The sequence below is a fragment of the Streptomyces sp. NPDC019531 genome (assembly GCF_044903305.1).
In the GTDB taxonomy this organism is placed as follows: domain Bacteria; phylum Actinomycetota; class Actinomycetes; order Streptomycetales; family Streptomycetaceae; genus Streptomyces.
Map to the genome: position 1 here is coordinate 1 of NZ_JBJDQL010000006.1, position 55820 is coordinate 55820.

Here is a 55820-nt window from a genome sequence, read left to right on the forward strand (position 1 = left end):
TTGATGGAGTCCTACGGCGCCCACTGCGTGTACGTCACCGACTCCGGTGGCCGGCTCACCATGGACGGGGTCCGTGACCGGGTCCGCGCCTACCGGGACGTACTCGATCCGGCGACCGAGATCGGTATCCACGCGCACGAGAACCTCTCCCTGTCGGTGGCGAACTCGGTGGTCGCCGTGGAGGAGGGCGTGACGCGGGTGGACGCCTCGCTGGCCGGGCAGGGCGCGGGCGCGGGCAACTGCCCGATCGAGCCGTTCATCGCCGTGGCGACCCTGAACGGCTGGGAGCACGGCTGTGATGTGTTCGCGCTCCAGGACGCCGCCGACGACCTGGTCCGTCCGCTCCAGGACCGGCCGGTGCGGGTGGACCGGGAGACCCTCACGCTGGGCTACGCGGGCGCCTATTCGAGCTTCCTGCGCCATGCGGAGGCGGCGGCCAGGCAGTACGGGCTCGACGCGCGCACCATCCTGCTGGAGGTCGGCAGGCGGGGGCTGGTCGGCGGGCAGGAGGACATGATCGTGGACATCGCGCTGGACCTCACCACAGCCACCGCCTGACACATCGCGCAAAGGGCCTCCCGGAAGTCCGGCAGGCCCTTCCGCGTGCTCACCGCGAACGGGCTCTCAATGTTCTCCGTACGGCGCGAGAATCAGTCGTACGGCCATCCGCAGGTCCTCCTCGACCCGCTGGACGGAGATCTCCTCGGTCTGGGCCGCCACGAACAGGCCCCACCAGCAGTAGATGAGCAGCCGTACCGTGCTGCGGTCGTCCTCGCCCGGTTCGTCGATGCCGAGCAGGCGCAGAATGGCCTGCCCGAGGTGGCTGCCGGCGATGTCGTAGCGGGTCGGGGGCGCGCTCGCGTACTCCGTGAAGGAGGACAGGGCCACGGCCGAGGCGAGCAGCGGGTTGTCGAGGAGCTTCACGGTGAGCGCGATGAGGGTCTCGGCGACCTCGGTCACCCGGTCGGCCGTCGGGTCGGCGTCGCGGTGGCCCGCCAGGAACATCTCGATGTGCCATTCGAGGACCGCGGTGAACAGGTGCGTCTTGGACGGGAAGTACCGGTAGAGCGTGGCGATGGCGACGCCCGCTTCCTTGGACACGTCCAGCATCTGCACCCCGGCGAGCCCCTCGCGCCCGGCGAGTTCGCTTGCCGCGCGGAGGATGGCCACCCGGCGGGCCTGCTGTCTGCTCGACACGGGTGCGGCCGGCTGCCGCGGTTCGGCGGTCTTCGCCATCGCCCCACCGTCCCCCAGGTCGTCGGCCGCTCCCGCAGGCACTCAGGAGGCCTCAGGGCGGGTGAGGAACGCCAGGACCGCGCTCTCCCAGGCCGCCTTCTGCTCGATCATCGCCCAGTGCCCACAGTCCGGCAGCACATGCAGCTCCGCCTTCGGAATTGTACGCATCGGCAGCAGAGCGCTCTCCAGCGGAGTGACCCGGTCGTCCCGTCCCCAGGTCAGCAGCGTGGGTGCGGCGATCTTGTGGAGTAGGGCCCAGATCGGCTGGTCGGACTGCGCCTGGGCCGCGGTCATCGCGGCCATCGCCTGACGGCCGTAGATCCGGCGGGAGGCCTCCAGGGTGGCGGGTTCGGTGGCGCTCGTCCAGCGCTGCTCGATCAGTTCCTCGGTGAGGTGCTTCGGGTCGTGGACCATGGCACGCAGCCACTGGACGAGGTTGTCGCGGGTCGGGTTCTCGGCGAACTCCACGAGGAGGTTGAGGCCCTCGCTGGGGGCCGGCGAGAAGATGTTGCGGCCGACGCCGCCGACCGTGACGATGCGGCGGAACAGGTCCTTGTTGGCGACGGCGAGGCCGATCGCGACGAATCCGCCCATCGAGTTGCCGATGACGTCGACGCGGTCGAGGCCCAGGCCCTCCAGGAAGCGCAGCACCGCCTTGGGCGCGGCCGCCATGGGGTTCTCCGCGGTCGGGTCGCTCACGCCGAAGCCCGGGAACTCCAGAGCCAGGCAGCGGAAGTGCTCGGCGAGCACGGGGAGGTTGTTCCCGTAGTTGCGCCAGCCGGTCACGCCCGGCCCGGATCCGTGCAGCAGCAGCAACGGCGGTCCGTCGCCCGCCTCGTGGTAGCGCAGGACGCCCTCGTCGGTCTCCAGCTCGCGCAGGGTGTCCTCGCGGGTGAGTGTCATGACTGTGCCCTCCGGTCGACAGGTGGGAACCAGGTTTCCGTGGCCGGACGCGTCGGCGGGCCCCCGGCTCCCAATCAGTGGGACGGGGCCGGGCATCCGCCGTGACCGGCTGATTACCGTCGCCACAGGCGGGGGATCCGGGGACCGGGCCGCCGCTATCTGACCACTGTGATGGGAGAGACGGATGGGCGTTCGCTCGCTCGGTTATCTGCGGCTGGAATCCACCGACCTGGAGAAATGGAAGCGCTTCGGCGGGGAGTTCCTCGGGCTGATGCCCGTCGAGGGCCCGTCGTCCGACTCGCTGTACTTCCGGATGGACAGCTACCCGGCCCGGATCGTGGTCGCGCCGGGCGCCGAGGACAGGATGACGGCGCTCGGCTTCGAGGTCCTCGACGAGCGGGAGCTCGCGCGTCTGGTCACGGACGTCGAGAAGGCCGGCATCGAGGTGACGTCCGGCACCGAGGCGGAGGCCCAGGAGCGGCGGGTGGGCGGGTTCGTCCACTTCAAGGACCCGGGCGGCAACCCGGTCGAGCTGTTCTACGGCCCCATCCTCGACCATGTGCCGGTCAGCACGCCGCTGGTGTCGAAGTTCGTCACCGGCGACATGGGCTTCGGACACGCCATCATCTCGGCCGAGGACGCCCGGGGGACGTTCGACTTCTACGTCGACGTCCTCGGCTTCATCGAGCGGAACACCATGCGCTCGCCGGGCGGCACGACCTGGTTCATGGGCTGCAACCCCCGCCATCACACGCTCGGCGTCACGCCGATGCCGGGTCCCGGGCGGCTGCTGCACTTCATGGTCGAGGGCGCGACGCTGGACGACGTGGGCCTCGCGCTCGACCGGGCCTCGAAGTTCGAGATCCCGATGATGCACTCGCTCGGCAAGCACACCAACGACCACATGGTGTCCTTCTATGTGTGGTCACCGGAGAACTACGCGGTCGAGTTCGGCTGGAACGGTCTCCAGGTGCCCGAGCCGGTGCCCGTCTACGAGATCACCGACGGCGCGTTCTGGGGCCACCACTTCACTCCCCCGCCGCAGCCGCCCCAGCCGGCGGGCTGAGACGGGACGGCGGCCACCGACCCGCCCGGGCCGGTGGCCGTCCTGGTTCGCGCTTCCGGCTCAGTGGAGCGTGATCGCCCGTTCCGGACAGGCCCGTTCGCCGTCGCGGGCGGCCTCCTCCAGCTCCTCGGGGATCTCGCCCTCGACTGGCAGCACATAGCCGTCGTCGTCGAGCAGGAACAGCTCCGGTGCCGCCGCCGCGCACCTGGCGTGCCCGGAGCACGAACCCGTGTCGATGCTGATCTTCATCGAACGCTCCGATCTCACAGGGGGACGGCCCGCCGGCCTCCGGTCGTGTGCGAGCACCGTGTCCGGCCGGCACCGAGGAGTCCAACCGTCGCCATCACCGTCTCCTACGGCTTGTTCGTGGATCCCGCGTCCACGGTGAACTGGAGCCCGGTGACGTACCGCGCCTCGTCCGAGGCCAGGAAGAGGACGGCGTTGGAGATGTCCCGGGGTTCGACGTACGGCGCGAGGGGGTTCATCGTGACGAGCTTGAACAGCGGTTCCCGCTCGGCGAGTTCCTCGATCGGCACACCGACCGTGATGCCGGTGTCGCTGACGCCGGTCGGGTGGACGGTGTTCACCCGGATCCGGTGCGGGGCGAGTTCGTTGGAGAGGGCCTTCATGAGGCCGACCACCCCGTGCTTGGCGGCCACATAGTGGGCGTACGGCACATGGCCGCGGATCCCGGCGGCGGAGCTGGTGATGATGACCGAGCCGCCCTCACCGGCCTCGATCATCCCGGGGGCCGCCGCTCGCACGGTGTTCCAGGCGCCCTTGAGGTTGACGTCGACGGTGATGTCCCAGGCCTCGTCGGACAGTTCCCAGGCGGCGCCGATGCTCATCACGCCGGCGTTGGCGACGACCGTGTCGAGGCGCCCGAACTCCTCGTGCGTCGCGTCGACGGCGGCCCGCATCTCGGCGATCGAGCGGACGTCGGCCTGTACGGAGACGCACCGCCGGCCGGTCTGCCTGACCAGCTCGGCGGTCTCCTCCAGCTCGTCCTTCGTCGCCAACGAGTAGGGCAGTTCGGCGCTGATGTCATGGCAGACGTCGGTGACGGCGATGTCCGCACCCTCCTCGGCCAGCCGCACGGCATGGGAGCGGCCCTGTCCCCGCGCCCCACCCGTGATGAACGCGACCTTTCCTTCCATGCGCCCCATGCGCCTCAGCCCTCACTCGTCTGGTCGATCAGGTCGTCGGCGGCCTCACGCAGGGCACGCAGCCGGGTCTGGAGGAGTTCCCGCTCGGCGGCGTCGGCCTCGGACGCGCCGAGCTGCGCCAGACGTGCCTCCGTCCCGGCGATCTCCGTGACGAGCCGGCCGTGGGCCTCCTCGCGGGTGAGCAGGTCCACATCGGTCCAGTCCGAGCGCTCGGACTGCGGGGTGCGGCTCATGCGGGGAGGCGGTAGATGCGGCGGGTGTTCAGTTCCACGATCTTGTGCACCTCGTCGTCGGGCACGTCGGCGAGCATCTCCGCCGCGTACGCCCTGCTCTTGGGCCAGTAGGAGTCGGAGTGCGGGTAGTCGCACTCCCAGGTGATCTTGTCGATGCCCACGTGGTGCCGGATCTCGACGCCGAACCGGTCGTCGATGAAGCAGCCGTGGAAGTGCTTGTGGAACAGCTCGGAGGGCCGCACGCTCTGGTTGACGTTCTGGTAGAAGCGGTGCCGCTCCCAGGTGCCGTCGCTGCGCTCCAGCAGATACGGGATCCAGCCGATGCCGCCCTCGGACAGCCCGATCCTCAGCTTGGGGTGCTTGTGCAGCACCGGGGAGAAGAGCAGGTCGGCGGTGGCGAACATGGCGTTGCACCCGAACAGGGCGATGGTCACGGCGAAGGGGGCGTCCTCGGCCGTCTTCGGCGGCTTGCCCGAGGTGCCGAAGTGCAGGCACAGGGGCAGGTCGGCATCCTCGACCGCCGAGAAGAACGGGTCCCAGTGGTCCGTGTGGAAGGACGGCAGGCCGCGCGGGGCGGGGTTCTCCGGGAAGGAGATCGCCTTGGCGCCCTTGGCGGCGACGCGGTGGACCTCCGCGACGCAGAGGTCCACGTCCCACATCGGCATGATGGCCAGCGGGATGAGCCGACCCGGCGCGGTGGCGCACCACTCGTCGAGGACGAAGTCGTTCCACGCCTGGACGCACAGCAGGGCGAGTTCGGCATCCTTGCCATCCATGAAGACATGGCCGGAGAAGCCCGGGAAGGACGGGAAGCACAGCGCCCCCCACACCCCGTCCAGATCCATGTCACGGATCCGCGCCTTGGGGTCGTAGCAGCCCGGGATCATCTCGTCGTAGCGGGTGGGTTCGAGGCCGAACTCCTCGGGCTTCTTGCCGGCGACGGCGTTGAGGCCGATGTAGGGATAGATCCGGTCCTCGTACGTCCACACCTGGGCGGGGGCCTCACCCTCCCCCCGCGGCTTCTCCACGATGCGCGGTCCCGCGTCCCGGTACTTCGCCGGGAGACGGTCGGACCAGAGTCGTGGAGGCTCGATCAGATGATCGTCGGTCGACAGCAACTTCATCCATGGCTGCAACGGCATCCTTGCGCTCCCTCGGTCTCGGAGACTCTCCAGCATCGACGCATTGTGTGCACTGATCGTGTCCCACTCAGCGGAAGAAGGTCAGCAAATTCCCCACGCCTCACCGATCATGGGATACGCGCCGGACCCTTCACCGTTAATAAGGCTACTCTTTTATGTTTCGGAAGGACGTTCCGGAGATGTCCACCGCCCACCGGACCTCGTCGGCCAGCTCCAGGATCTCGCCGAGCGCGGTCAGAATCGCCGACTCGTCATTGTCGATCCTCTTCGACCACAGGGTCGCGCCGGTCTCGTCGACCACCGCCGCCCAGTGATGCCCCTTGCCCGCATCCACACCGGCCCAGGCCCGGGCCCGTCGCTCGCTCACTTGCCCCTCCTCGTTCCGCACAGCATGCCGTCGGCCCGAGGAACACCCCGCTGTCAGCTCCGTAATCAGCGACCGCACAAGGCGCGCACATCTCAATCAGCAGCCAGGGCGCCCCGAAGAGCCGGGCGGCCACTCCTTCTGAGCCACTGAAGACAAGACCCCATCAGCCACACCCGGCCCTCCCGGGCCGCCTAACAACTTACGGAGAACCCATGGGTCGAGTGCAGGACAAGGTCGTCTTCGTCACCGGAGCCGCACGCGGCCAGGGGCGGGCCCATGCGATCCGGCTCGCCGGGGAGGGCGCGGACATCATCGCCGTCGACCTGTGCGAGGACATCGCCTCCAACGGCTATCCGCTGGCCTCCGCGGACGACCTCGACGAGACCGTGCGCCAGGTCGAGAAGCTGGGGCGCCGGATCGTGGCCCGCAAGGCCGACGTACGGGACCGTGCCGCGCTCAAGGCCGCCGTGGACGAGGGGGTCTTTGAGCTGGGGCGGCTCGACGCGGTGGTCGCCCAGGCGGGAATCGCGCCCCTGGGGCCGGACCGGGGGCCGCAGGCGTTCCTGGACGCCGTCACCGTCGACTTCCACGGCGTCGTGCACGCGGTCGAGGCCGCGCTGCCGCATCTGCCCGACGGCTCCTCCATCGTCGCGACCGGCTCCATCGCGGCCCTGATCCCGGCGAGCACGGACAACCCGGCCAACGGGCCCGGCGGGCTGGGCTATTCGTTCGCGAAGCGCCAAGTGGCCGCGTTCGTGCACGACTTGGCGACGGTTCTGACCGCGCGGCGGATCCGGGTCAACGCGGTGCATCCCACGAACGTCAACACCGACATGCTCAACGCCGACATCATGTACCGGTCGTTCCGCCCCGACCTGGAGAACCCCACCCGCGAGGACGCCCTGGCGTCGTTCCCGGCGACGACGGGGTTCGGTATCCCCTACGTCGAGCCCGAGGACGTCGCCGAGACGGTGCTGTTCCTCGTCTCGGACGAATCCCGGTACGTCACGGGCGTGCAGATGCGCGTGGACGCCGGCGGCTATGTGAAGCGGCGCCCGCAGCTGCCTACCTTCTGAGGTCCAGGACGACCTTCCCGGTGGTACGGCGCTCGGCCACGTCGGTGAGCGCGTCGGCGACATCGCTGAGGGAATGGACGCGGGAGACCAGCGGGCGCATGCCCTCACGCACCAACCGGGCCAGGACGCGGTCGGCCTCGGCCACCGCGTCCGGGGCGTACTGCCGCACCGTACGGATCTCGAAGCCGCGTACGACCAGATCCTTCAGGAGGACGAGGTTCAGCGGGATCCGCGGGATCTCCCCGTCGGCATAGCCGACCGTCACGAACCGGCCGCCCCGTCGCAGTCCGCGCAGGGCGGCCTCGGCGTGCCGCCCGCCGACCGGGTCGATCGCCAAGTGGGCGCCCCCGCCGGTGAGTTCACGCAGGCGGAGCTTGAGATCCTCGCCGAGGTAGTCCACGCCGGCTACGGCCCCGAGCTTGCGGGCCGTCGCGAGCCGCTCCTCGCTCGACGCGGCCGCGACGACGCGCATCCCGAGCCGGGTCGCGATGTCGACCGCGGCCGAGCCGACCCCTCCGGCCGCGCCCAGCACGGCCGCCCACTCCCCCTCGGCGCCCTGTCCGACGGTGACCAGGGAGTGGTAGGCGGTCGCGTACGTCACGTGGAAGGCGGCGGCGTGCACCAGGTCGAGCCCCTCGGGGACCTGACGCAGTCCCGACACCGGTACGACGACCTGCTCGGCGAAGGCACCGGTGAGCACCGCGCCGGCGACGGGTGAGCCGACCGGGGGGCCCTCCACTCCGGGTCCCAGGGCCTCGATCACTCCGGCGAACTCGCTGCCCGGTGTGAACGGCAGGGGTGCCGGGACCTGGTAGCGGTTCGCCACCAGCAGTACGTCGGGGAAGTTGACGGCGGCCGCCCGGACCCGGACCAGCACCTGGCCGGGGCCGGGTTCGAGGTCGGGCACGTCCTCGACGGTGAGGTCCGCGGGCGGCCCGTACGTCGTACAGCGAGCGGCTCTCATCGTGCCCTCTCCGTCGATGGGTCTCGGGGCAGGCCCAGCACCTGCTCGGCGATCGTGTTGCGCTGGATCTCGGCCGTGCCCGCCCCGATGGTCGAGGCCCTGGTACGCAGGAACCCCCAGACCCAGCGCCCGCGTTGGACCGCGTGCGGGTCGCGGCGGCCGAGGATGCCGTACGACCCCAGCAGGTCGACGGCGAACTCGTGCAGGTCCTGCTCGAACGTCACGATGGACAGCCGCGCGGTCGAGGAGGCCGGTCCGGGCTCGCCCTTGGCCAAAATGTCGGCGATCGTGCGCATGCCGGTCAGGCGCATGATCCGCACCCGTATCTCGAAGTCCGCGAGCCGGTCGCGCACCAGCGGATCCGCCGTGGCCCCGCGCTCGCGGGCCAGCTCGATCAGCTCGTCCAGCACCCGGCGGTACAGGGCCGCCTGGTTCATGGCGCCGGCGGCACGCTCATGGCCGAGGCTCGTGCGGACCAGGGGCCAGCCGCCGTTCTCCTCGCCGATCCGGTTGGCGACCGGGACGCGGACGTCGTCGAGGAAGATCTCGCAGAAGTGGGCGTCGCCGGTGAGGTCGCGCAGGGGCCGTACGGTGACGCCCGGGGCGTGCGCGTCGATGAGGAGGTAGCTGATGCCCTCCTGGCGGGAGCCGGGCGGGCCGGTGCGGACCAGGGTGAAGACGATGTCGGCGATGTCGGCCGAACTGTTCCACACCTTCTGGCCGTTGACGACGTACTCGGCGCCTTCCCGGCGTGCGGTGGTGCGCAGGGCGGGGAGGTCGGAGCCTGCCTCCGGTTCGGAGTAACCCTGGGCCCAGACCGTGTCGCCGCGCAGCATGGGGCGCAGAAAGCGTTCCTTCTGCTCGTCCGTGCCGTACTTGATGATCGTGGGGGCGGCGATGCCAAGACCGGTGCCCAGCGGTCCCGGGACTCTGGCTCTCGCGTACTCCTCCTGGTAGATCACCTGGCGGGCGAAGGAGAGGTCCATGCCGCCGTACTCGCGTGGCCAGCCGGGGCCCGCGTATCCGGCGTCGTACAGGGTGGCCAGCCATTTCCGCTGCCAGGCGAGGCGTTCGGCGGAGTCCTTGGGGCGGCGGCCGGGGTGCCGGTCCGCCAGGAAGGCGCGCAGGTCCGCCCGGAAGTCGTCGTCGGTCATCGCGGGGCCATGCGGATGGCGCCGTCGAGGCGGACGGTCTGGCCGTTGAGGTACGGGTTCTCCAGCATCTCGACGGCCAGGCGGGCGAAGTCGTCGGGGTCGCCGAGGCGTTTGGGGTGGGGCACGGAGGCGGCGAGGCCCTCGCGGATGTCCTCGCGGAGGCGGCCGAGCATCGGGGTGTCCATGATGCCGGGGGCGATGGTGTTGACCCGGATGTTCCAGCTCGCGAGGTCGCGGGCGGCGACGAGGGTCATGCCGTGCACGCCGGCCTTGGCGGCGGTGTAGGAGGTCTGGCCTATCTGGCCGTCGAAGGCGGCGACCGAGGCGGTGAGGACCACGGCGCCGCGGTCGCCGTCGACGACGTCGTTGCCGGAGAGACGGGCGGCGGCGAGCCGGATCACGTTGTAGGTGCCGACGAGGTTGACCCGTACGACCTCGGCGAACGTGGCGAGTTGGCCGGGGTTGCGGTCGCGGTCGATGATCCGGGTGCGGTCGCCGCCGCGGCCCGCGCAGTGCACGACCGCCCTCAGGGTGCCCAACTGCTGTGCGGTGTCGAGGGCTTCGGTGACCGCGCGCTCGTCGGTGACGTCCGCGCGGACGAACCGGGCCGCCTCACCGAGGTCGGCGACGGCCTTGACGCCCTGTTCCTCGGAGATGTCGACGATGACGACTCGGCCGCCGCGGTCGATGATCCGGCGGGCGGTGGCCAGGCCGAGCCCGGAGGCGCCGCCGGTGACCAGCGCCGAGGAACCGTCGATGTGCATGAACACTCCTACAGTCCGAGGGACTTGCTGATGATGGTCTTCATGACCTCGCTGGTGCCGCCGTAGATACGGGTCACGCGAGCGTCGGCGTACAGGCGGGCGATCGGGGATTCGAGGATGTAGCCGTAGCCGCCGTGCAGTTGGAGACAGCGGTCGACCACCCGGCCCTGGGTCTCGGTGCAGAACAGCTTGGTCTTGGCCGCGTCCACAGGGCTCAGCCCACCCGCCACGTGTGCGGAGACCGCGGCGTCGAGCAGGCATTGAGCCGCTTCCAACTCCGTTGCCATGGCGGCGAGTTCGAACTTCGTGTTCTGGAAGTCGGACAGGGCCCTGCCGAATATCTCCCGGTCGCGCACATAGGCCACGGTCAGCTCGACGGCCGCTCTCGTCTGGGCGACCGCGCCGACGGCGATGGCCAGTCGCTCCTGGGCGAGGTTGCGGCCCAGGTGGGAGAAGGCCTCGCCCTCCTCGCCGAGGAGGTTGACGGCCGGGACGCGGACGTCGGTGAAGGAGAGCTCCACCGTGTCCTGGGCGGCCAGGCCGATCTTCTCCAGTTTGCGGCCCACCGTGAAGCCGGGCATGCCCTTCTCGACGACGAGCAGGGACAGGCCCTTGCGCCGGTTGCCCGGGTCGGTGGCGGTGCGGGCCACGACGATCACCAGGTCGGCGTGGTGTCCGCCGGTGATGAAGGTCTTGGCCCCGTTCAGGACGTAGTGGTCGCCCGTACGGACCGCGCGCGTCGCGATGCCGGCCAGGTCGGATCCCGTGCCCGGTTCGCTCATCGCGATCGCGGTGTACAGCTCACCCGAGGCCAGACCGGGGAACCAGCGGGAGCGCTGCTCGGCGTTCGCGAGCCCGGTGAAGTACGGGACGACGACGTCGAGATGGGTGCGCAGGCCGCCCAGGGTCACGATCGCGCGGGCGCACTCCTCCTGGATGACGACGTTGAAGCGGTAGTCGTCCTGGCCGCCTCCGCCGTACTCCTCGGGCAGGGCCGTACCGATGATGCCCAGCTTGCCGAGAGCGGTGAACAGTTCGCGGGGGACGAGACCGGCCTGACGCCAATCCTCGTAGGCCGGGACCACTTCGCGGGCGAGGAAGTCGCGGACCAGGAGGCGGAAGTCCTCGTGGGTCTCTTCGAACAGGGTCCGGCGCATCGGATCTCCTTCAATTCGACCCGATTGAGTATACGCAATTGACCCTTGCTGAACACTGCTTCCGCTACGTGATCAGTGCCACCAAGGAATGAGTGCATCCAAATGGCGTCGCATCCGGTGGCTGGCGAGTCCCGCGTCGCCTTCCAGGATCGCGTCGAGGATGCGCTGGTGGATGTGCTGGACCTCTTCCGCCGCGGTGTCGCCGGGCAGCGGCTGGTCGTGGCCGGCGGCGTGCTTGCGGAACAGCTCGGTGATGATGGCGAGGAACAGCGACAGCACGGGGTTGCGGGCCAGTTCGGCCAGTTCGGTGTGGAAGAGGTCGGCCTTGCGCAGGTCTTCGGCCGGTCCTTCGGTCGGGCGGCGCACGGCTTTGGCGAGACGCTCGGCGACCTCGTCGACAGCGCCGCCCTCGGACCGTCGGGCGGTGACCCGGGCGACGATGCCGAGTTCGATGGCGTTGCGGACGATCCTGAGATCGTCGGCCGTGACGCCCTGGTACTCCAGGAACAGCGCCATGGTGTCGACGCTGGCCTGCGCTTCGGGTTCGGCGACGATCAGGCCGCCGCCGGGGCCGCGCCGCATCCGGGCCACCGAGTGGTATTCCAGGAGCCGGACGGCCTCCCGCAGGACGGCACGGCTGATGCCGTAGCGGGCGAGCAGGTCGCTCTCCGAGCCGAGCACCTGGCCGACCTGCCAGCCGCGCGCGGCGATGTCGTCGTGGATGCGGGCGGCGACCACCTCGGCCAGCTTGGCCCGCGGGCCCTCGACCAGCTCGGGCTCGATCACGTTTCCCGCGATCCGCGGCCCGCGCCGCACCCGGTGCTTCTCGATCCAGCCGGCCACCGACTCCAGATGCGCGCCCAGTTCGGTCTGCGCGCGGGCACCGTCGCCGGCGATCACGGCGTCGACGACGGCGCGGTGGGCCCTGTGGGAGGTCTCCTTCGCCGAGTGCATCTCCGCCTTGGAGATCCGGCGGGAGGTGTGCGCGTAGCGCGCGGTGAGGCGGGTGAGCACGTCGACGAAGAGGTGCAGGACCGGGTTGCCGGAGAGTTTCCCGAGCACCGGGTGCAGCGGGTCCTGGGAGTGCACGCCCGGCTCGTCCCAGTGGACCCGCTCCTCGACGAGCGTGGCACGCAGGGTGGCGATGCCGTCCTCGGTGATGCGGTCCGCCGCGAGGCCCGCGGCGATCGGCTCCAGCAGGAGGCGGGCGTGCAGCAGATCGGTGACGCTGGTGCCGACGTACTCCAGGTAGATCACCATGGCCCGGGTCGCCGGGCCCGCGTCGGGTGCGGACACGAACAGACCGCCGTTCGGGCCGCGTCGCATCTTGACCACCTGGTGGTGCTCCACCAGCCGCACCGCCTCGCGCAGTACGGCACGGCTCACCCCGAACCGCTCACGCAGCTCCACCTCGGAGCCGAGCGACTCGCCGACGGGCCAGCCACGCCGGATCACGTCCGCCTCGATGCGCTGGGCGATCTGCGCGGCCAGGGTGCCGACCCGTTCGTCGGCGGGGTCGAGGTCGGCGGCGGTCGCCATGGGCGGGCTCCTCAGGAGGGAGGGGGACGGGCTGTGGGCGTTCAGTCTAGTTGGCTGCGGGGGCCGGGATGCGAGCGTTGAAAGTGCACTCAATTTTCTGGAGATCCCGTAGATGCCGAGGAACATGCTCTGGCTCACTCGACGATACGGCCTTTACAGTGACCTCATCATGGGATCTGATCTCTGATGTGAGGAGAGGCAGCGATGCGGCTGGAGTCCACTCCGGAGCTCGACGCGTTCCGGAACAAGGTACGGGCCTTCGTCGCGGAGCACGCTCCCGGCGTCAAACGGCACGCGGGCGTGCGCGCGCCCGAGCCGGAGCTCATGCCGGCCATCCGGGAGTGGACCGCGAAGCTGTACGAGGCCGGGTTCCTCGGAATCGACTGGCCCGAGCGGTACGGGGGCCGACCGGACGCGCATCCGCTGGAGTCGTTCGTGGTCGCCGAGGAGATCGCCCGGGCCCGGACCTGGGCGCCGGTGGGGGCGGCGTCGCTGGCATCGGCGGCGCTCATCGAGTTCGGTACCGAGGAACAGCGGTCGCTGTACCTTCCTCGCATCCGCAAGTGCCAGGACGTGTGGTGCCAGTTGTTCAGTGAGCCGGAGGCGGGCAGTGATCTGGCGTCGCTGCGGACCCGGGCCCGGCGCGAGGGTGACGTCTTCGTCGTGGACGGGCAGAAGGTGTGGACGACCAACGGGCAGCACGCCGACCTGGGGTATCTGCTGGCGCGCACCGACCCGGACGCGCCGAAGCACAAGGGGATCACCGCGTTCGTGGTCGACATGCGCAGCCCCGGGGTGGAGGTGCGGCCGCTGCGGGAGATCACCGGCACCACCGACTTCAACGAGGTCTTCCTCGACGGTGTGCGGGTCCCTGCCGGGAACGTGATCGGCTCGGTGAACGACGGCTGGCGGGTGGCGATGAGCAGCCTCGGGCATGAGCGGTCGGGGGTGGCCGCACGTGGGGTCGAGCTGTTCGGCGTCCTCGACGATCTGATGCGGCTCGCCGGGGACCGGGAGGCCGACGAGATCGGTGAGCTGGCCGCGCGGGTTCAGGTCAACGCGGCCATGATCGGGCTGGCCCAGTCGCGGATGCTGGCGGGGACGGAGGGGGTCGCCGACGCGCTTCTCGGGAAGATCTTCTTCAGTGAACTCAACCATGACTTGGTCGAGTTCGGGGTGGGGCTCCAGGGGACGGACGGGTTGCTCGTCGAGGGGGATCCGGAGGCTGTGGCGGGTGGGTGGTGGCAGGACGCGTATCTGTACGCGCGGGCGTTCACCATCGCGGGCGGCGCGAACGAGATCCTGCGGACCCAGGTGGCGGAGCGGGGGTTGGGGATGCCTCGCGGTTGAGGGTGCCGCGATGTGTCGTGCGGCGGCTGCTGCGGGCCCGTTGAGTCCGGTCGCGCAGCACCCCGCCCCCCATGAACGCTCCTCTGATCGCTCCTCAGCGGACCAGTTCCACGATCGTCGCGTTGGCCGTGCCTCCGCCCTCGCACATGGTCTGCAGGCCGTAGCGGAGGTCGTTGCGGCGCATCCGGGCCAGCATGCGCGTCATCAGGATGGCCCCCGAGCCGCCCAGCGGGTGCCCCACGGCTATCGCGCCGCCGAGGGGGTTCAGGCGTTCCGGGTCCGCGCCGGTCTCGGCCAGCCAGGCCAACGGCACCGGTGCGAAGGCCTCGTTGACCTCGAAGACCCCGATGTCGTCGATGGACAGCCCGGCCTTGCGCAGGACTTTCTCCGTCGCCGGGATCGGGCCCGTGAGCATCATGATCGGGTCCGCGCCGCTCACCGCTCCCGAGTGGTAGCGGGCGATCGGGGTCAGGCCCAGCTCCCGGGCCCGCTCCGGTGTCGTGATGAGCAGCGCGGCCGCACCGTCCGAGATCTGGGAGGAGTTGCCCGCGTGAATCACGCCGTCCTCCTTGAACGACGGCTTGAGGCCGGCCAGGGACTCGGGGGAGGTGCCCCGTCGCAGGCCCTCGTCCACGGCGAACTTCGTGCCGTTGACCTCGATCGGTACGACGTGGTCGTCGAAGACCCCTTCGTCGATGGCGGCGGCCGCCTTGGCGTGGGAGGCCGACGCGAACTCGTCGAGCTGCTGTCGGCTCAATCCCCAACGCTCGGCGATGAGTTCGGCGCCGACGCCCTGGCTGAACTCGAAGCCGTCGTAGCGGTCGAGGACCGCGGGGCCGTACGGCATGCCCGTCGTCCGGTGGGAGCCGAGCGGGACTCTGGTCATGGTCTCCACTCCCCCGGCCACCACCAGGTCGTACTGCCCGGCCATCACGGCGTGCGCGGCGGAGTCGACGGCCTGCTGGCTGGAGCCGCAGGCCCGGTTGATGGTCACCCCGGGGACGTGTTCGGGCCAGCCCGCGGCCAGTACGGCGAACCGGGCGACGTTGCTCGACTGATCGCCGATCTGGGTCACGCACCCCCACATCACGTCGTCCACGGTCGCGGGGTCCACGCCGGTGCGTTCCTGCAGTGCGACGAGCACCTCGGCCGACAGATCGGCCGCGTGGACCGGGCCCAGTGAGCCGTTGCGCTTGCCGATCGGGGTGCGTACGGCGTCGACGATGACGGCGTCCCTCATGTGCGGATCCTCTCCTGCGGTTGGTCGTTCTGTACGGCGGCGCCGGCGTCCAGCAGTTCACCGATGCCGTCCACTCCCCAGTCCCGGAACACGGCTCGGGTGTCGGCGCCGACGGCGGGTGCGGTACGGCCGGGTGCGGCGGGGGTCCGCGAGAACCGGGGTGCCGGGGCCGGTTGTACGACGTCCTCGCGGGTGAACAGGGCTGCGCGTGCGGCCAGTTGGGGGTGGTTCGCGGCTTCCTTGAGGCTCAGGACCGGTGCGACGCAGGCGTCGGTCCCCTCGAACAGGGCCGCCCATTCGTCCCGGGTGCGCTCCGCGAACCGTTCCGACAGCAGGCGGCGCAGCTCGGGCCAGGTGGAGTGGTCGTGCTGGCGGGCCGGGTCCACGTCAAGGCCGAGCAGGTCGATGAGGGTTCGGTAGAACTTGGGCTCCAGGGCACCGACCGCGACATGACCCCCGTCCCGGGTCCCGTACACGGCGTAGAACGGCCAGCCTCCGTCGAAGCGGTTCACGCCCCGCTCGTCGTGCCATTCGCCGCGCCCCAGCTTGGCGAAGGTGCTGGCGAGGAGGTGGGTGGTGCCGTCGACGATGGCCGCGTCGACGACCTGGCCCCGGCCCGTGCGGTCGGCGGCGTGCAGTGCGGCCAGCACGCCGATGACGAGGTAGCAGCCGCCGCCCCCGAAGTCGCCGACCAGGTTGAGCGGGATCTGTGGCGGGCCGCCCGCCTCGCCGATCGCGCCGAGCGCTCCGGTGACGGCGATGTAGGTGAGGTCGTGTCCCGCCGCGGCGGCCAGCGGGCCGTCCTGGCCCCAGCCCGTCATACGGCCGTACACCAGGCGGGCGTTGCGGGCCAGGCACTCGTGCGGGCCGATGCCGAGCCGCTCGGTGACGCCGGGGCGGAAGCCCTCGATCAGGATGTCCGCCCGCTCGACGAGGTCGAGGAGGGCGGCGGTCGCGGACGGGTGCTTGAGGTCCAGGACCACCGACCGCTTGCCCCGGTTGAGGACGTCGGCGGGACCACCGGCATCCGGCTCGCCCTCCCGCCCGGGCCGGTCCACACGCACCACCTCGGCCCCCAGGTCGGCGAGAAACATTCCGGCGAATGGCCCGGGCCCGATCCCCCCGAGCTCGACAACCCGACACCCGTCCAACGGCCCCACCACCGCCCGGGCCTCCTCCGACACCGGCTTCCCCTCTCCCGGCCCCCGCTCTACGCCCATCCCGGAAACCTGCCCGAGGACCGCGCCGGGCGGCATCCCCATGACCGCATCGGGCCCCTCCCCCTCGACCGCATCGGACATCTGCCCCATAGCCGCACCGGCCACCCGCCGCACACCCCTCTCGGACCCCCGCCCGGCAACCACCCCCGGCACCGCTCCCGCAACCACCCCCGGCACCGCTCCCGCAGCCGTCTCGGGCACCGCTCCCGCAGCCGCCTCGGACATCCGCCCCACCACCGCACCAGACACCCGCCCGGCAGCGTTCTCGAACACCCGCCCCTCAACCAACCCCGACACCACCCCCGCAGCCACCTCGGCCCCCTCCTCCACGGCCGCCTCGGACATCCGCCCCCCCCCAGCAGCACCAGGCACCCGCCCCGCAACCCGCCCGGCAACCACCTCCGCGGCCGTCCCAGACATCCGCTCGGCAGCACCCTGGGGCACCCGCCCCGCAGCCGCCTCGGCCCCCTCCCCCTCCGCCGGCCCAGGCGCCTGCCCGCTGGCCGTGTCCGGTGCCCGGCCCGCGGTCGACCCGCTCATCGCCCCTTCCACACCGGTGGGCGCTTCTCCGCGAAGGCTGCCGCGCCCTCTCGGGCGTCACGGGACTTGAACACCGGCTCGGCGATCTCGAACTGCTTCGCCCAGCCCTCCTCAAGCGTCCAGTCGGCGGTCGAGCGGGCGATCTGCTTGGTGGCGGCGACGGCGAGGGGGCCGTTCGCCGCGATCACGGAGGCGAGTTCCAGCGCGCCCTCCAGCGCTCCGCCGGTCTCCGTGAGCCGGTTGACGAGGCCGACCTCGGCCGCGCGTACGGCGCTGATGGCCTCGCCGGTCAGGAGCAGTTCCAGTGCGATGGCGAAGGGGACCTTGCGGGGCAGTTGAAGTGCCGCGCCCGCGCGGGCGACCAGCGACCGCTTGACCTCCGGTACACCCAGCCGCGCCGTACGGGCGGCGACGACAAGGTCGCAGGCCAGCAGGAGTTCGAAGCCGCCGGCCAGGGCCCAGCCCTCGACCGCGGCGACGAGCGGCTTGCGGGGCGGTGTGATGCTGATGCCGCACAGTCCGCGGCCCGGGATCGCGGGGGTCTCGCCCTTCAGCCACGCCTTCAGGTCCATCCCCGCGGAGAAGGTGTCGCCCGCGCCGGTGAGGACACCGACGCGCAGCTCGTCCGACTCGTCGAGTTCGTCCACCGCGGCCGCCACCCCGGCGGCCACCCCGGCGTCGAGCGCGTTCTTGACCGACGGGCGGTTGATCGTGATGACCTGGACCGCGCCCCGGCGCTCCACGAGCACCTCGTCCGACACGTTGCCTCCTCGATGTTCAGTGGCCGGTCACGGAGAACCGGGCCAGTTCGTGGTCGACCATCCCGGCCAGGTCCGCGGCGGGCGGCGCGGGCAGTTCCACGGCGCGATCGCGGGTCGGCAGGAGTACGACGGCCGTTCCGGGGGTGGTGATCTCGCCCCGCTGGTTCTCGCAGCGCACCTCGATGTGCACCTCGCCGCGCCCGTCCACCCGCCGCTTGTCGACGACCGTGCCGCGCACCCGCGTGGTGTCGCCGAGGTAGTTGAACTTCCGGTGTTCGCAGCGCAGTCGCCACAGCCAGCCGTCGTCGCCGATCCAGTCGGTGAGCAGGTGGCACAGCCAGGTCTCACGCATCCCGCCGTAGTCGTACGGGTTGGGCAGCCCCAACTCCCGTGCCCGCTCCGGCTCCCAGTGCAGGCGCTGGACGGTGTCGGGGATGTTGAGCGGGTTGGGCGGATACAGTCCCGGCGCCTTGCGGCGCACGCGCGCGGCGATGCCGAACGCTCCGGGCGGGGTGAGCTGCATACCCCAGCCGAGATGCCAGACCACCACGTCCGTGACGGTCAACGGCCCCTTCACCCGGGGCTGCAGCTCCTCTCCGACCCGGACGTCCTCCCAGTACCGCGGCTCGGCACCGCGCCGGGTCTCGGCCGCGTAGGCCGCGTCGATCTCCGCCAACTGGGCTGCCGTATAAGGCTGTTGATTCAGACTCTCCTTGGATCGCCGCTTCGACGTGTCCCGTTCGGCGTTGATCCAGGTGCCTCGCCGCACGGCGTTCAGTTCGCCGTGACCGTTCGTGTAGAGGTAGTCCTTGACGATGTGTGCCGTACGTCCGCCGAAGCGGCTGAGCTTGGGCTGCACACCCACCTGGGTCTCCAGCACCCGGCAGCGGTCGCCCAGTCGCAGCGGCCGCCACCACTCGAACTCCATCACGGCCTGGTAGGAGCCAAGACCCGCGAACGGATCGCCCTTCAGCAGCGCCTTCGTCTCGGGGTCCGGCGTCGGTGCCGCGTCCTCACCCATGGTGTACAGGAAGGTCGGCGGTGCCACCAGCGCGCCCCAACGGGACTTCGCCGCGTGGTCGGGATCGCAGTACAGGGGGTTGTCGTCGCCGTAGCCGAACGCGAAGTGCCGTACGCCGTCCCAGGTCACCTCGTAGTTGTGCGGGGGGTTGCGCTGGGGCACGGGGATGCCGAGTCGGCGGCGGGAGCGTTCGAGCGCCTCGTCGGTCAGCCGGCCGAACTGCTCGGCGGTGCTCGTCATCCTGCGGTCTCCTCCGGGGTCCGGGCCCGCACGATCTCCAGCAGCTCCACGCGGCTCACCTTGCTCGACGGGGTACGGGGCAGTTCTTCGAGTACGACGATGCGGACAGGCACCTCGTACGGCAGCAGTTGCGCGCGGCACAGGTCGACGAGCTCGCCGAACTCCGGTGGGGTACGGCCCGGTTCGGTCTCCACCGCCGCCACCGGCACCTCGCCGAGGCGCGGGTCCGGCAGTCCCGCCACGGCCGCCTCCCGGACGGCCGGGTGGGTCTCCAGCACCCGTTTGACGGACTCCGGCTGGACCTTGAAGCCGCCGCGGATGATGGCGTCGTCGGCGCGTCCCTCGATCCACACGAACCGGTCGGCGTCGATCCGGGCCAGGTCGCTGGTGCGGGTCCAGGTCCGGCCGCCCTGTGTGCTCTGCTCGGTGCGGACCTCCAGGCGTCCGGTGCGGCCGGACGGGAGCTCGGTTCCGTCATCGCCGGTCACGCGCACTTCGACGCCGGGGAAGGCACGTCCGGCACTGCCCGCCTTGCGGTCCCACCATGTCTCGTGCAGCGGCAGCGTCCAGCCGACGACCGCTCCGGCGAACTCGGTGGCGCCGTAGGTCATCAGGACGGGGATGCCGTAGCGCCGGAAGAAGGCGTCGGCGAGTTCCGCGGGGCAGGGGGCGGTGCCGGAGGTGACCACCTGGAGGCTCGCCAGCCGCTCCGGGGGGACGTCGGCGTCGAGTACGGCGCGGATGGCGGCGGGGACCAGGTTCGCGGCGCGCAGGCGGTGCCGTTCCACGGCGGCGGTCCACGGTTCGACGGCGAACCTGGGCAGCAGGAGCATGCGCCGGCCGGTGGCCAGGCAGGCCAGCGCCCGCCACAGTCCGCCGATGTGCACGAGCGGGGCCGAGACCAGCGAGGCCGAACGGGACAGCAGGCTGCCGGACTTGGAGCTCTGTCCGCCGGAGACGAGCGCCTGGTCGAGTTGTGCGTCGCGCAGGTGGACCCGTTTGGGCGGGCCGGTGGTGCCGGAGGTGAGCATCTCCACGGCGACGCCGGGATTGGCGCTCGCGTCGGCCACGGCGGTTCCGGGATTGGCGCTCGCGTCAGCCACGGCGGTGCCGATGAGTCGTGGCGTACCGTCGGCGCCGAGTTCCAGTACCGCTCCGTGCGCCTCGACGGCGGCGAACACGCCGTCGCGCGCGAAGGGTTCGGCGCCCGCGACCACGACCGGCAGCCGGCAGCGGTCGATGTCGGCCGCGAGGCGTGCGGCGGGTTGCAGCGGGCTGAGCATCACCAGACAGCGTCCTGAGGCGATCACCGCGGCGACCGTGACGACGTGTTCGGGCCGGTTCTCCAGTACGACGCCCACGCGGGCGCCGGGCGGCAGGCCCAGGGCGTCGAGCGCGTCGAGGACCGCCCGCGCGGTCTTCTGGACGTCGCCCCAGGTCCACCAGGTTCCCTCGTGCTCGATCGCCTCGGCGTCGCCGGGTGCCTCGGCCAGCAGCCGGGACAGGCGGTCGCGAATGGCCACGTGTTCCGCCCTTCGGGTGGAGGTCATCGGATCCCGACCAGATCCGCCAGCCGGGCCCGGTGCGCCACGGGGCCGCCGAACAGGTGCTCGCTCGACTTCGCGCGCTTCAGATACAGGTGCGCGTCGTGCTCCCACGTGTAGCCGATGCCACCGTGGATCTGGATGTTCTCCTTGGCCGCGTGGCTGAAGGCCTCCGCGCAGTACGCGGCCGCGACCGCCGCGGGCGCCGGCAGGTCGGCCGGGTTCTCGGCGGCCACCGCCAGGGCGTGGTACGCGGCCGAGCGCGCCCCCTCCGCCCCAAGCAGCAGGTCGGCGCACTTGTGCTTGATCGCCTGGAACGATCCGATCGGCCTGCCGAACTGCACCCGGATCTTCGCGTACTCCACGGCCGCGTCCAGACAGGCCTGCGCTCCGCCCACCTGCTCGGCGGCGAGCGCCACGACGGCGAGGTCGGTCACCGTGCGCAGATACGCCGAGGCGTCTTCGTGCGGCCCGATCCGCAGCGCCGGGGCGGAGTCGAGGTCGATCCGGGCCAGCCGTCGGGTCGGGTCGAGCGTGTCCAGCCGGGCGCGGGTCACTCCCCGGGCGGTGCCGTCCACGGCGAACAGTCCAGGGCCGGTGTCGTCCCGGGCCACGACGAGGAGCAGATCGGCGCGGTGGCCGTCGATCACGAACATCTTGGTGCCGGACAGGGTCCAGCCGTCCGCGTGCCGGGTCGCCCGCGCCTCGACGTCCTCCGGCCGCCATGATCCGCTCTCCTCGGCCACGGCCAGAGTCGCGGTCAGCGAGCCGTCGGCGATGGCGGGCAGCCAACGTGCCTTGGCCACCTCGTCGTCGGAGGCCGCGAGGGCCTGTCCGGCGAGGGCCACGGTCGCGAAGAACGGCGACGGCAGCAGTGACCGCCCCAACTCTTCGAGTACGAGGCCCAGTTCGACGGATCCGCCGCCGGAGCCGCCGTACGCCTCGGGCAGGGCCAGGCCCTGGAGGCCGAGCTGGTCGGCCATCTGCCGCCAGAGGGCCGGGTCATGGCCCTCCTCGGACTCCATCCAGCGGCGTACCTCCTCGCTGGGCGCCTTGTCCGCCAGGAAGCGGCGCAGCAGGGTCCGGAGTTCGTCCTGCTCCTCGGTGAGCGTGAGTGCCACCTGGTTCCTCCACGGTCGGGGCTCAGCGGGGCGTCTTCGACCGCAGATAGGCGGCGAAGTCCGGCATCCTGGCCCGGTCGACGATCTCGATCCGCACGCCCGAGGGGTCCAGCAGATAGGCGAAGACCGACGGGGCCTCGCCGTCCACGACCGCGCTCGCCTCCAGCGTGAACCCGGACGCTTCGAGCCGCTTGGCGGTCGTCGGGACGTCGTCGCAGAAGTAGCCCAGGTGATGCGTGGCCGCGTGCGGTGCCGCCGTCCACGGGGTGCCCGGGATCTCCTGCACGAGTTCGATGTGCGGGGCGTCGAGGGAGTACGCGTAGCGCAACGGCAGCACCCGGTCGCCGTCGGCCAGGCGCACCAGGAGGTCGGCTGCCATGGTCTCGGTCCAGCGGTAGCCGGCGAGCTCGGTGAGCGCGGCCTTCGAGGACTCCAGGTCGGGTACGACGATGCCGGTGTGGTAGAGGTCCGCCGCGCGCAGAGGGGCCGTGCCGTTCGTGGCGCTCACCATTCGAGCCGCAGCTGCTTGATGCCGTACATGTTCCCGTGCTGCTCCAAATTCTGGTGGGGCGCGAGCCGGTACTCGGGGATGCGTTTGTGCCACTCCTCGACGGCCACGTTCAGTTCGAGTCGGGCGAGGTGCGAGCCCAGACAGCGGTGGGGGCCCGAGCCGAAGGCGATGTGGTTGGTGGTCCTGCGGTGCGGGTCCACTTCCAGGGGGTTCGTGAAGCGCTCGGGGTCCCGGTTGGTGACCGCGAGCGGCAGCATCACCATCTCCCCGGCCTTGACCGGGCAGCCGCCGACCTCGATGTCCTTGGTCGCCTTGCGGGCCGGCACGACGAAGGAGTAGACGCGCAGGATCTCCTCGACGCTGGTCGCGATGAGCGACGGGTCAGCGACGATCGCCTCGCGCAGGTCGGGGTGGGTGGCGAAGTGGTAGAGGGCCCAGCCGATGGAGATGGGGACGGTGTCGAAGCCGGCCTGGAACATCAGGATGCAGAACGCGTGCAGATCCCGGTCGTTGATCGCCTCGCCGTCGATCCGCCAGGTCATCGCGCGCGACAGCAGGTCGTCCCGGGGTGTCTCGCGGCGCTGGGCGATCTGCTCCTCGAAGTAGTCCGACACGGCGTTCATGGCGGCCATCTGGCGGGCGGCGTCGGGGTCTTCGTCGTGCGAGAGGTGCAGCAGCTCGTGCACCCAGTGCAGGAAGGTGGGCAGGTCGTCCTCGGGCAGGCCCATGATCCGCATGAAGATCAGTGTGGGGAAGCGGCGGGCGAACTCGTCGAGGACGTCGGCGCCGCCGTCGTCCCTGATCCGGTCGATCATCTCGCCCGCGACCTGCCGGACCTCCTTCTCCCGTGCCGCCACGGCGTGCGGCGAGAAGTCCTTGCCGAGCAGGCGCCGCCACGTGCCGTGCAGGGGCGGGTCCAGCATCTCGGGGATCCACAGGAACCGCGGGTCGGGTTCGAGGACGGTCACCGACTTGTTGGAGAAGGTGCGCCAGTCCTGGAGCGCCTCCTGCACGGCGGGCCCGTCCGTGACGACCCAGAAGCCGCGTGCCACGGTGCTCCGGAAGCCGGCGTGGGTACGCGCCCAGGCGTCCCAGCGGTCGTGGTGACTGAGGAGCGGACCGCCGAGACGGTTGTCGAAGTGGTAGGCGGGCAGCCCTTCGTGGGTGCCGTCGGGTTCGAGGGTCGTGCTCATCGAGGCTCCTCCCCTTGGTTCGGCCGACAACCGACTCAGCTGACCGCGCCGTCGATCTTGAGTGCGAGGAGTTCCTCCTCGGAGATGCCAAGCGAGAGCAGCACCTCGTCCGTGTGCTCAGCGAACTGGGGCGCGCGGGTCAGCGTGGCCGGGGTCTCGTCGAACTGCACTGGATTGGCGACCAGTTCGCGGTCCACGCCGTCGGCGTCCACGACCGGGGCGATGAGGCCGTTGGCCCGCAGCGAGGGGTCCTGTCCCACTTCCCACGCGTTCTGTACGGCCGCCCACTGTCCGTCGCCGCGGGAGAGGATCTCCGTCCACTCCTCGAAGGGACGGCTCGCGATGATCTCGGCGACGATGCCTGCGGCCTCGGCCGCGTTCGCCATCAGCTTCTCGGTGCTGTCGAACCGTTCGTCGGTGGCCAGTTCCGCACGTCCGGCCAGCTTGCAGAACTCCGCCCAGTACCGGCCGGGTTGCAGCATCGACAGTTCGATCCAGCGCTGGTCGGAGGTGCGGTACGCGCCGATGAGGGGGTTGGTGGCGGAGCCGTGGCGCGGCGGTGTCCGCACCGGGAGCGGCCCGCCGGTCATGAGGGCGAGGTTCACCGTGAACTGGGTGGCCCAGGCGCCGACGCCGAGCAACGAGACGTCCACGACGGAGGGTTGACCGGTCATCGCGCGGGAGTAGAGGGCGGCGGCGATGCCTCCGGCGATGGTCATGCCGCCCATCGAGTCGCCGTAGGCGCCGGCCGGCATGCGGGTCATGCGGTCCGCGTCGGGGGTCGTGACGCCGGCGGCGCTTCCGCCGCGTGCCCAGAAGGCGGTGCTGTCGTAGCCGCCCTTGTCCGCCTCGGCGCCCCGGACGCCGAAGCCGCTGCCGCGGACGTAGACGATGTCCGGGTTGACCGCGCGCACGTCCTCGACGTCGATGCGCAGTTTGGCCCGTGCCTCGGGCAGGAAGTTGGTGAGGAACACGTCACTGGTGCGGATGAGTTCGTCGAGCACCTTGCGGGCGGCCGGCCGCTCCAGGGCGAGTCCGACACTGCGCTTGCCCCGGTTGGGCCCCTCCATGATCGGGTAGAAGGAGGAGCCCTCGCTGGCGGCCTCGTACCCGAGCACCCGGACCAACCCGCGCTGGGCGTCGCCCCGTTCGGCGTGCTCGATCTTGATCACTTCGGCACCCCAGTCGGCGAGCACGGCGCCGGCCGCCGGGACGAAGGTGAACTGTGCGACTTCGAGAACGCGCACGCCCTCCATCGGGTTCCGCATCGGGCTTGCTCCTCCTGGCGTCGATTCGTCGAAGGGACCGCCACGCCAGAGTGACCGCGCCCCGGCCGGGTCGGGCGGGCGAGCCCGCTCAGTGGGACCCCGCGGTCGAGCGGCGCCGCACAACGGCGATCGTCGATCTGGTGCGTCTGGGGCAAGGGTAGGCGGGACCTGGCCCGAACGGAAGCTATTGCGGATACTCATTATGGGTACGGTGGCCACAACACTCGATAACTCTGACGCCCGGCGGGCTTAAAGAGGCTACTTTTCCATCCCCGGAGGGACGATGCTCGACTTCTCGGTCGAACCCGAGTTCCAGGCCAAGCTCGACTGGGCGGCGGCCTTCGTGCGGGAGGAGGTCGAGCCGCTCGACCTGCTCTTCCCGCACGGCGGCGACCCGTACGACACCCGCAACGAGAAGTCCCGCGCCATCCTGAGGCCGCTGCAGGACCAGGTCCGCGCGCAGGGCCTGTGGGCGTGCCATCTCGGCCCCGAGCTCGGCGGTCCCGGGTACGGCCAGGTCAAGCTCGCCCTGCTCAACGAGATCCTCGGCCGCTCCTACTGGGCCCCGACCGTCTTCGGCACGGCCGCCCCCGACACCGGCAACGCGGAGATCCTCGCGATGTTCGGCACCGAGGAGCAGAAGCGGCGTTATCTCCAGCCGCTGCTCGACGGCGACATCGTCTCCACCTTCTCGATGACCGAGCCGCAGGCCGGCGCGGACCCCAAGGAGTTCGTGTGCGGCGCGCGGCGTGACGGGGACGAGTGGGTGATCGACGGGGAGAAGTGGTTCTCCTCCAACGCCCGCTACGCGGCCTTCCTCATCGTCATGGCCGTCACCGACCCGGACGCGCCGCCGCACGCCCGGATGTCGATGTTCGTCGTCCCGGCGGACACCCCGGGTATCGAGATCAAACGCAATGTCGGCGCCATGGACGAGCGCGAGTCCCTCGACGAGGGCATCCACGCCTACATCCGCTACCACCAGGTCCGGGTCCCGCTCGACGCCATGCTCGGCGGCCCCGGCGAGGGCTTCAAGGTCGCGCAGGCCCGGCTCGGCGGCGGTCGTGTGCACCACGCCATGCGTACGGTCGGCAAGTGCACCCGGGCCTTCGACATGATGTGCGAGCGGGCACTGTCCCGGCGCACCCAGGGCACCCTGCTCGCGGAGAAGCAGGCGGCGCAGCAGTTCATCGCCGACTCCTGGCTGGAGTTGCAGCAGTTCCGGCTGCTCGTCCTGCACACCGCGTGGACCATCGACACCCAGCCGCACGGCGCCGCCCGCACCCAGATCGCCATGTGCAAGGTCGCCACCGCCAAGGTGCTGCACGACATCATCCAGCGGGCCGTCCATCTGCACGGCTCGCTCGGCACCACGGGTGAACTCCCGCTCGCCAAATGGTGGATGGCCGCCCCGAACCTCGCCCTCGCCGACGGCCCGACCGAGGTGCACCGCACCACGATCGCCAAACAGGTCCTGCGCGGCCACCGTCCGGCCGAGGGGCTGTTCCCCAGCGAGCACATCCCGCCGAAGCTGGAGGCGGCCCGCAAGCGGTACGCGCACATCATCGCCGACGACAGCCTCACGGGCCGGGTGGAGGCATGAGGTCTCCGGCCGACCTGTTCGACCTCTCCGGCAAGGTCGCCCTCGTCACCGGCGGCAGCCGGGGGCTGGGCCGGGAGATGGTGCTCGCGTTCGCCGCGGCGGGCGCCGAGGTGGTGATCGCCAGCCGTAAGGCGGAGGCGTGCAAGGAGGTGGCCGAGGAGGTCCGTGAACTCGGCCGCCGGGCCCTGCCGGTGGCCGCCCACGTAGGCCACTGGGACGACCTGGCCCGGCTCGCGGATGCCGCGTACGAGGAGTTCGGCAAGGTCGACATCCTGGTCAACAACGCCGGCATGTCTCCGCTGGCGCCCTCGTCGGCCGAGACCAGCGAGGAGTTGTTCGACAAGGTGATCGGGGTCAACTTCAAGGGCCCTTTCCGGCTGGCCTCGTTGGTGGGGCAGCGCATGGCGGACGCGGACGGCGGCTCGATCATCAACGTGTCCTCGTCGGGGGCGCTGATGCCCCAGCCCAGGTTCGGCCCCTACGCGGGCGCCAAGGCCGCACTCAACACACTGACCACCGTCTTCGCTCTCGAGTACGGCCCGACGGTCCGGGTCAACACCATCTCGGCGGGCCCGTTCCTCACGGACATCTCCAAGTCCTGGACGGAGGAGAAACGCCAGACCACCCGCAGCGCGGTGGGCCGCCCGGGGCGACCGGAGGAGATCGTCAGCACCGCGTTGTACCTCGCGAGCGACGCGTCGAGTTATACGACGGGTGCGCTGATCCGGGTGGACGGCGGGCTGTACTAGGGGGTGCCAGGCGTGGCGGGCCAGGTCCGCACTGCACTAGACGGCAACCGGGCTCGTGACCTCGTCCACCAGCCCCCACGCGAACGCCTCGGCGATGCCCAACTCGGTGCCGGACAGGGCGAGATAGGCGGTGCGCTCCCGGCCGATCCGGACCGGGAGGCTCGCCGTGCCGCCCGCGCCCGGGATCAGGCCCATGCCCACCTCGGGCAGCCGGACCACGGTGTCCGGTGCGGCCCGCACCCGGCCCGCAAAGGCGGAGAGTTCGATGCCCGCGCCCACACAGGCCCCGTGCAGATGGGCCGTCACCTTGTGGGCGCACCGCTGGAGGAGGGCGGCGGGGCTGCGCTCGACGCGGATCAGGTGGGCCTGCGCGGGGTCACGGGACGTACCGAACTCGGCGAGGTCGCCCCCGGCGCAGAAGGCGGGGCCGTTGCCGCGCAGGTCGACCCGGGTGACCGTGGGGTCGGCCACGGCGATGTGCAGGGCCTCGCACAGGGCGTCACGGGTCATGGCGTCGAAGGCGTTGCGTACGCCGGGCCGGTCGAGCGTGATGGTCAGCCGCGCGCCGTCGCGGGACAGCCGTACCGGCTCGGCGACCGGGCGCGGGGTGCGGTGGCGGGCCGAGGCCAGCCAGGTGCGGAAGCCGACGCCGCTCTGGAGGGTGGAGTAGGCGAGGGACTCGACGACCAGTCGCTCGGGTGGGGCCAGCCGGGCACCCATGCGCAGCACCTGTACGAGAGTCAGGGCGGCCGCGGGCTGGGCCGTGACGATGTCCTCCAGGCGGCGCGCGGTGGCGTGCGGGTTCGTACAGCCCACCCAGGGGCGGGGCGGATCTGGGGTGGCGGTGAGCAGGATGTCGCAACCGTCCGGCGGGTCCCGGTGTTCGGCCGCCACGCCCACCAGCACACGGTCCCGGGGCGCCCCGGCGCTCGCCGGTGCTGTGCGGTCGAGATCGACCAGTTGGAAGGGCGGCTGCATGAGCACCGGAGTGTAATGTGAGGCCGCCGCCGCGGAGAAGGGCGTTCACGTGCTGAAGAATGCTGCTCTCGATCACTGGCTGGAGCCCGTGGAGCCCTTCCTCGGCCCGCTCACCGCCGCGGCACGGGACTTCACCCGCCTCACCGGCGTACCGGTCGACCTGCCCACCGTCCTCTTTCTCCGTGCGGAACTGGCCGGTCACTCCCTCCCGGGCGGGACCTCGGCGGGCGGCTCCTGCCGTCTTCTTCGTACGGCCGACAGCTGGGCCGCGGTCAATCTGGCCCGGCCCGACGACACTGCCGCGGTGCCCGCACTGGTCGCGTTGCTGGGCTCGCCGGACCGGGAACTGGCCGAGGCCGCGGAGCGGACCACGGCGGCAGAGGTCGCCCGGAACGCGCAGTTGCTCGGCATCGCGGCGGCGGAACTCGGGTCGGCTCGCGGGAGCCGTTCGCCGGTCGTCGTCCATGGCCTGGGGCAGCCCCGGAGCCTGAGCCGGCTTCGGGTCGTCGACTTCTCCGCATTGTGGGCGGGGCCGTTGTGCGCCCGGCTGCTGGGACTCACCGGAGCCGATGTCGTGAAGGTGGAGAGCACGGCCAGGCCCGACGGCGCGCGATTCGGCTCTCCGGATTTCTACCGCTGGCTGCATGACGGGCACGAGAGCGTGGTCCTGGACTTCTTCTCCTCCGACGCGCTCGCGGAGGTCGTCGCCGGGGCGGACGTGGTCATCGAGGCGTCACGGCCACGAGCCCTGCGGCGGCTGGGCGTTCACGCGGAGCGCTTCCTGGCCGACCGGCCCGGCCGGGTCTGGGTCGGCATCACCGGCTACGGCCGCGACGACGACCGTATCGCCTTCGGTGACGACGCCGCCGTGGCCGGCGGGCTCACCGGGACCGCCCCCGACGGGACCCCGGTCTTCCTCGGTGACGCGCTCGCCGACCCGGTCACCGGGGTGTTCGCCGCACACGCCGTGGCCCGCTCCCTCGCCCGGGGCGGCGGGGAGTTGCTGTGCGTGTCCATGGCCGCCTGCGCCGCGGCCCTCGCGGGCTCCGTCGGGGAAGAGCGCCGGTCGTGCTGATCAGGAACGTCGAGGTCGAAGGCCGTGGGCGCGTGGATGTGCGGATCGCGGACGGCCGGGTCGCCGAGATCGGGGAGCGGCTCGCGGGGCGGAGCGGAGCGCACCGGAAACGGCTCACGGAGCGGGACGCTGCACCGGGAGGGCGGCTCGCGGAGCGCGGCGCGACGTTCGGGGCACGGCTCGCGGACCAGGGCGAGCCGGCCGGGGACGGTCCCGAGTCCCGTGAACGCCCCCCGGATCCCACCGAGTTGGACGGCCGGGGCGGCGCTCTCCTCCCCGGTCTGCACGACCACCACATCCATCTCGCCGCCCTCGCCGCCGAGGCCGCCTCGGTGCGGGTCGGTCCCGATGACGTGCACACCCCGGAGGAGTTCGCGGCGGCGCTGCGAGCCGGGGCCCCCGGCGCGTGGGTGCGGGCCGTCGGCTACCACGAGAGCGTCGCCGGGGAACTCGACCGGCGCGTGCTGGACACGATCGCAGGCGACCGCCCCCTCCGTGTACAGCACCGCACCGGTGCCCTGTGGGTGTGGAACAGCGCGGCACTGCACGCGGCCGGACTTGAGGCGAGCGGCGACGGGCGGTTCTGGCGGGAGGACGAGCGGCTGCGGGGACATGCGCCGCCGCTGCGGCTGGACCTGGAGGGGGTCGGACGGCGGGCCGCGGCGCTGGGGGTCACCGGGTTCACCAACGCCGACCCGCAGCCGGGGCCGGGGCTCACCCAGCTGCTGTCGGCGCTGCCGCAACGGCTCGTCGTGATGGGTGTGGATCCGCCCGTGAAGCTGATGCTCGACGACACGACCCTGCCGACGCCCGGCGACCTCGCGGCCACGGTGACCCGGGTACGGCCCCGCCCCGTGGCCGTGCACTGCGTGACCCGGGTGCAGTTGCTGGTGACCCTGCTCGCCCTGGACGAGGCGGGCCCGGTCGCCGGTGACCGGATCGAGCACGGGTCGGTGATCCCCGCCGAGACGATCCCGTGGATCCGGCGGCTGGGGCTGACCGTGGTGACCCAGCCGCACTTCCCCGTGGAGCGGGCGGCGGCCTACGCCACGGACACCGACGCCGACGACCGACCGCACCTGTACCGCTGCCGGAGCCTGGCCGAGGCCGGCGTTCCCGTCGCCGCCGGCACGGACGCGCCGTACGGCACCGCCGACCCCTGGGCGGTGATGCGGGCGGCGGTCGGGCGGGACGACGGCGAGGCGATCGCGCCCCGGGCGGCCCTGGACCTGTTCCTCGGGGAGCCCACGCGCCCCGCCCGGACCCGGCGGGTGACCGTCGGAACGGCCGCCGACCTGTGCCTTCTCCATGCACCCCTGAGCGAAGCGCTCGCCGCGCTCTCGGGGGAGACGGTCCGTGCCGCGTTCGTCGGCGGACGGCTGGAGACACCGCCCGACAGCTGAGCTCCACGGCGGACCATTCCCTTGACTTACGCAACCAAGAAGAGTAAACCTGACTTCAGAATCGTAGAACGACCGGTCGGTACTCACAATGGAGAGAGGTTCGGGCCGTGTTCAAGGAATTTGTCGTGTCGGGGGACTCGCACATCATCGAGCCGGTGGATCTGTTCAAGACCCGGCTGCCCAAGAGCCTTCGTGAACGGGCCCTGTGGGAGGAGGAGTTCACCCTCGACGAGCCGATCGTGGAAGGTGGGCACACCGAGTTCAAGAAGCTCCACACCATCGGCTACGACGGCTGGACCATCTCCAAGTACCGCCAGTTCGGCGGGGAGACCCCCGACGGCGAGCCCAACAACATCCTGCGGGACATGAACCTCGACGGCGTCGACGCCTCGGTCATGTTCCCCAACCTGTCGTTGTTCGTCCTGTTCACCGACGACCACGAACTGTCGATGGCGCACGCACGCGTGTGGAACGACTACATCGCCGAGCGGTTCCTGACGCACAAGGACCGGCTGCGCCCGACGGCGGCGATCCCCGTCACCGACATCCCGGAAGCCGTCGCCGAGGTCGAGCGGTGCGCCCGCCTCGGGCTGGGCGCGATCCTGATCCCGGAGACCCCTCCGGTGCCGTACGCCTCCCGGATCTACGACACGCTGTGGGCGGCCGCCCAGTCCCACGGCATGCCGGTGTTCATCCATGTCGCCACCGGCGGGGTCAAGACCCGGGAGAGCACCTCGGAGACGGCCACGACCGTCCGCCAGATGATGATGTCCGTCAACATGGGCAAGGGCCAGCTCACCGACGACATGGTGTCGGGCCGGCTCCAGAGCGCCGCGGCCGGTTTCTCCAGCCCGCAGCGCGTCATCGCGGACCTCGTCGGCGGCGGTGTCTGTGAGCGCTACCCCGATCTGCACTTCAACCTGATCGAGTTCAGCGCGGGCTGGCTGGTCTCCTACATGGGCTTCATGGACAAGTCCTTCCGCACCGGCATCGGCCAGGACGCCGACTGGTGGCTCGGCTTCTGGGACGACAGCCGCTCCCCCAAGGACCAGCCGGCCATGGGGCGCCTGTTCACCGTCAACGAGAAGTGGCCGTACCCGCTCAAGCCCAGCGAGTACATCCAGCGCCAGATCCACGTCCAGTTCGCGGACGACCCGACGGCCGTGAAGGCCCGCCACATCACGGGCGTGTCGACGATCATGTGGGGCAACGACTACCCGCATGCCGAGGGCACCTTCCGCAACAGCGCCGAGTGCGTCGCGTTCAACTTCGACGACACGGTCTCCGACGAGGACCGCGCGGCCATCCTGGGCGGCACGCTGGCCGACGTCGTGCACTTCGACAAGTCGAAGAAGCTGGCGCCGGTGAAGGTCGCCGAGGACGCCTGACACGGGACCGGCCGAAGGGGGTGACCATGGACGTGGTCACCCCCTTCGGCCGGTCTTCCGATCCGTCACCTCACCTCAGAAGCTCCAGCGCTTCCGCCAGCAGCACCGGCAGCGCCGGTTGCATCCGTCGGTGCATCTCCTTCAACTGCCCTGACTTTCTGGCCCGTTTGATGAGCAGCGCGGTCGCGGCGGACTCCTTGTACTTCGTGAGCGCCTCGAACCAGCCCAGGTCGGCCAGCGGCTCGCCGCGTGACTCCTGGTAGGCGTCCAGGAGTTCGGCCTTGCCGGGCATGCCGGTCGGCTCCTCGGAGACGGACGCGGGGTGGCGGGCCTCGTCGGTGAAGAAGGTCAGCCAGGTGACGTCGACCCGGGGGTCGCCGAGCGACCAGATCTCCCAGTCGATGACCGCGGTGACCCGGTCCGCCTCGCACAGCGTGTTGCCGAGCCGGTAGTCGCCATGGGTGAACACCGGTGCCATGGCGGGCGGCACGGTGGCGTGCAGCCGCTCGGCGACCTTCTCGTGTCCCGCGCGCAGATCCTCGGGGACGGTCGTGAACGCGCGGGTCCAGCGGTCGATCTCGTCCGTCAGGGAGACCACCGGCTCCTCGGACGCCGTGGTGCCCAGCGGGTCCACCCGGTGCAGGGCGGCGAGCATCCGGGCGGCGTCCAGGGCACGGGCACGGACGTGCTCGGCGGGAACCGTGCCGCGCGGCACGAGCACCGGTTCCACGCACTGGCCCGGCACCAACTCCATGGCGACGAAGGGCGGATCGCCCTCGTCGTGGAACAGCACCGCCGGCACGCGTACGCCGGGGCGGTCCGACAACGCCCGCATGATCCGCCCCTGCCGCAGCACGTCCCTGTTGCGCACCGGGGCCAGACCCGGCGGGCTCACCTTGAGGACCACGCGCTCGTGTCCGGCCGGGACTCCCGACAGCGCGGCCACATAGGTCAGGCTGGACGTGCCTCCGGTGAGCGGCTCGACGCCCTGCACCACGGCCTCGGGCGCCCAGCGGCGGGCGGCGACCGCGGTGCGTCCGGTCAGGTCGCTCAGCAGTTCAGGACTGTTCAAGTGGCTCCGCCTCGGTGGTCAGCGCGGCGACGATGTCCCGCCGGATCAGCTTGCCGGTGGGCGTGCGGGGCAGTTCGGGCCAGTACGTGATGCGGTCGGGCGTCTTCGATCCGCGCAGGGTGTCGCGCACCGCCGTCCGCAGTTCGCCGGCGTCGACCCGCGCTCCGTCGCGGGGCACGACGACGGCCTCGATGCGCTGGCCCCACTCCTCGTCCGGGACACCCACGACGACGGCGTCGAGCACGGCCGGATGCCGCAGCAGGACGTCCTCGATCTCGGCGGGGGCGATGTTCTCCGCGCCCCGGATGATGGTGTCGTCGACCCGGCCCTCGATGTAGAGGTAGCCGTCGGTGTCGAGACGGCCCCGGTCGCGGGTGTGGAAGAAGCCCTGCTCGTCGGTCGCGGACCCCTGCCCCGCATACTCCCCCGAGACCTGCTCGCCCCGGACCCAGATCTGCCCGGACTCTCCCGCGCCGACGGCCTCGCCCCCCTCGTCGCGGACCTCCAACTCCACGCCGGGCACGGGCAGTCCGGCCGAACCGAGCCGGGCCCGCACGACGGGGTCGTCGCTCCCGACGGCGGCCCGGTGCTCCCGCGGACCCAGGACCGAGATCGTGGACGAGGTCTCGGTCAGCCCGTAGGCGTTCACGAAGTCCACATGCGGCCACTCACCGAGCGCGGTCTCGATCACCCGCACCGGCATCTTCGCGCCGCCGTAGGCGAGGGTGCGCAACGAGGGCACCGAGCGGTCCAGGCCGGCCGCGTCCATGATCCGGGCGAGCATCGTCGGTACGACCATGGCGTTGGTGATCCGCTGCTCGCGGACGAGGCCGAGCCAGCCCTCGGACGTGAACTGTTCGAGCGTGAGGGTGCGGCGCCCCGCGTACAGATGGGTGAGCACATTCGACACGGCGGCTATGTGGTATGGCGGCACACTCACCAGGGCCGCCTCGTCAGGGTCCGCTCCGGCGAACTCCACGGTGCCGAACACATAGGACACGAGGTTCTGGTGGCGCAGGACCACACCCTTGGGCGTCGAGGTCGTTCCGCTGGTGTAGATGAGGACGGCCGGGGAGCCGGTCCGCGCCGGTTCGTCGGAGCCTCCCCGGGCCGCCGTCTCCAGCCACTGGGCCGGACTCAGCACCGGCAGTCCGGCCCGGCGCAGGGCGGCGGACTGCTCGGGGTGGGCGATGCCCAGGGCACCCGGGTGGTTGGCGAGCAGTTCGTCCAACTGCTCCGCTCCCAGGCGGTAGTTGACGGGCACCAGCGGCACCCCTGCGCGGGCGGCGGCGAACAGGGCGACTGGGAAGGCCGGGCCGTTCACCGCGAGGTACACGATCGCGTCGGCGCCCGCCTCCCGGACGGCCCGGGCCCCGCCGACGGCGAGTTCACGCAGCCGCTCCGGGCTCAGTCCGTCCTCGGCGCGGCCGATCACGGTCCGGTCGCCGAACCCGTCGGCGGCCATGTCGAGCAGCATCGTCACGTTCATCGGCCCGGCCCCGCCCTCAGTCCGAGGCCGGAAGCGGCTTGGGCCCCTTGAGCGACAGCGGGGTGCCGTTCACCGCCAGGGTGCCCTCGCCCGCCTTCGTGCACAGCAGCTCGACGCCTGTCGCCTCGTCCGCGTAGCGCTTGCCGAGTTGTGTCCCGCTCGTCAACCCGGGGTCGGGGCTGCCGGTGTGCGGCCCGCCCGGTTCGGTCATCACCGCGCCTCCGCAGGTGATCTCCAGATCGCCGTCCGGGACACGCACGACGACCACCGTCGTCGTGTCGACCGTACTGGCGAGCATCTGCCCCACGCGTGGCTTCATGCCGGCTTCCTCCGCGGCTCTCGGGGTGCCTTCTCGACGTCTCGCTTCTTCAGCTTCTTCGGCTTCTTCAGCCAGCCTCTTTGGGCTTCTCGGGCTTCTCGGCGTGAAAAAGCGTATACGGATTATCTGGATCACGTCGAGGGGACGACGGGGCAGTCCCGGTGAGTGGGCGGTCGCGACGTCCGCCGTGGGCGATCCGCCTACGTTGAGCCGATGGACCTCACCACCGTCCTCTACGAGGTGACCGGGCACGTGGCCACCGTCACCCTGAACCGGCCGCAGGCCATGAACAGCTTCACCCAGGAGATGCTCGACGACTTCTCCCTGATCTGGCGCACCGTCAAGGAGGACGACGACGTGCACGTCGTCGTCCTGCGCGGCGCCGGCGACCGCGCCTTCTCGACGGGCATGGACGTCAAGAAGGGGATCCACCGGCATCCCAACGTCTGGTCGCAGACGGACCCTGGGGAGTTCCTGTCGCCGAAGCTGAACCAGGTGTGGAAGCCGCTGCTGTGCGCGGTGCACGGGATCGCCGCCGGCGGGGCGTTCTACTGGCTCAACGAGGCCGACATCGTCATCTGCTCCGAGGACGCGACGTTCTTCGATCCGCACGTCAGCTACGGGCTCACCGCGGCGCTCGAACCGATCGGCCTGGCCCGGCGCATCCCGCTCGGCGAGACGCTGCGCATCGCGCTGCTCGGACTCGACGAGCGGGTCTCGGCCGCGCGTGCCCTGCAGATCGGCCTGGTCAGCGAGGTGCTGCCGCGCGAGCAGCTGTGGGACCGTGCCGACGGCATCGCCCGGATCATCGCGGCGAAGCCGGCGGCCGCGATCCAGGGCACGGTCCGGGCGATCTGGGAGTCGCTCGACGCGACCCGCACCCAGGCCCTGCGCACCGGCCTGTCCTACACCCAGATCGGCAACCCCGTCGGCAAGGCCGAGGTCGACCGTGCGTCGGTGCCCCGCGGCCGGTGGACACTGCGCTGACATCTCCCTACCCTCCCCAAAAAGAGGGTACTTTATTCACTCAGGAGATCCCCATGCGGTTCGGCATGCCATGGCCAGGGCCCGAGGTCGCGCGCGAGGCCGAGGAAGCCGGCGCGAGCGCCTTCTGCGCCTCGGAGTTCGCCGACCACGACGCCTACATCACCCTGGCGGAGATCGTCGCGGGCACCCGGAACGCCCTGGTCGGCCCCGCCATCGCCTACGCCTTCTCGCGTACCCCGTACGCGCACGCCACCGCGCTGCGCCAACTGCACGCGAAGGCACCGGACCGGCTGTTCCTCGGCCTGGGCAGCGCCGCGTTCCGCATCAACCGCGACTGGCTCGGCGTCCCCCCGGAGCGCCCCGTGGCCCGGATCGCCGACACCGTCTCGGCCGTCCGGGCCTGGCTGCACGCGGAGAACGGCGAGAAGATCCGGCACTCCGGAGAGTTCTACGCGATCGACGCCGACGTACGGGCCCCGGTGCTCGGACGGCTCGACATCCCCGTCCTGCTCGCCGCCTTCAACTCCGGCATGGCGAGGACCGCGGGCCGGGTCGCGGACGGGGTCATCGGGCACGGGCTGTTCACCCGGTCCTGGTGGAACGACGTGGTACGACCCGCCGTCGAGAGCGGATCGCCCACGAACACGGGCTCGCTGGAACACGGCTGGGTCATCACGGCGATCGACGACGCCGCCCCCGAGCGGGCCGTCGAGGACGCCCGGCGCATGATCGCCTTCTACCTCACCGTGCGGACCTACGACCCGTTCGTCGCCCACCACGGCTGGGAGGGGCCGGTCGAGAAGCTGCGCGCGGCCTTCCGCGCGGGTGACACCGACGGCATGGCCAAGGCCGTCACCGACGAGATGGTCGCCGCGATCGCGGTCTGCGGCACCACCGCCGAGGCCTGCGCGGCGCTCGTGGCCCGTGCTGACGCCCTGCCTCGCGATGTCGGCTACTTCGCCCCGCCCGGCTTCCTGGTCGGCCGCGGACGCCGGGCCGCCTACGCCCGTGCGAGCCTCGCGCTGATCGACGCGCTGCCCGGCGGGGCCGCCGCCGCAACCGCCGTAGACGTAGCCGAGTAGGGAGAGGGACATGTCCGAGCCGTACGCGTTCTCCACGCAGCTCTACATCGACGGGCGGCGGACCGACGGGGAGTCGGACGAGCGCATCGTGGTGCGCAATCCGGCGACGGAGGGGACCGTCGCGGAGGTCCCGCAGTCCTCGGTCGCCGATGTACGTCGGGCGATCGGGGCGGCGCGCAGGGCCTTCGACGAGGGGCCGTGGCCGGGGCTGAAGTGGGCCGAGCGGGCCGCCGTACTGCTGCGGCTGGCAAAGGAGTTGGAGCGGCGGCTGCCCGAGCTCGTGGCCGTGAACATGGCCGAGACGGGGTCGGTGCGCCCGCTGGCGGAGAGTCTGCAGACGCGGATGCCGGTCGCGCATCTGCGGGACATGGCCGAGCGGGTGATGCCGTCCTTCAACTGGGAGCGGCCGATGGATCCCACGTTCGCGCCGGGCACGGCCGTCTACCAAGGGGTGGTGCGGCGCGAGGCGTTCGGGGTGTGCGCGCTGATCCCGGCGTACAACTTCCCGTTCTTCCTGAGCATGATGAAGGTGATCCCGGCGCTCGCGGCGGGCTGCACGGTCGTACTGAAACCGGCGCCCGCGACTCCCCTGGAGTCGCTGCTCCTGGGTGACTTCGCCGATGCCGCCGGGCTCCCGCCGGGCGTACTGAACGTAGTGACCGGCGACGCCGAGGCCGGGCGGGAGCTGACCGCCAACCCGATGGTGGACCTGGTGAGTTTCACCGGCTCCGACGCGGTCGGGCGGCTGGTGCACGCCCAGGCGGCGGCCTCCACGAAGAAGGTGATCCTGGAGCTCGGTGGCAAGTCGGCGAGCATCGTGCGCGCGGACGCCGACCTCGACGGGGCCGTCCGGTCGGCGTTCTCGGGGATCACGACCCATGCGGGGCAGGGCTGTTCGCTGCTGACCCGCTCCCTCGTCCACGAGTCCGTCCACGACGAGTTCGTCGAGCGGCTGCACACCGCCCTGAGCGCGGTCCGGGTCGGCGATCCGGCCGACCCGGCGACCACGATGGGCCCGGTGATCAGCGAGGCCCAGCGCGCCAAGGTGGAGAAGCTGATCCGGGTCGGCGAGGAGGAGGGCGCGGGGATCGTCTGCGGCGGCGGGCGTCCGGCCGGGCTCGACCGGGGGTACTTCGTCGAGCCGACCCTCTTCGTGGACGTCGACAACGCGATGACGATCGCCCGGACAGAGTTCTTCGGCCCGGTCGGCGTGGTCATCCCGTTCCGGGACGACGAGGAGGCCGTACGGCTCGCCAACGACAGTCCGTACGGCCTCTCCGGCGCCGTCTGGAGTGCCGACACGGTGACGGCGTACGAGCTCGCCACGCGGATCCGCACCGGCACCGTCACGATCAACGGCGGAAGCGCCGGGGTCAGTCCACGCAGTCCCTTCGGCGGGTACAAGCAGAGCGGACTGGGCCGGGAGTGGGGGGAGTTCGGACTCGACGAGTACCTGCAGACCAAGAGCGTGAACTGGGCGGCACGTTGAGGGGCGTGCCGCCCGAGTCGCCTGTTCGGCGCTGACCTTGACGCCCGACACCTGCTCACCGCAGGCCGGTAATTCCGACTCGCCCGGCAGCCGGCCTTCTCCAGGCCGTGCAGAAGGCAGCAGGCGGGCACGTTGTCCGGCGGCGAGCAGCAAATGATGTCGTCGGCACGGGCGTTGATGGTCGACGCCCGTCTTGTGGTCGCCGACGCGTTGCCTCTGGGGCTCGCGCCGAAGATGGTGGACGTGGTGTTCGAGAGCCTCGGGAAGGCCCGCGATGCCGGGGTGGCCGTCAACATGATCGAGCAGTTCGCCCGCCGGGCCCTCGCCTTCGCCGACCATTGCGTGGTGCTCCAGCGCGGACGAATCGCGTGGGCGGGCCAGGCGCGCGAACAGTACGGCCACCTCCGCGAGCCGCCTCTCCTCACGGATGAGGGACAGTCCTGTCAAGCCACCAGCACCACGGCGGACCCCATCCCCCCGCCCGCGCACATCGCCGCTACGGCGACACCGCCGCCCCGGCGGCGCAGTTCGTACGCCAGGGTCACGATCATCCGGGTCCCGGTGGTAGCGATCGGATGGCCCAGGCTGCACCCGCTCCCGAACGGGTTCACCCGGGCCGCGTCAAGCCCCAACTCCCGTACGGCGGCGATGGGCACCGCTGCGAACGCCTCGTTCACCTCGAACAGGTCCACGTCCCCGAGCCCGAGCCCCGCCCGGTCGAGCGCCTTACGTATCGCGAGGACCGGCGCCAGCCCCGTCCGTACCGGATCCACCCCCACACTCGCCCAGGCCCGCACGGTCGCCAGCGGCTCGACGCCGTAGCGCGCGGCTACGTCCGCCCCGGCGACCACCACCGCGGCCGCACCGTCGTTCACCCCACTCGCGTTCCCGGCCGTGATGGAGAACCCTTCGATCTCCGGGTGCAGGGGCTTCAGCGAGGCCAGCCTCTCCGCGCTGGTGTCGCGCCGCGGGTGTTCGTCGACGTCGAACACGGAGGTCGCGCCGCCGCGACCGGTGACCTCGACCGGAACGATCTCGTCGACGAACCGCCCCTCCTCGATGGCCCGCACCGCCCGCTGATGCGAGCGCAGCGCCCACGCGTCCATCTCCGCGCGGGAGATGCCGGCGATCCGGGCCGTGTTCCAGCCGACGAGGAGCCCCATGTCGTCGTTGGGCGCCTCGGGCGTCGGGACATGGGAGGGCGACATCCAGGGATCCTGCCAGTCGTCCGAGCCGGGAATGCGTCGCCGGGCCATCGGAGCCGTGGACGACGACTGCGTACCGCCCGCGATCACCACCCGGTCCATTCCGGCACGGACACTTCCCGCCGCGGTCGCCACGCTCGCGAGTCCGGAGGCGCAGTGCCGGTTGTGCGCGAGGCCCGGCACATGGGTCAGCCCCGCCTGGAGCGCCGCGTACCGGGCGATGTCCCCGCCCCCGGCCAGGGATTCACCGAGGACGACGTCGTCGATCTCCTCGGGCGGCACTCCACTGCGTCGGGCGGCCTCGCGGACGACGACCGTGGCGAGGTCGAAGGCGCTGGTGTCCCGCAGGGTTCCTCGTCGAGCGGTTCCGATCGCGGTGCGGCAGGCGGAGAGCAGAACGGCATCGGTCATGAATTGATGATACCCAAATAACCTCAACTCCAAGGATTCAGCGCACGGATATCGACCCAGGACGCAAAAGAGGATACTTTCTATGGATGAACTTCGAGCTCAGTGACGAGCAGGCCATGGTGCGCGAGGCCTCGCGTGATCTGCTCTCGGACCACTCCCCCGTCGACCGGGTACGCGCGTGGCTCGACCGGGACGAGGACGCCGATCCCGAACTCTGGTCACAGGCCGCCCTGTTGGGCTGGCCGGGTCTGGCCCTGCCCGAGGAGTACGGCGGTGCGGGACAGGGCCTGGTCGAGCTCGCCCTCGTCGCCGAGGAGGCCGGGCGGGCACTCGGCAGGGTTCCCTTCCTGCCGACCGTGATCGTCGGCAACGCCCTCGCCGCGGCGGGGTCCCCCGGGCTCAGGGCTGAGGTGCTGCCCGAACTCGCCGCGGGGTCGAAGTGGGCCACCTGGGCCTTCGCCGAACCCCACGCACCATGGACGCTGGACGGAGTGGCGGCCACCGCCCGGACCGACGGCGCCGAGTTCGTCCTCGACGGAGTCAAGACCGCCGTGCAGGACGCCGCCGGAGCGCACTGGCTGCTGGTCACCGCACGGCACGAGAACGAGCCCGCGTCCTTCCTGGTCGACCGCGACACCCCCGGCGTGACGGTTCGACGCCAACGGGTCCTCGATCCGACCCGCGCCTTCCACGAGGTCCGCTTCGAGGCCGTACACCTCCCGGCCGACCGCCGTCTCGACGCCGGTCCCGCCGAGATCCAACGGCTGCTCGACGACGCGGCGGTGCTGCACTGCGCCGACGCGCTCGGGGTCATGGAGCGCCTGTTGGAGCTGACCGTCGAACACACCGGGACGCGCGTGCAGTTCGGGCGTCCGATCGGCACCTTCCAGGCGGTGAAGCACACATGCGCCGACATGGCGTTGCGGGTGCACGGCACCCGCGCCGCCACCTCCTACGCGGCCATGGCCGCCGACGCCGGCAGTCCCGACGCCGCACGTTCGGTCGCCGCGGCCGCCTCGTACACCTCGGTCGCCGCGAGCGAAGTCGCCGCGCGGGCCCTGCAGTTGCACGGCGGCATCGGTTTCACCTGGGAGCACGAACTGCACCTCTATCTGCGCCGGGCCAAGGCCGACGGCGTCCTGTACGGCGACGCCGGCGTCCACCGCGCCCGGCTGTGCGCCCTGCTGCGGCCCGCCCCCGCGACCGTCTGAGCCCACGGAAAGGCAATCGATGGAGATCAAGGGCAAGAAGGCCGTCGTGTTCGGCGGCGCGTCCGGGATGGGGCGGGCCAGTGCCGAGCTGCTCGCGGCCCGCGGCGCGGACGTCGCCGTACTCGACCGTCCCGGATCGGCCGGAGCCGACGTCGCGGCGGCGCTCGGCGGCCGCTTCCATCCCGTAGACGTCACCGACTTCGAGGGCACCGAGAGGGCGCTCGACGCGGCGGTCGACTCCCTCGGCGGGCTGCATGTCTCGATCACCACGGCCGGCGGCGGAAGTGTGCAGCGCACGCTCGGCAAGGGGGGTCCGCACGACCTGGACGCCTTCCGCCGGATCCTGGACCTCAACGCCGTGGCCACCTTCAACATCAGCCGGCTCGCGGCGGCGCACATGAGCCGCAACGAACCCGAAGACCTCGAAGATCCCGAGAACGCCGCGGGCACCGGTGAGCGCGGTGTCATCGTGAACACCTCGTCGATCGCCGCCTTCGAGGGGCAGGTCGGCCAGGTCGCCTACTCGGCCGCCAAGGCCGCCATCGCGGGGATGTCCCTGACCATGGCCCGTGATCTCGGCTCGCTCGGCATCCGTGTCGTAGCGATCGCGCCGAGCCTGTTCGAGACCGGGGCGACCGACAGGATCCCGGTCGAGACGCGGGCCGCGCTGGTGAAGGACGCCGCGTTCCCCAGGCGTCTCGGCCGCCCGGAGGAGTACGCCAAGCTCGCGCTGGCCATCATCGACAACCCCATGCTGAACGGCCAGTGCCTGCGTCTCGACGCGGGCCAGCGGTTCGGCCCCAGATGACGGAGGCCCTGTGTCCGACGACGAGTTCGAGGGGAAGGTCGCCTTCATCACCGGAGGCGGCCGCGGTTTCGGCAAGGCGTTCGGGACGGCACTGTCCCGGCGGGGCGCCCATGTGGTGCTCGCGGACATCGACGGCGATGTCGCCATGGCCGCCGCCGAGGAGCTCACCGAACTCGGCGCAAGCGCGACCGGGTTGGCCTGTGACGTGGCGGACGAGGTCGCGGTCGAGGCGGCCTTGGCACAGGTCGTCGAGCGACATGGCGGTCTCGACGTCCTGGTCAACAACGCCGGTCTGCATGCCGCTTTCCACAAGCCGTTCGCGGAGCTGGGGCTGTCCAGGGTCAGGCGGGTGTTCGACGTCAACGTCATGGGCGTCGTCATCTGCTCGCTCGCCGCACGGGAGGCCATGCGAGGGCGCCCCGGCGCCACGATCGTCAACATCTCGTCGTCCGCGGCCTACGCCAACCGGACGGTGTACGGCGTCTCCAAGCTCGCGGTGCGGGGTCTGACGGTGTCGTTCGCACGGGAGTTCGCGGCGGACGGCATCCGGGTCAACGCGATCGCGCCGGGGCTGATTCTCACCGACACGGTCAAGGCCCAGTTGTCGCCGGCCGAGGCGGAGCGGGTCATGGGCGAGCAGATCCTGCGTCGCGAGGGTGCGGAGCGGGATGTCGTGGAGGCGCTGCTGTATCTGGCCTCGTCGAAGTCGTCCTTCGTCACCGGGGAGACGCTGCGGGTGACGGGCGGTTTCGCGCTCTCGGTGTGAGCGGGAACCCGTGGATGGGAACCTCCGTGTGACACGGCACAAGGGCGGTGGTCGGGGGAGCGGATCCCCGGCCACCGCCCTTTCCCATCCCCCTCAGGATGTGGCTCAGGATGTGGCGAGTTGGGCCTCGGGCGCCTTCTCCGCGAGCTCCGTCTCCTCCTGCTTGACCGCCTTCAGCAGGACGATCGGCGTGGCGACCTTCCAGACGAAGTACGTGGCCGTGGGGATCACGTTGGCCAGCAGTCCGTTCCAGGCCAACGGCCCGCTCTGGTTGAGGAACACGAAGGCCCCCGGGATCAGGAGCACGCCGAGGACGATGCTCAGCCAGCCGTACCAGCGGGGGAAGATCGGCTTGGCACGGTGGTCGACGAACGAGGCGTACCCGATCGACCAGACCTGGAGGACGAAGATGCAGGCGTTGCCCACGAGCATCAGCCAGAAGGTGTCGGACATGGCGGACAGGACGTCGGCGGAGTGGATCTCGGGTCGATAGGCCGCGGCGGCGAGGATCGCGAGCGGGAAGAAGAACCCGAGCGGGGCGACGACTCCCGTGGTGAGCTGGATCATGGACAGCAGGCCCCAGCCGCCCTCGACCCGGCGCATCTGCAGGCTCGTCACCACGACATACGGGTATTCGAACGGGACGGTCAGCACCATGATGACGACACAGGTGAGGATGCCCGTCCTGTGGTCGTTCAGGAAGTCGACGATGCCTTCGGGGCTTTCCGTCGGACTCATCGGGGTGATGAGATGGCCTGCGGTGAAAGCGGCTATGAATCCCACCAGCAGGATGAATCCGCACCAGGCCGACAGGCGTTCCAGTCTGAGATAAAGGTCTTGCCGCATGAACGATCTCCTTTGATCGCGTCGGCTCGATTACCAGCCGACGAGCCTGTCCAGCACCAGGTTTGTGGTGGAGAGGTAGTCGCCGTATCCGCCGCGGAAGAAGAGCAGCGGAGTCCTTTTCGATTCGACGCGAAGATGTCGGACGCGTCCGACGACCAGAAAGTGGTCCCCGATCTCGACGACTTTCTCCACTCCGCAGTCGACCCACGCGACGATCCCGTCCAGTACGGGATTTCCGAGCGGGGACGGTTTCCAGATCACGCCGTCGAAGCGGTCGGTCCCGGACGCCATCTGTCGGGACAGCCGTTCCTGGTTTCCCGCGAGCGCGTTGGCGCAGAAGCGCCCGGCGGCCCGGATCGCCGGGAGGGTCCTGGAGGAGCCGTCCACCAGGAAGGAGACCAGGGGCGGGTCCAGGGAGACGGACATGAAGGTCCCGACGACCAGTCCCTGGGGCCGCTCGTCGGCGTCCGTGGTGGTGATCGCGACCACGCTCGTCGGGAAGTGGCCCAGGACGCCCCGGAAGTACCGGCCGTTGATCGTGTCCATCCGCGGCCTCAGATGATGACGCGCATGGACTCGGGCAGCTCCAGGCCCATCTGGGCCAGGGAGTCGGCGTGGTACGCCGCGCCGGGGACGTGGATCATGTGCTGGAGCCCGACGTGCGCGTCCCGCCAGTACCGCTGGAGCGGGTTGCCGCGCCGGATCGCGTTGCCGCCGGACCGCGTGAAGATCTCGTCCAGTGCCTCGACGGCACGCCATGCGCACCGCACCTGGTTGCGGCGGACGCTAGCCCTGTCCGCGATGGTGATGGGCCTGCCGGACTCGACCTGGTCGTGGAGCCGGCTGATGCCGTCGATCAGCTGGACCCGGGAGGCGGCGATCTCGGCGGCCGCCTCTCCGCCGGCGTAGAGGACGTACGGATCGTCGCGCACCTGTATGCCGGTCACGGCGACCCGATCGCGCTGTTGGCTCAGGTGAAGGGCCAGGGCGCCCTCGCACATGCCGATGACCGCGGCGGTGATGCCGAGCGGGAACATCGCGCTGAACGGCAGCTTGTAGAGGGTCTCGGTCAGCCCGACGGCTTCGGCGGCCTGTCCCTCGGTGACCAACTCCTGGCGGATCGTGCGGTATTCGGGGATGAAGGCCTTGTCGACGACGACGTCCTTGCTGCCCGTGCCGGACAGTCCGACGACATCCCAGGAGTCGTCGACGAGTTCGTAGTCCGAGCGGGGCAGCACGACGTGCAGCACGCTGATCGGGCCCGCCGGCTTGCCCTTGCCGTCGCCGACGAGCGCGCCGAGGAAGTCCCAGGAACAGTGGTCGCTGCCCGAGGAGAACGGCCAGCGCCCGCTGAGCACGTATCCGCCGTCCACGGGGTCGGCAATGCCGTTCGGCATGTAGGGCGAGGCGATCCAGGTGTCCGGGTCGGCGTCCCACACCTCGTGCGCGAGCCGGGAGTCCAGCTGCGCCAGTTCCCAGGGGTGCACTCCGACGACTCCGCTCACCCAGCCGGCGGCTCCGTCATGGCGTGCGACCGCCATGACCGCTTCCGCGAAATCCCGGGGATGGGCGGCATGACCGCCGAATTCCTTGGGCTGCAGAAGCCTGATCACTCCTGCGGAACGGAGCAGTGCGACGGTCTTGTCGCTCAACTTGCCGATCTTCTCGTTCTCTTCGGCCAGCCCGGCCAGTTCGGGCCCGATCTCCTCGATACGACCGACAACTTCGTGCGCCACGCCGCACACCTCCTGCGTACCGGTGAATCACGTGCTTCACGTGTGCCGCGCTCGGCGGCGGGATGGCCTCATTGTGAATTCGGGATCACAGGAGCCGCTGTGGTCTTTCCGCTGACCGGGACAGAAATCACGGAGTGTACCGACCGCTAGGTCTACGTTACGAATCTCACCTCCCTCGGCGACAAGTCCGGCGCCGACCACGGCGTCCAGAACGAAGGCGTGTACTCGCCGGAGGCCTCCGCGCGAAGGGCGTCGACGGCCGTGTTCTCGAAGTCGCCCCTCCATTCGTACGTGATCGTCATCCCGTGAGCGTGGGACGCCCGCGCTAAGGCCTGCTCGGCACCAGGGACGCGTGGTTCGCCGCCACGTACCCGAACACCGCCGAGGCCGCGATGCTCGCCCCCGCGCCCAGGTACTTGCGGCCCATCACGGACGCGGTGCAGTTGCCGGTGGCGTAGAGGCCCTCGATCGGCTCGCCCTCGGTGTCCAGGACCCGGGCGTGCTCGTCGCAGAGGAGACCGCCGCTGGTGCCGATGTCTCCCGGGTACAGGGCGACCGCGTGGTACGGCGGCTCCGCGACCGGGCCCAGGCAGGGGTTCGGACGGTGGGTGATGTCGCCGTAGTACTGCTCGTGGTGGCCCTCGCCCCGGTGGAAGTCCTCGTCGACGCCCGCCTCGGCGAACCGGTTGAACCGCTCGACCGTCTTGAGGAGCCCGCCGGCGTCGATCCCGCACTGGCGTGCCAGGTCCTCCAGGGTGTCGGCCCGCTTCATCGCGCCGCCCTCGATCCACTCCGTGGGTGTCCGGCCGGGTGGGGACATCCCGAACGGGTAGTGGCTGCGGTGCCGTGAGTCGACGATCAGCCAGGAGGGGACCGCACCCCCGAACTCCCGCTCGTGGGCGTACATCCGCTGGCCGGCCTCCTGGTAGGCGACCGCCTCGTTGAAGTAGCGGCGCCCCTGTGCGTCGACCACGATCGCACCGGGTTTGCTGCGCTCGGACAGACACATCGCGGGCGTGCCGTCGGGCATGAGCCAGGAAGGCATCCACCAGGCCTCGTCCAGCAGGTCGGTCGCGGCTCCGTGGGCCATGGCGATCCGGATGGTCTCCCCGGTGTCGCCGGGGTTGGCCGAGGTCCACCGGGTGCCGGTCGGCCGTCCCCCCATGTACTCCTCGCGCATCGCCTTGTTGCGGGCGAACCCACCGGCGGCGAGCAGCACGCCCTCGCGTGCCCGCACCCGTATCTCCCGGCCGCCCTGGCGCAGTACGGCGCCGACGACCCGGCCGTCCCAGACGACCAGGTCAGTCAGCTCGGACTCCAGCCACACGTCGACGCCCTGCCGCAGCAGCGTCCGGAGCAGCCGGGCGGAGAGCGCGGCGCCGTTCGACACGAGCCGCTGCCCGCGGACCCGGCCGAGCGCGGTCCGCAGCGCCACCCGGGCCAGGACCGCCATTCCGATCCGTGTCCTCATGAGCATCATCGGGCCCGCCTCACCGGTGTAGACGGTGAGCCCGTTCGAGAAGCCGAGGCGGATCCGGTCCTGCCACGGCCCGAGTTCCTTCTTGTCGAAGGCCTTCGCCTCGATCGACCGGCCCCGCGCGGAACCGCCCTCGCAGCCCCGGACCCCGGAGTAATAGTCGCTGTAGCCCTCGCAGCGCCGGAACTCCAGGCCCTGGGACTCCAGGAACTCGACCATCTCGGCACCGGAGTTGACGTAGGCGAGCCTGCGGGCGTGGGAGGAGGCGGGACCGGCGTCGCCGACGACGGTGTCGAAGTACCGCAGTGCGGCGTGGACCGAGTCGGGGACGCCTTCGCGTCGCATCAGGGGGTTGTGGGGAAGCCACATCACCCCGCCCGACATGCAGGTCGACCCGCCGAACAGGTCGGACTTCTCGACCACGAGGACGTCCTTGCCGAGCGCGCGGGCACGGACCGCGCCCACGACTCCCGCGCCGCTGCCCACCACCAGGAAGTCGGTCGAGTGGTCCCATGCGGTCACGACCCGCCTCCTCCGCTGCTCGGTCACGACAGGTGGGATCCACCGTAGGTTCGGTGATCGAGCCGTGCGGACGTCCTCCCGCTGAGTGGAACGGTCAGGTCGCCGGCCAGGGCGCCAACCCCTCGGCCACTACGGCCATTTCGTCCTGGCCGCTCAGGGCTCGCGCGTCACAGGTGACTGCCAGAGCGCGACGATAGCGTCGACGAGGCCGCGCGCGGTGTCGTGCCAGGTCGACCGGGCGGTGCGGGTGCCGCCGACGAGGGCCCGCTCCCGCTCGACGGACATCTGCACGATCAAGTGCCGTGTCATGTCGGCGCGTTCGGCTCGCACCTCGTCGGGCAGTTCGGGCACACAGCGGTTCAGGCCGTCCTCCAGTGCCCTCAGCGACGGGGAGACGCCGTAGAACTCCTCCTCCGCGATCGGGTAGAGGGCGGGGTCGGCCGTGACCTGGGCGATGAAGCGGGCGTACCAGCTGGGGCAGCCCAGTTCGGCGAGATGAGCGGTGACGGGGCGTACCGAACAGTCCACCCAGTCCCGCAGTTCGGTGGAGTCGCCGATGTCCGCCAGCATGCCGACGCGGATGGCCTCGATCCGCTCGGCGTGGCTGCGGATCAGCGCCCGTACGACGTCGACCTTGGTGCCGAAGTGGTAGACGACGGCCGTGTTGTTGCCCTGTCCCGCGGCCTCGCTGATCTGACGGTTGCCGACCGCGTGCACCCCGTGCTCGGCGAACAGCCGTTCCGCCGCGGCCAGTAGGGCTTCCCGGGTCGCTCTGACCCGCTCGTCCCGTCGCGTGCCGCTTGCCATCGCCACCTCGTGCATCACCCCGTGGACCGCCGCGACCAGAACTTAAATCTTCTGATTGACTGCTGTCCAGTGGACACAGGAACCTCACCGTCCGACCGGCGCGGGCGTACCGGGGCCCCGGTACGGTGGTGGACATGGCGGGGAGAAGTGTCCGGGCCGAGCAGGTCAGAGCGACCCGGGAGCTGATCCGGACCACGGCGGAGCGGCTGTTCGCCGAGCGTGGCATCTACGCCGTGTCGAACCGCCGGATCAGCGAGGCCGCGGGACAGGGCAACACCGCCGTGGTCGGCTACCACTTCGGCACCAAGGCGGATCTGGTGCGCGCGATCGCCCGCCATCACACCGAGCGACTTGAGCACGTGGTCATACGGCAGCTGGCCGCGACCGGCGACTCCGCCGAACTCCGCGACTGGGTGGCCTGTCTGGTGCGGCCGACGGCGCGGTACCTGGCGGAGCTGGGCAGCCCCACATGGTTCGCGCGGTTCTGCGCACAGGTGATGGCCGACCCGGCGCTCCACGAGATCCTGGTCGCCGAGACCCTCAGCGCGCCGGTCTGGCGGCAGATCCTGGACGGCCTCCACCGCTGCCTGCCCGAGTTGCCGGCCGAGGTGCGCGCCGAGCGCACCACCATGACCCGGCAGGTGATCATCCAGATGTGCGCCGAGCGCGAGCGTGCCCTGGCCCTGGGCACCGCGACCCCGCGCCCCAGTTGGTCCGCCGCCGCCACCGGCATGGTCGACGCGATCGTCGGCGTGTGGACGGCACCTGTCACAGACGGTTCTTGACGTTCCGTCAGCCTTCTTCACAGGACCTGCCCCGCCCTCCGAAGAGATTTTGAATCAACCGATTGACTTAGCTTCGGAGCAGGAGTTCACTCGGAGGCGCGGTCGACGGAGCCGAGAGTGCCTGTCCGCCGCCGCTATCACCCCCCACGGTCGAGACCGAGGCTCCGCTGTGCCCACGGCGACGAGGAGCAGCCCCGTGAAAGTAACCGTCGAGCAGGACAGATGCGTCGCGGCCGGCCAGTGCGTGGCCATCGCGCCGGACGTGTTCGACCAGCGTGACGAGGACGGCGTGGTCGTCCTGCTGGCCGACGAGCCGGACCCCGGCACGGCCGACGACGTCCGGTACGCGGCCGCCGTCTGTCCCGCGCTGGCGATCCACATCAAGGAATGACGCCCCTCCAGGACGCCTCCCTCACGACACCCCCCATAACGACCCCTCAAGGATGTTCATGTCCGACGCAGTGACCCAGCCCCGGATCCCCGAGTGGCCGATGCCCCGGGCGGAGGGCTGTCCGTTCGATCCGCCCCCGGAGCTGCGGGCGCTCACCGCCGAGAAGCCCCTGGCCAGGGTGCGGATCTGGGACGGCAGCACGCCCTGGATCGTCACCGGCCATGCCGCCCAGCGGGCGTTGCTCGGCGATCCCCGGGTCAGCGTCGACGAGCGGCTGCCCGGATTCCCGCACTGGCACGAGGGCATGGCGGCCGCGGTGGACCACCGGCCGCGCTCCGTCTTCAACTCGGACGCCCCCGAACACACCCGCTACCGCCGGATCATGACGGGCCCCTTCACCTACAAACGGGTGGAGGCACTGCGCCCCGCCATCCAGAAGATCACCGATGATCTCATCGACGCGATGCTCGCCGGTCCCCAACCGGCCGACCTGGTCGAGGCGTTGGCGCTGCCGCTGCCCACGCTGACGATCAGCGAGCTGCTGGGGGTGCCGTACGAGGACCACGACTTCTTCCAGGAGAACGCCGCCCGCGGGATCGCCCACGACGTGTCCGCCGAGGAGAGCATGCGGACCTTCGGGGCGCTCAACGGGTATCTGGTCCAGCTGGTGGCCAAGAAGGCCACCGAACCCGCGGACGACGCGCTGTCCGACATAGCCGCCCGCGTCAACGACGGCGACCTCACCGTGCCCGAGGCGGCCATGATGGGCCTCGGTCTGCTCATCGCCGGGCACGAGACCAGTGCCAACATGATCGGCCTCGCCGTCCCCGCGCTGCTGGACAACCCCGGGCAGCTGGCCCTCCTGCGCGACACCGACGACCCCAAGGTGGTCGCGGGCGCCGTGGAGGAGCTGCTGCGTTACCTGGGCATCATCCATGGCGGCCAGCGCCGGATCGCCAAGGAGGACATCGAGATCGGCGGCGAGGTGATCCGCGCCGGCGAGGGCATCATCATCGAGCTGTTCAGCGCCAACCGGGACGCGGAGGTCTTCCCCGGGCCCGACCTGCTGGACCTCGGCCGCCCCAACGCCCGTCACCACAACGCTTTCGGCTTCGGCATCCACCAGTGCGTGGGCCAGCAACTCGCCCGCGTGGAACTTCAGGTGGTCTACGGCACGCTCTTCCGCCGCATCCCCACCCTGGCGCTGGCCGTACCCCGCGACGAGATCCGCTTCAAGCACGACCGGCTCGCCTACGGCGTGTACGAACTGCCGGTCACCTGGTGAGGGGAGCACGATGACCAAGATCGCTGTGGTCACCGGCGGGACCGGCGGCCTGGGACACGCCACCGTCGTAAGGCTCCTGGAGGACGGGGCCCGGGTCGTCGTCGCCGATGTCGACGCGGACGCGGGACGGTCGCTGGCCGAGGAGCTCGGCACGGACGTCCGTTTCCGGCGGACCGACGTGGCGGACCCGGAGCAGGTGCGGGAGCTTGTCGACTTCACCGTAAGCGAGTTCGGCGGACTGCACCTCATGGTCAACAACGCCGGAATCTCCGGGACCATGCACGCCGGCCTCCTGGACGAGGACTTCGCCGACTTCCACCGAGTGCTCTCCGTCAACCTGCTCGGCGTGATGGCGGGCACCCAGGCGGCGGCCCGGCACATGAAGGCGGGCGGGGGCGGCTCGATCGTCAACGTCAGTTCCGTCGGCGGCATCCAGGCCGGGCCCGGGGTGCTGTCGTACCGCGCCTCCAAGGCGGCGGTCATCCACTTCACGAAGTGCGCGGCGATGGATCTCGCCGAGTACGGCGTCCGCGTCAACTGCGTTGCCCCGGGCGGCATTCCGACGGGACTGGTGGCCTCCGCGACCGGCGACGACGAGATGACCCGCCGCATCCGCGCTCACATGGAGGCCGTTCAGCCGTTGCGACGACTCGGCACCGCCCGGGACGTCGCGGAAGCCGTCGCCTACCTGGGCGGCGACCACGCGCTGCATGTCACCGGAACCGTGCTGACGGTCGACGGCGGAACCACCGCGGGCCTCAAACCGATGCGGCCCGCCTGAACCCTTCGACGGAGGACAAAGATGTCCAGCCAGGCAGACCCCCTCTACCCGCCCGAAGGACTGGGCGCCCCGAAGGACCGGCGGGGCCACACCGGCAGTGAACTGAACCTTCCGCCGGGCACCGAGATCTTCTCCGCCGACAACCACGTCTCGCTGGCGGAGGACATCTTCCACGACAGGTTCCCCGAGCGGCTCAAGGACCAGGCCCCGCGCGTGTGGTACGAGGACGGCGCCTACGAACTGGGCATGGGCGGACAGTCGTTCCTGCCCAAGGAGTTCAGCAGCGTGCTCATGCAGTACGACCCGCTGACCGGATCGGGCTCGAACAACCTCGAAGGACGGCTCGCGGAACTCGGCTCGGACGGCATCGAGAAGGAACTCGCCTTCCCCAACGCCCTGTTGGCGATGTTCTTCTATCCGGACCCGGAGGTCCGCGAGCTCACCTTCCGCATCTACAACGAGTACATCGCAGGCCTCCAGGAACGCTCGAACGGCCGCTTCTACGGCGTGGGACTCATCAACTGGTGGGACGGCGAGGGCGCGCGCAGGACCCTGGAGGAGCTGAAGGGCCTCGGCCTCAAGACCTTCCTGATGCCGCTCAACCCCGGCTCCGACCTGGAGGGCAACCCGGTCGACTACGCGAGCACCTCCATGATCCCCGTCTGGGAGGCGATCGAGGAGTCGGGGCTGCCGGTCTCGCACCACATCGGCGAGAGCACCCTCAAGGCACCCTGCGAGTCCAACGCGATCGCCGTCGGCATGGTCGTCAACGTGTCGCCGTTCCGCGAGGTGTGGGCCAAGTACATCTTCGGCGGCATCCTCGACCGTCACCCAGGGCTGCGCGTCGGATGGTTCGAGGGCGGCGCCAACTGGGTGCCCTCCGCCCTCCAGGACGCGAAACACATCCATGCCTCTTACCGGCACATGCTCGACCGGCCCCTGGAGCACGACGTCCAGCACTACTGGGACCACCACATGTACGCGTCCTTCATGGTCGACCCACTCGGCCTGAAGCTCCTGGGGGACATCGGCGTGGACCGGGTCATGTGGTCCGCCGACTACCCGCACAACGAGAGCACGTTCGGCTACTCCGAGAAGTCGATCGGCCTGGTCGTGGACGCCGTGGGACCCGAGAAGGCGGCGCGGATCGTCGGCGGGAACATCAAAGAGTACCTCGGCCTGTGAGGCCCTTTGGGGGCCATTGGGGGCCCTTGGGGCCCATGACCTCGTAACGGAGGCGGCGATGACCGTCATCGACATCCCGGCCGAGCCCGACCTGAACCGGATGAGCCGCGAACGCGGCACACGACTGCGGACGGCCATGGCGGATCAGGGCGTCGACGCCCTGATCCTGCTCGGCAACAGCGCGGTGAGCTACGCGACCGGGGCGAGCTGGCCGCTCGGCGACTCCGGTCTGGCCCACGTCGACCGTCCCGTCGCCGTGGTCGTCGCGGACGACCCGTGGCCGCACCTGTTCATGCCGTTCCGCGAAGGCACCCCGGCCGAGCCCTCCCTGCCCGCCGACCATCACCACCCGCCGGTCTACCTGGAGTACGACGAGGGCGTACGGAACTTCGCCGCCGTACTCGCCGATCTGGTGCCCGCAGGGGCTCGCGTGGCGGTCGACGAGCTGACCGGGGCGATGCGCCGGGCGCAGAAGACGCTGTTCCCGGGCGGCGCTCCCGGCGACGCCTCGATGGTCCTGGCCGTCGCCAAGCTGATCAAGACCCCCGACGAACTCGCCTGTGTCCGCCATGCCCTGCGCATCACCGAGCGGGCCATGGCCGGCGTCGAGGAGTCGCTGGCCCCGGGAATCCGGCAGATCGACCTGTCGGCGGGCTTCGTACGGCAGGCCTACGAACAAGGCGCACAGGCCAATGTCCTCGACCCCATCTGGCAGGTGATGCCGGACTCCAGGGCGGCCGGGGTGTGGACCACCCACGGCGACCTGGCCCTTCCGCTGCTGACGACCGAGCGGGAGCTGGCCAGGGGCGATGTGCTGTGGACCGATGTGAGCATCAGTTACGCCGGGTACTGCTCGGACTTCGGCCGCACCTGGGTCGTAGGGCAGGATCCGGACCCGCGTCAGCGGGCGCAGTTCAGGAAGTGGTGGGAGATCCACTCCGCGGTGAAGGACGTACTGCGGGCGGGCGCCACCGCCTCCGATCTGACCAGGGCCGCGATCGCCGCGAACGGCGGCGCCAAGCCCTGGCTCCCCCACTTCTACCTGGCCCACGGCATGGGCGTGGACCCGGCCGAGATGCCGTTCGTCGGCACCGACCTGGGCGAGGAGTTCGACGAGGGGCAGGTGCTGCGGGCCGGCATGGTGCTCGTCCTCGAACCGGTCGTCTGGGAGGACGGCACCGGCGGCTACCGCAGCGAGGAGGTTCTCGTGATCGAGGAAGAGGGCTGGACAGCCCTGACCGACTATCCCTACTCCCCCTATGGCTCCCCCGATGGCGACTGAGGTCCTGCCGGACGACCGTGCTCTGCGCGTCGGGCGGCGGGAGCGTGCGCTGGCACACATGGACGCCCACGACCTCGACGTCCTCGTCCTCGGGCGCGAGGCCAACGTCCGGTATGTCACCGGAACCCGCGGTCTGTGGACCGCGGGCACCCGCCCCTTCGCCCCGGCCGCCGTGGTGGTCCGCGCCACCGGTGCCATCCACGCCCTCATGACCTGGGACGAGGGCCTCCCCGACGACATCCCCCGCGAACACCTCTACGGCCTGACGTGGAACCCCATGAACTGGGTGACCGCACTCCAGGGCATCGAGGGCACGGCCACCGCCCGCCGGGTCGGCACCGACGCCATCTCCCCGCTCTTCGCCCAACTCCTGCCCATGGCCTGCCCGCAGGCCGAACTGGTCGACGGCGAACCGGCCATGCGGGCAGCCCGCCGGGTCAAGACCGCCGAGGAGATCGCGGCCCTCCGCGAGTCCCTGAAGGTGGCCGAGGCCAGTCTGGCCAAGGCGGTCGCCGAGCTGCGGCCGGGCGTCCGCGAACGGCACCTGTCCGGCGTTCTGCTGGAGGCCGCGGCCGCCGGTGGCGTGAGCACACCGTCGACGCAGGAGGTGGCCTGGGTGACCTCCCGCGACCACCCGTGGCGCAAGGTCGACCGGGACGGCCGGGTCGGCCCCGGCGACCTCGTCGCCCTCACCTCGGGCGTGGTCGCCGGCGGCTACATCGGCGAGGTCGGCCGCACCTGGCCGGCCGACGGCGAGGGCAGCCGCAACAGCCGCGTTCTGTACGGGCGTTGGGAACGGCTCTGGAGCCTGCTGTACGACGCCTGCCGCCCTGGTGCGCCGGCCAGTGACCTTCTCGCCGCCTACGACACGGCCGGTGAGCCGCTGCCTCCGATGCCGGTCGCCCGGGGTCTGGGCCTGGGCTTCGACCCGCCCGTGGTGGCCGCCGGGCTGCCGGGCACCGCGGCCGAGGAGCGCCTCGAACCCGGGATGGTGCTGGCGGTGACGGGTTACGTCTGGCAGGAGGGCGTGGGAGCCGTCCTGGGCCGGGAGGCCGTGCTCATCACCTCCGACGGTGCCGAGCTGCTCACGTCGAGTCCCCACTGGAGGCCCTGACCATGGCTGACGACAACCGTCCTTCCGCGGAGGAGATCATCCGCTACGAGAAGGACCCCGCGACGAGGATCGCCACGCTCACCCTCGACCGGCCCGACGCCCTCAACGCCCCCACCGCGGCGGCCCGTTCGCGCTTCGCCACCCTGCTGCACCGGGCCAACGTCGACGACGAGGTGAAGGTCCTGGTGATCCGGGGCGTCGGCGACGACCTCGGGTCGGGCGCCGACATCGCGGAGACGATGGAGATGCACGCGGCGCCCACCGCGGGACCGCTCCTCGCGGAACAGGGCATCGGCGGGGACGAGGACGTCCGCTATCCCCCGAAGGGTTCCTACCGCTACGGCGGCACACCTTCCCAGTGGTACGCACACCCGGAGGGCGGCTGCCGCAGCCTCCAGGACTTCAAGAAGATCAGCATCCTGGAGGTCAAGGGCTACTGCTACGGCTGGCACTTCTACCAGGCCGCCGACGCCGATCTCGTGATCTCCTCGGACGACGCGCTCTTCGGCCACCCGTCCTTCCGCTACATCGGCTGGGCACCCCGGATGTGGACCTGGGCGCAGACCATGGGCCTGCGGAAGTTCCAGGAGATGGTCTTCACGGGCAGGCCGTTCACCGCCCAGGAGATGTTCGCCTGCAACTTCCTCAACAGCGTCGTCCCCCGGGACCGGTTGGAGGCGGAGGTGCAGAAGTACGCGCTGGCCTGCGCCCGCAACCGGCCCACCGACACGGTGTTCATGCAGAAGGTGTTCTTCGAGATCTTCAAGCAGCACCAGGGCGAGTACATGGGCTCCCTGC

General features: G+C 70.8%; 54 protein-coding genes and 1 pseudogene (1 of these 55 running past the window's edge). 23 read left to right on the forward strand and 32 right to left on the reverse strand.

The window, feature by feature from the left end; translation table 11 throughout:
* On the forward strand, positions 1-558 hold a 558-nt coding region (gene dmpG, locus ACI2L1_RS09440; protein WP_404738722.1), incomplete at its 5' end, for a 4-hydroxy-2-oxovalerate aldolase.
* A gap of 66 nt (positions 559-624) precedes the next feature.
* Here dmpG and ACI2L1_RS09445 read toward each other — a convergent pair.
* Both ACI2L1_RS09445 and ACI2L1_RS09450 read right to left on the reverse strand, forming a co-directional pair.
* Positions 625-1236: a TetR/AcrR family transcriptional regulator gene (locus tag ACI2L1_RS09445; RefSeq protein WP_404738723.1), complete on the reverse strand. Its 612-nt coding sequence runs from the start codon at positions 1234-1236 to the stop codon at positions 625-627.
* Between the two features lie 42 nt (positions 1237-1278).
* Complete coding sequence (locus tag ACI2L1_RS09450; RefSeq protein WP_404738724.1) at positions 1279-2139, reverse strand: alpha/beta fold hydrolase; 861 nt, start codon at positions 2137-2139, stop codon at positions 1279-1281.
* 184 nt (positions 2140-2323) lie between these two features.
* Between ACI2L1_RS09450 and ACI2L1_RS09455 the strand changes: the two genes are divergently transcribed.
* On the forward strand, positions 2324-3205 hold the full coding sequence (locus ACI2L1_RS09455; RefSeq protein ID WP_404738725.1) for a VOC family protein: 882 nt from the start codon (positions 2324-2326) through the stop codon (positions 3203-3205).
* Between the two features lie 60 nt (positions 3206-3265).
* On the opposite strand, the gene ACI2L1_RS09460 is transcribed toward ACI2L1_RS09455, so the two are convergent.
* The 5 genes and pseudogenes from ACI2L1_RS09460 to ACI2L1_RS09480 form a co-directional block, all read right to left on the reverse strand.
* Positions 3266-3454, reverse strand: coding sequence for a ferredoxin (locus ACI2L1_RS09460; protein WP_404738726.1), 189 nt, complete (start codon positions 3452-3454; stop codon positions 3266-3268).
* 104 nt (positions 3455-3558) lie between these two features.
* Entirely contained in the window at positions 3559-4371 is an 813-nt protein-coding gene (locus ACI2L1_RS09465) for a mycofactocin-coupled SDR family oxidoreductase (protein WP_404738727.1), read from the reverse strand.
* A gap of 5 nt (positions 4372-4376) precedes the next feature.
* Entirely contained in the window at positions 4377-4604 is a 228-nt protein-coding gene (locus tag ACI2L1_RS09470; RefSeq protein ID WP_404738728.1) for a hypothetical protein, read from the reverse strand.
* Positions 4601-5746, reverse strand: coding sequence for an amidohydrolase family protein (locus ACI2L1_RS09475; RefSeq protein WP_404738729.1), 1146 nt, complete (start codon positions 5744-5746; stop codon positions 4601-4603). Before ACI2L1_RS09475 ends, ACI2L1_RS09470 begins: the two co-directional genes overlap by 4 nt.
* Before the next feature lie 166 nt (positions 5747-5912).
* A pseudogene (locus tag ACI2L1_RS09480) lies at positions 5913-6113 on the reverse strand (transposase); the annotation flags it as partial.
* 212 nt (positions 6114-6325) lie between these two features.
* Here ACI2L1_RS09480 and ACI2L1_RS09485 point away from each other — a divergent pair.
* Positions 6326-7189 carry a mycofactocin-coupled SDR family oxidoreductase gene (locus ACI2L1_RS09485; protein ID WP_404738730.1) on the forward strand — a complete coding sequence of 288 codons (864 nt, stop codon included), beginning with the start codon at positions 6326-6328 and terminating at the stop codon, positions 7187-7189.
* Here ACI2L1_RS09485 and ACI2L1_RS09490 read toward each other — a convergent pair.
* The 5 genes from ACI2L1_RS09490 to ACI2L1_RS09510 form a co-directional block, all read right to left on the reverse strand.
* The gene (locus ACI2L1_RS09490) at positions 7179-8153 is read right to left on the reverse strand and encodes an NADPH:quinone oxidoreductase family protein (RefSeq protein WP_404738731.1); all 975 of its coding nucleotides are present in this window, start codon (positions 8151-8153) and stop codon (positions 7179-7181) included. The genes ACI2L1_RS09485 and ACI2L1_RS09490 overlap by 11 nt on opposite strands.
* Positions 8150-9307, reverse strand: coding sequence for an acyl-CoA dehydrogenase family protein (locus ACI2L1_RS09495; protein WP_404738732.1), 1158 nt, complete (start codon positions 9305-9307; stop codon positions 8150-8152). The genes ACI2L1_RS09490 and ACI2L1_RS09495 overlap by 4 nt, the downstream gene beginning before the upstream one ends.
* The gene (locus tag ACI2L1_RS09500; protein WP_404738733.1) at positions 9304-10071 is read right to left on the reverse strand and encodes an SDR family NAD(P)-dependent oxidoreductase; all 768 of its coding nucleotides are present in this window, start codon (positions 10069-10071) and stop codon (positions 9304-9306) included. The genes ACI2L1_RS09495 and ACI2L1_RS09500 overlap by 4 nt, the downstream gene beginning before the upstream one ends.
* A gap of 8 nt (positions 10072-10079) precedes the next feature.
* Positions 10080-11228 carry an acyl-CoA dehydrogenase family protein gene (locus ACI2L1_RS09505; protein WP_404738734.1) on the reverse strand — a complete coding sequence of 383 codons (1149 nt, stop codon included), beginning with the start codon at positions 11226-11228 and terminating at the stop codon, positions 10080-10082.
* 72 nt (positions 11229-11300) lie between these two features.
* Complete coding sequence (locus ACI2L1_RS09510; RefSeq protein ID WP_404738735.1) at positions 11301-12767, reverse strand: FadR/GntR family transcriptional regulator; 1467 nt, start codon at positions 12765-12767, stop codon at positions 11301-11303.
* Positions 12768-12971: 204 nt separating this feature from the next.
* Between ACI2L1_RS09510 and ACI2L1_RS09515 the strand changes: the two genes are divergently transcribed.
* Entirely contained in the window at positions 12972-14117 is a 1146-nt protein-coding gene (locus ACI2L1_RS09515; protein ID WP_404738736.1) for an acyl-CoA dehydrogenase family protein, read from the forward strand.
* A 94-nt stretch (positions 14118-14211) separates the two neighbouring features.
* On the opposite strand, the gene ACI2L1_RS09520 is transcribed toward ACI2L1_RS09515, so the two are convergent.
* The 9 genes from ACI2L1_RS09520 to ACI2L1_RS09560 all read right to left on the reverse strand — a co-directional run bounded on the left by ACI2L1_RS09520 (position 14212) and on the right by ACI2L1_RS09560 (position 24776).
* The gene (locus tag ACI2L1_RS09520) at positions 14212-15357 is read right to left on the reverse strand and encodes a thiolase family protein (RefSeq protein ID WP_404738737.1); all 1146 of its coding nucleotides are present in this window, start codon (positions 15355-15357) and stop codon (positions 14212-14214) included.
* Positions 15354-16577, reverse strand: coding sequence for a CaiB/BaiF CoA transferase family protein (locus tag ACI2L1_RS09525; RefSeq protein ID WP_404739007.1), 1224 nt, complete (start codon positions 16575-16577; stop codon positions 15354-15356). Before ACI2L1_RS09525 ends, ACI2L1_RS09520 begins: the two co-directional genes overlap by 4 nt.
* A 536-nt stretch (positions 16578-17113) precedes the next feature.
* Positions 17114-17878, reverse strand: a complete 765-nt coding sequence (locus ACI2L1_RS09530) for a crotonase/enoyl-CoA hydratase family protein (protein ID WP_404738738.1) — start codon at positions 17876-17878, stop codon at positions 17114-17116.
* Between the two features lie 16 nt (positions 17879-17894).
* Positions 17895-19139, reverse strand: coding sequence for a MaoC family dehydratase N-terminal domain-containing protein (locus ACI2L1_RS09535; protein WP_404738739.1), 1245 nt, complete (start codon positions 19137-19139; stop codon positions 17895-17897).
* Positions 19136-20662: a class I adenylate-forming enzyme family protein gene (locus ACI2L1_RS09540; RefSeq protein WP_404738740.1), complete on the reverse strand. Its 1527-nt coding sequence runs from the start codon at positions 20660-20662 to the stop codon at positions 19136-19138. The genes ACI2L1_RS09535 and ACI2L1_RS09540 overlap by 4 nt, the downstream gene beginning before the upstream one ends.
* A gap of 23 nt (positions 20663-20685) precedes the next feature.
* Entirely contained in the window at positions 20686-21804 is a 1119-nt protein-coding gene (locus ACI2L1_RS09545; RefSeq protein ID WP_404738741.1) for an acyl-CoA dehydrogenase family protein, read from the reverse strand.
* A 22-nt stretch (positions 21805-21826) separates the two neighbouring features.
* Positions 21827-22315, reverse strand: a complete 489-nt coding sequence (locus ACI2L1_RS09550; protein ID WP_404738742.1) for a VOC family protein — start codon at positions 22313-22315, stop codon at positions 21827-21829.
* Positions 22309-23508, reverse strand: coding sequence for a cytochrome P450 (locus ACI2L1_RS09555; RefSeq protein WP_404738743.1), 1200 nt, complete (start codon positions 23506-23508; stop codon positions 22309-22311). Before ACI2L1_RS09555 ends, ACI2L1_RS09550 begins: the two co-directional genes overlap by 7 nt.
* A 35-nt stretch (positions 23509-23543) precedes the next feature.
* Positions 23544-24776, reverse strand: a complete 1233-nt coding sequence (locus tag ACI2L1_RS09560) for a CaiB/BaiF CoA transferase family protein (protein ID WP_404738744.1) — start codon at positions 24774-24776, stop codon at positions 23544-23546.
* 283 nt (positions 24777-25059) lie between these two features.
* On the opposite strand from ACI2L1_RS09560, the gene ACI2L1_RS09565 reads away from it, so the two are divergent.
* Positions 25060-26379 carry an acyl-CoA dehydrogenase family protein gene (locus ACI2L1_RS09565; RefSeq protein ID WP_404738745.1) on the forward strand — a complete coding sequence of 440 codons (1320 nt, stop codon included), beginning with the start codon at positions 25060-25062 and terminating at the stop codon, positions 26377-26379.
* Positions 26376-27128 (forward strand): SDR family NAD(P)-dependent oxidoreductase, encoded by a 753-nt coding sequence (locus ACI2L1_RS09570; RefSeq protein ID WP_404738746.1) that lies wholly within the window; start codon positions 26376-26378, stop codon positions 27126-27128. The genes ACI2L1_RS09565 and ACI2L1_RS09570 overlap by 4 nt, the downstream gene beginning before the upstream one ends.
* Before the next feature lie 36 nt (positions 27129-27164).
* Here ACI2L1_RS09570 and ACI2L1_RS09575 read toward each other — a convergent pair whose 3' ends face one another.
* Positions 27165-28106 (reverse strand): enoyl-CoA hydratase/isomerase family protein, encoded by a 942-nt coding sequence (locus ACI2L1_RS09575; RefSeq protein WP_404738747.1) that lies wholly within the window; start codon positions 28104-28106, stop codon positions 27165-27167.
* 49 nt (positions 28107-28155) lie between these two features.
* On the opposite strand from ACI2L1_RS09575, the gene ACI2L1_RS09580 reads away from it, so the two are divergent.
* The 3 genes from ACI2L1_RS09580 (at position 28156) to ACI2L1_RS09590 (ending at position 31972) form a co-directional block, all read left to right on the forward strand.
* Positions 28156-29181 carry a CoA transferase gene (locus tag ACI2L1_RS09580; RefSeq protein WP_404738748.1) on the forward strand — a complete coding sequence of 342 codons (1026 nt, stop codon included), beginning with the start codon at positions 28156-28158 and terminating at the stop codon, positions 29179-29181.
* On the forward strand, positions 29175-30584 hold the full coding sequence (locus ACI2L1_RS09585) for an amidohydrolase family protein (protein WP_404738749.1): 1410 nt from the start codon (positions 29175-29177) through the stop codon (positions 30582-30584). The genes ACI2L1_RS09580 and ACI2L1_RS09585 overlap by 7 nt, the downstream gene beginning before the upstream one ends.
* 125 nt (positions 30585-30709) lie before the next feature.
* Positions 30710-31972 (forward strand): amidohydrolase family protein, encoded by a 1263-nt coding sequence (locus ACI2L1_RS09590; RefSeq protein ID WP_404738750.1) that lies wholly within the window; start codon positions 30710-30712, stop codon positions 31970-31972.
* Between the two features lie 70 nt (positions 31973-32042).
* On the opposite strand, the gene ACI2L1_RS09595 is transcribed toward ACI2L1_RS09590, so the two are convergent.
* Genes ACI2L1_RS09595 through ACI2L1_RS09605 form a run of 3 tightly spaced genes read right to left on the reverse strand, consistent with a single transcriptional unit; the run spans position 32043 to position 34852 of the window.
* Complete coding sequence (locus tag ACI2L1_RS09595; RefSeq protein WP_404738751.1) at positions 32043-33044, reverse strand: phosphotransferase family protein; 1002 nt, start codon at positions 33042-33044, stop codon at positions 32043-32045.
* The gene (locus ACI2L1_RS09600) at positions 33031-34533 is read right to left on the reverse strand and encodes a class I adenylate-forming enzyme family protein (RefSeq protein ID WP_404738752.1); all 1503 of its coding nucleotides are present in this window, start codon (positions 34531-34533) and stop codon (positions 33031-33033) included. Before ACI2L1_RS09600 ends, ACI2L1_RS09595 begins: the two co-directional genes overlap by 14 nt.
* A gap of 16 nt (positions 34534-34549) precedes the next feature.
* Entirely contained in the window at positions 34550-34852 is a 303-nt protein-coding gene (locus tag ACI2L1_RS09605; RefSeq protein ID WP_404738753.1) for a hypothetical protein, read from the reverse strand.
* A 213-nt stretch (positions 34853-35065) separates the two neighbouring features.
* On the opposite strand from ACI2L1_RS09605, the gene ACI2L1_RS09610 reads away from it, so the two are divergent.
* The 3 genes from ACI2L1_RS09610 to ACI2L1_RS09620 are packed head-to-tail and all read left to right on the forward strand — an operon-like array spanning position 35066 to position 38410.
* Positions 35066-35839, forward strand: a complete 774-nt coding sequence (locus ACI2L1_RS09610) for an enoyl-CoA hydratase/isomerase family protein (RefSeq protein ID WP_404738754.1) — start codon at positions 35066-35068, stop codon at positions 35837-35839.
* Between the two features lie 53 nt (positions 35840-35892).
* A complete protein-coding gene (locus ACI2L1_RS09615; protein ID WP_404738755.1) occupies positions 35893-36921 on the forward strand; it encodes an LLM class flavin-dependent oxidoreductase in 1029 nt (342 codons plus the stop codon).
* Positions 36922-36931: 10 nt separating this feature from the next.
* Complete coding sequence (locus ACI2L1_RS09620) at positions 36932-38410, forward strand: aldehyde dehydrogenase family protein (RefSeq protein ID WP_404738756.1); 1479 nt, start codon at positions 36932-36934, stop codon at positions 38408-38410.
* Positions 38411-38853: 443 nt separating this feature from the next.
* Here ACI2L1_RS09620 and ACI2L1_RS09625 read toward each other — a convergent pair whose 3' ends face one another.
* A complete protein-coding gene (locus ACI2L1_RS09625; protein ID WP_404738757.1) occupies positions 38854-40026 on the reverse strand; it encodes a thiolase family protein in 1173 nt (390 codons plus the stop codon).
* An 86-nt stretch (positions 40027-40112) separates the two neighbouring features.
* Here ACI2L1_RS09625 and ACI2L1_RS09630 point away from each other — a divergent pair, with 86 nt between their 5' ends.
* From ACI2L1_RS09630 to ACI2L1_RS09640, 3 genes are read left to right on the forward strand one after another with little or no spacing between them, the layout of a single operon-like run.
* Positions 40113-41237, forward strand: coding sequence for an acyl-CoA dehydrogenase family protein (locus ACI2L1_RS09630; protein ID WP_404738758.1), 1125 nt, complete (start codon positions 40113-40115; stop codon positions 41235-41237).
* Positions 41238-41256: 19 nt separating this feature from the next.
* Positions 41257-42045 carry an SDR family NAD(P)-dependent oxidoreductase gene (locus tag ACI2L1_RS09635; RefSeq protein WP_404738759.1) on the forward strand — a complete coding sequence of 263 codons (789 nt, stop codon included), beginning with the start codon at positions 41257-41259 and terminating at the stop codon, positions 42043-42045.
* Between the two features lie 10 nt (positions 42046-42055).
* Positions 42056-42811: an SDR family NAD(P)-dependent oxidoreductase gene (locus ACI2L1_RS09640; protein WP_404738760.1), complete on the forward strand. Its 756-nt coding sequence runs from the start codon at positions 42056-42058 to the stop codon at positions 42809-42811.
* A 105-nt stretch (positions 42812-42916) separates the two neighbouring features.
* Here ACI2L1_RS09640 and ACI2L1_RS09645 read toward each other — a convergent pair whose 3' ends face one another.
* The 6 genes from ACI2L1_RS09645 to ACI2L1_RS09670 form a co-directional block, all read right to left on the reverse strand.
* Entirely contained in the window at positions 42917-43657 is a 741-nt protein-coding gene (locus ACI2L1_RS09645) for a hypothetical protein (RefSeq protein WP_404738761.1), read from the reverse strand.
* Between the two features lie 30 nt (positions 43658-43687).
* The gene (locus ACI2L1_RS09650; RefSeq protein ID WP_404738762.1) at positions 43688-44203 is read right to left on the reverse strand and encodes a flavin reductase family protein; all 516 of its coding nucleotides are present in this window, start codon (positions 44201-44203) and stop codon (positions 43688-43690) included.
* Between the two features lie 8 nt (positions 44204-44211).
* Positions 44212-45393, reverse strand: a complete 1182-nt coding sequence (locus ACI2L1_RS09655; protein WP_404738763.1) for a hydroxylase — start codon at positions 45391-45393, stop codon at positions 44212-44214.
* A 152-nt stretch (positions 45394-45545) separates the two neighbouring features.
* Positions 45546-45695, reverse strand: a complete 150-nt coding sequence (locus ACI2L1_RS09660) for a hypothetical protein (protein ID WP_404738764.1) — start codon at positions 45693-45695, stop codon at positions 45546-45548.
* Positions 45696-45718: 23 nt separating this feature from the next.
* The gene (locus ACI2L1_RS09665; protein ID WP_404738765.1) at positions 45719-47392 is read right to left on the reverse strand and encodes an FAD-dependent oxidoreductase; all 1674 of its coding nucleotides are present in this window, start codon (positions 47390-47392) and stop codon (positions 45719-45721) included.
* 153 nt (positions 47393-47545) lie between these two features.
* On the reverse strand, positions 47546-48199 hold the full coding sequence (locus ACI2L1_RS09670) for a TetR family transcriptional regulator (RefSeq protein WP_404738766.1): 654 nt from the start codon (positions 48197-48199) through the stop codon (positions 47546-47548).
* Positions 48200-48333: 134 nt separating this feature from the next.
* Between ACI2L1_RS09670 and ACI2L1_RS09675 the strand changes: the two genes are divergently transcribed.
* From ACI2L1_RS09675 to ACI2L1_RS09710, 8 genes are all read left to right on the forward strand, one after another.
* Positions 48334-48984, forward strand: a complete 651-nt coding sequence (locus tag ACI2L1_RS09675) for a TetR family transcriptional regulator (protein ID WP_404738767.1) — start codon at positions 48334-48336, stop codon at positions 48982-48984.
* 196 nt (positions 48985-49180) lie between these two features.
* Positions 49181-49375 (forward strand): ferredoxin, encoded by a 195-nt coding sequence (locus tag ACI2L1_RS09680; RefSeq protein WP_404738768.1) that lies wholly within the window; start codon positions 49181-49183, stop codon positions 49373-49375.
* A 58-nt stretch (positions 49376-49433) separates the two neighbouring features.
* A complete protein-coding gene (locus ACI2L1_RS09685) occupies positions 49434-50660 on the forward strand; it encodes a cytochrome P450 (RefSeq protein WP_404738769.1) in 1227 nt (408 codons plus the stop codon).
* A gap of 10 nt (positions 50661-50670) precedes the next feature.
* Entirely contained in the window at positions 50671-51441 is a 771-nt protein-coding gene (locus tag ACI2L1_RS09690) for an SDR family NAD(P)-dependent oxidoreductase (protein ID WP_404738770.1), read from the forward strand.
* Positions 51442-51462: 21 nt separating this feature from the next.
* Positions 51463-52626: an amidohydrolase family protein gene (locus tag ACI2L1_RS09695; protein ID WP_404738771.1), complete on the forward strand. Its 1164-nt coding sequence runs from the start codon at positions 51463-51465 to the stop codon at positions 52624-52626.
* Between the two features lie 58 nt (positions 52627-52684).
* On the forward strand, positions 52685-53908 hold the full coding sequence (locus ACI2L1_RS09700; RefSeq protein ID WP_404738772.1) for a M24 family metallopeptidase: 1224 nt from the start codon (positions 52685-52687) through the stop codon (positions 53906-53908).
* Positions 53898-55022 carry a M24 family metallopeptidase gene (locus ACI2L1_RS09705; protein ID WP_404738773.1) on the forward strand — a complete coding sequence of 375 codons (1125 nt, stop codon included), beginning with the start codon at positions 53898-53900 and terminating at the stop codon, positions 55020-55022. Before ACI2L1_RS09700 ends, ACI2L1_RS09705 begins: the two co-directional genes overlap by 11 nt.
* 2 nt (positions 55023-55024) lie before the next feature.
* Positions 55025-55820, forward strand: the 5' portion of a protein-coding gene (locus ACI2L1_RS09710) for an enoyl-CoA hydratase/isomerase family protein (protein WP_404738774.1). 170 nt of this gene lie beyond the right edge of the window; 796 of the gene's 966 nt are visible here — the first part of the coding sequence; the start codon lies at positions 55025-55027; its stop codon lies off the right edge, out of view.

What these genes read in the sequence shown, in the direction of transcription:
- ACI2L1_RS09445 (WP_404738723.1), bottom strand. Translation starts at nt 1,236, where the DNA reads ATGGCGAAGACCGCCGAACCGCGGCAGCCGGCCGCACCCGTGTCGAGC.
- ACI2L1_RS09450 (WP_404738724.1), bottom strand. Translation starts at nt 2,139, where the DNA reads ATGACACTCACCCGCGAGGACACCCTGCGCGAGCTGGAGACCGACGAG.
- ACI2L1_RS09455 (WP_404738725.1), top strand. Translation starts at nt 2,324, where the DNA reads ATGGGCGTTCGCTCGCTCGGTTATCTGCGGCTGGAATCCACCGACCTG.
- ACI2L1_RS09460 (WP_404738726.1), bottom strand. Translation starts at nt 3,454, where the DNA reads ATGAAGATCAGCATCGACACGGGTTCGTGCTCCGGGCACGCCAGGTGC.
- ACI2L1_RS09465 (WP_404738727.1), bottom strand. Translation starts at nt 4,371, where the DNA reads ATGGGGCGCATGGAAGGAAAGGTCGCGTTCATCACGGGTGGGGCGCGG.
- ACI2L1_RS09470 (WP_404738728.1), bottom strand. Translation starts at nt 4,604, where the DNA reads ATGAGCCGCACCCCGCAGTCCGAGCGCTCGGACTGGACCGATGTGGAC.
- ACI2L1_RS09475 (WP_404738729.1), bottom strand. Translation starts at nt 5,746, where the DNA reads ATGCCGTTGCAGCCATGGATGAAGTTGCTGTCGACCGACGATCATCTG.
- ACI2L1_RS09485 (WP_404738730.1), top strand. Translation starts at nt 6,326, where the DNA reads ATGGGTCGAGTGCAGGACAAGGTCGTCTTCGTCACCGGAGCCGCACGC.
- ACI2L1_RS09490 (WP_404738731.1), bottom strand. Translation starts at nt 8,153, where the DNA reads ATGAGAGCCGCTCGCTGTACGACGTACGGGCCGCCCGCGGACCTCACC.
- ACI2L1_RS09495 (WP_404738732.1), bottom strand. Translation starts at nt 9,307, where the DNA reads ATGACCGACGACGACTTCCGGGCGGACCTGCGCGCCTTCCTGGCGGAC.
- ACI2L1_RS09500 (WP_404738733.1), bottom strand. Translation starts at nt 10,071, where the DNA reads ATGCACATCGACGGTTCCTCGGCGCTGGTCACCGGCGGCGCCTCCGGG.
- ACI2L1_RS09505 (WP_404738734.1), bottom strand. Translation starts at nt 11,228, where the DNA reads ATGCGCCGGACCCTGTTCGAAGAGACCCACGAGGACTTCCGCCTCCTG.
- ACI2L1_RS09510 (WP_404738735.1), bottom strand. Translation starts at nt 12,767, where the DNA reads ATGGCGACCGCCGCCGACCTCGACCCCGCCGACGAACGGGTCGGCACC.
- ACI2L1_RS09515 (WP_404738736.1), top strand. Translation starts at nt 12,972, where the DNA reads ATGCGGCTGGAGTCCACTCCGGAGCTCGACGCGTTCCGGAACAAGGTA.
- ACI2L1_RS09520 (WP_404738737.1), bottom strand. Translation starts at nt 15,357, where the DNA reads ATGAGGGACGCCGTCATCGTCGACGCCGTACGCACCCCGATCGGCAAG.
- ACI2L1_RS09525 (WP_404739007.1), bottom strand. Translation starts at nt 16,577, where the DNA reads ATGGGCGTAGAGCGGGGGCCGGGAGAGGGGAAGCCGGTGTCGGAGGAG.
- ACI2L1_RS09535 (WP_404738739.1), bottom strand. Translation starts at nt 19,139, where the DNA reads ATGACGAGCACCGCCGAGCAGTTCGGCCGGCTGACCGACGAGGCGCTC.
- ACI2L1_RS09550 (WP_404738742.1), bottom strand. Translation starts at nt 22,315, where the DNA reads ATGGTGAGCGCCACGAACGGCACGGCCCCTCTGCGCGCGGCGGACCTC.
- ACI2L1_RS09555 (WP_404738743.1), bottom strand. Translation starts at nt 23,508, where the DNA reads ATGAGCACGACCCTCGAACCCGACGGCACCCACGAAGGGCTGCCCGCC.
- ACI2L1_RS09560 (WP_404738744.1), bottom strand. Translation starts at nt 24,776, where the DNA reads ATGCGGAACCCGATGGAGGGCGTGCGCGTTCTCGAAGTCGCACAGTTC.
- ACI2L1_RS09565 (WP_404738745.1), top strand. Translation starts at nt 25,060, where the DNA reads ATGCTCGACTTCTCGGTCGAACCCGAGTTCCAGGCCAAGCTCGACTGG.
- ACI2L1_RS09570 (WP_404738746.1), top strand. Translation starts at nt 26,376, where the DNA reads ATGAGGTCTCCGGCCGACCTGTTCGACCTCTCCGGCAAGGTCGCCCTC.
- ACI2L1_RS09575 (WP_404738747.1), bottom strand. Translation starts at nt 28,106, where the DNA reads ATGCAGCCGCCCTTCCAACTGGTCGATCTCGACCGCACAGCACCGGCG.
- ACI2L1_RS09600 (WP_404738752.1), bottom strand. Translation starts at nt 34,533, where the DNA reads ATGAACGTGACGATGCTGCTCGACATGGCCGCCGACGGGTTCGGCGAC.
- ACI2L1_RS09605 (WP_404738753.1), bottom strand. Translation starts at nt 34,852, where the DNA reads ATGAAGCCACGCGTGGGGCAGATGCTCGCCAGTACGGTCGACACGACG.
- ACI2L1_RS09610 (WP_404738754.1), top strand. Translation starts at nt 35,066, where the DNA reads ATGGACCTCACCACCGTCCTCTACGAGGTGACCGGGCACGTGGCCACC.
- ACI2L1_RS09615 (WP_404738755.1), top strand. Translation starts at nt 35,893, where the DNA reads ATGCGGTTCGGCATGCCATGGCCAGGGCCCGAGGTCGCGCGCGAGGCC.
- ACI2L1_RS09620 (WP_404738756.1), top strand. Translation starts at nt 36,932, where the DNA reads ATGTCCGAGCCGTACGCGTTCTCCACGCAGCTCTACATCGACGGGCGG.
- ACI2L1_RS09625 (WP_404738757.1), bottom strand. Translation starts at nt 40,026, where the DNA reads ATGACCGATGCCGTTCTGCTCTCCGCCTGCCGCACCGCGATCGGAACC.
- ACI2L1_RS09630 (WP_404738758.1), top strand. Translation starts at nt 40,113, where the DNA reads ATGAACTTCGAGCTCAGTGACGAGCAGGCCATGGTGCGCGAGGCCTCG.
- ACI2L1_RS09635 (WP_404738759.1), top strand. Translation starts at nt 41,257, where the DNA reads ATGGAGATCAAGGGCAAGAAGGCCGTCGTGTTCGGCGGCGCGTCCGGG.
- ACI2L1_RS09645 (WP_404738761.1), bottom strand. Translation starts at nt 43,657, where the DNA reads ATGCGGCAAGACCTTTATCTCAGACTGGAACGCCTGTCGGCCTGGTGC.
- ACI2L1_RS09650 (WP_404738762.1), bottom strand. Translation starts at nt 44,203, where the DNA reads ATGGACACGATCAACGGCCGGTACTTCCGGGGCGTCCTGGGCCACTTC.
- ACI2L1_RS09660 (WP_404738764.1), bottom strand. Translation starts at nt 45,695, where the DNA reads ATGACGATCACGTACGAATGGAGGGGCGACTTCGAGAACACGGCCGTC.
- ACI2L1_RS09670 (WP_404738766.1), bottom strand. Translation starts at nt 48,199, where the DNA reads ATGGCAAGCGGCACGCGACGGGACGAGCGGGTCAGAGCGACCCGGGAA.
- ACI2L1_RS09675 (WP_404738767.1), top strand. Translation starts at nt 48,334, where the DNA reads ATGGCGGGGAGAAGTGTCCGGGCCGAGCAGGTCAGAGCGACCCGGGAG.
- ACI2L1_RS09685 (WP_404738769.1), top strand. Translation starts at nt 49,434, where the DNA reads ATGTCCGACGCAGTGACCCAGCCCCGGATCCCCGAGTGGCCGATGCCC.
- ACI2L1_RS09690 (WP_404738770.1), top strand. Translation starts at nt 50,671, where the DNA reads ATGACCAAGATCGCTGTGGTCACCGGCGGGACCGGCGGCCTGGGACAC.
- ACI2L1_RS09695 (WP_404738771.1), top strand. Translation starts at nt 51,463, where the DNA reads ATGTCCAGCCAGGCAGACCCCCTCTACCCGCCCGAAGGACTGGGCGCC.
- ACI2L1_RS09700 (WP_404738772.1), top strand. Translation starts at nt 52,685, where the DNA reads ATGACCGTCATCGACATCCCGGCCGAGCCCGACCTGAACCGGATGAGC.
- ACI2L1_RS09705 (WP_404738773.1), top strand. Translation starts at nt 53,898, where the DNA reads ATGGCGACTGAGGTCCTGCCGGACGACCGTGCTCTGCGCGTCGGGCGG.